We start from the raw sequence: 56,940 nt of genomic DNA on the forward strand, positions 1-56,940 counted from the left end.
GTCTGGTGCGTGCGATCGCAAGGCGGAGGAGGGAGTCCATGCGGAGCATCGGCGACCGACGACAACGCCGCGAGCGTGCGTGCCAGACCCCGCCGGCCAGACGAGGATGTGAAGACACGACCTAGAACGCGCGCCGCGTTCCGGCGGAGGGCCGGGTCCAGGATCATGGACCCGGCCCTCCGCCATGTGCGGGACCGCCGCGAGCCGGGTCCCGGACGCACCGTCCTTGACCGGGTGGATAGGCTCCATCTGCCGAGCACGCAGCCGTACGGCCGGGGCCGACGGACGCGGCGCACGGCGGGGAACGGCCACCACGGGGTGTGGTCCGGGGATCCGGGCCAGGAGGGGGACAGCGCATGAGCGAGCAGTCGACCGGGTACGCGGGGACGGCGGTCGCGGACGGGCCGCCGACCGGGGAGATGGTGGTCGTCGAGGACCTGCGCCGCACCTACGGCAGCGGGGAGACCGCCGTGCACGCGCTGCGCGGGGTCTCCTTCCGGGTGCCGCGCGGCGAGCTGGTCGCCCTCAAGGGCCGCTCCGGCTCCGGGAAGACCACGATCCTCAACCTGGTGGGCGGTCTGGACACGCCCGACGGCGGCCGGATCACCCTGGACGGCACCGACCTGGCCGGTCTCGGGGACAGCGGTCTGCTGGCGCTGCGCCGCGACCGCATCGGCTTCGTCTTCCAGTCCTTCGGACTGATCCCGATCCTCACCGCCGCCGAGAACGTCGGCGTCCCGATGCGGCTGCGCAAGGTGCCGCCGCGCGAGCGCGAGGAGCGCGTGGCGCTGCTGCTGTCGCTCGTGGGCCTGTCCGACCACGCCGCGCAGCGCCCCGGCGAGCTGTCCGGCGGCCAGCAGCAGCGGGTCGCCATCGCCCGCGCCCTGGCCAACCGGCCCGTCCTGATCATCGCGGACGAGCCGACCGGCCAGCTCGACGCCGACACCGGCGTCGCCGTCATGGAGCTGCTGCGCGCCGTGGTCCGCAGCGAGGGCGTCACCGCCCTCGTCGCCACCCACGACGCCCAGCTGCTGGCCCTGGCCGACCGGGTGCTCGAACTCCGCGACGGTCGGATCGTCGAGGAGGAGTAGCACCGGAGCCGGCGCCAGGGGTTCAGGCGCCGACGACCACCTTGTGGTCGGCGGTGAAGGGCCGGCCCGCGACCAGCTCGGACGGGGTGCCGTCCGGGCCGACCGGGACATCGCCGATCAGGGTGACGCGGTGCAGGCGGCGCTCGACGTCGAGGTGCTCGATGTCGCGCGGCGCGAGGTGCGCGGTGGCGCGGTTGTCCCAGAAGGCCACGCTGCCCGGCTCCCAGCGGAACCGCACGGTGTACTCGGGCCGGGTGATCTCCTCGTAGAGCAGGTCGAGCACGGCCCGGCTCTCGCGCGGGGTGACGTCCACGAGGTGGCTGGTGAAGCCGGGGTTGACGAACAGCGCGCGCTCGCCGGTCTCCGGGTGCACCCGCACCACCGGGTGCACGGCGACGAGCAGGTTGTCGTTGATCCGGCGGGCGTACTCGCTGTTGCCCTCCGTCCGCTCCGCACCCCCGTAGCGGTGCTCGGCGCGCAGCGTGTCGACGAAGGCGCGGACGGGCGCGGACAGGCCCTCGTACGCGGCGACCAGGTTGGTCCAGGTGGTGTCCCCGCCGAACTCCGGGACGGACTCGGCGCGCAGGATCGAGCCGGCCGGCGGGTTGACGGCCGCGGTGACGTCGGTGTGCCAGCCCGCGAAGTAGCTGTACTGGCGCTTGCGCACGGCCTCGCGGAAGCCCGCGCCGTACCGCTCCTCGTAGCGGCGCGGGTCGATGGTGAAGATCTCCGGGTGGTCCTCCGGCGGGGCGTCGTCGTGCGGGTGGGCGTAGGTCAGCTCGCCGAACTGCCGGCCGAAGGCGATCTGCGAGCCGTGGTCGAGCTCCTGGCCGCGGAAGAAGACCACCTTCCAGCGGTGCAGCGCCTCCTTGATCAGCAGCAGGTCCTCCTCCGCGAGCGGCAGCGAGAGGTCCACGCCGGAGATGTCGGCGCCGGTGTGGCCGGAGGCGGGACGGACGGTGACAGCCATGGTGATCAGCCCTTCGTCAGCTGGGGGTCGGGGTTCGCAGGAAGGGGCGCCCGGGTGGGCGGGCGCATCAGCGCTCCCCGTCGCCCGGGCGGGCGAGAACGGTGTTGTACGCGGTGTCGTCACCGGTGAGCGCGCGGCTGTGCGAGCCGTCCACGGCGACCGGCGCGTCACCCGCGAGGGTGATCCGCTGGACCCGGCGCGGCAGGGTCCCGTAGTCGGCCACCGCGTAGTGCTGGGTGGCGCGGTTGTCCCAGAACGCCACGTCCCCGGGCGCCCACCGCCACCGCACGGTGTTCTCCAACTCCGTGACGCGGCCCTGCAGCAGCCGCAGCAGGTCGCGGGAGTCGTCGCCGTTCCAGCCCACGAAGCGGCGGACGAAGCCGCCCAGCACCAGGACGCGTTCGCCGGTCTCGGGGTGCACCCGCACCACGGGGTGCTCGGTCTCGTACGGGGTGGAGGTGAAGACCTCGCGCTGCCTGCGGGCCTCGTCGGTGTCGTCGGCCGGCTTGTAGGCCGCGTAGTCGTAGCTGTTGGAGTGCACCGCCCACAGCCGGTCCGCGAGCTCGCGCAGCTCGGCGGGGAGGTCGGTGTAGGCGGTCGTGGTGTTGGCCCACACGGTGTCACCGCCGTAGGGCGGGATGGTGACCGCCCGCAGGATCGAGCCGAGCGGCGGGTGCTGGACGAAGGTGACGTCGGTGTGCCAGTGGTTGGCGCGTCCCGCGGTGCGCCCGTAGTCGAGGTCCAGGACGGCGGGGGAGCCGTCCAGGGCGGGGATCGTCGGGTGGGCGGTGGTCGGCGTGCCGAAGCGGCGGGCGAAGCGCTCGTGCGCGGCCTGGTCGAGGTCCTGGCCGCGGAAGAACACGACCTTGTGCTCCAGCAGCGCGGCGCGGATCTCGGCGATCGTTCCGGCGGACAGGTCGGCGGCGAGGTCCACGCCGCTGATCTCGGCGCCGATGTTCCCGGCGACCTTGGCGACGTCGAGCACGGTCCGGGTGGGTGCGGTCATGGCGAAGCAGCTCCAACTCATGGGTGGGCACGGTGGGCGGGGCGGAACCGGCCGCCACGGGGGCGCGGAGCGCCGGGGATCTGCGAACCGGCCCCTCGTGGGGGCGGGAAGCGGGATCAGGCGCCGGGAAGGCGGCGCGGATCAGGCGCGGGGCGCGGTCGCCCGGTCAGCGCGTGCGGCCGGCGGGACCGGCGAGGGGGGCGCGACCGGCGGTGCCGGTGGAGCCGGTGGAGCCGGTGGGACGACAGCCGAGACCGGCGAAGTGGTGGGCACGGAAGGCGTTGACCGTCTCACGTCCGGCGGCCTCTCGCGCCGCTGCCCTACCTGTCGCGTCCATGGGTCGATTCTCCCCGGACCCCGGCCCGCCCGGCAATGATTTGCGACGCGGTGGAAGAAACCCCGGCGGCGCCGGGGCCCCGGCGCCGCACCGGCTACGCCGACCGCGCGGTGCGCAGTTCCATCGGCCGCCGGTAGACCGCGTCCAGCACCACGGCCCCGGCTGCGACCGCGAGCACCTGCTCCCCGAAGGTGGTGGGGACCACCGCCTTCTCCGGGTCCGCGCACAGGTGGGAGTGCGCGGCCACCTCCTCGTAGAGGTCGGGCAGCAGCTCGGGGAAGTGCACCGCCGCGGCCTCCGCGACCACCATCACCTCGGGGTTGATCACGTCGAGCAGCAGGGCCGCGGCCCTGCCCACCGTGCGCAGCCGCTCACGCAGCATCAGCACCGCGCCCGCGTGGCCGTCGCGGGCCCGCGCCAGCAGCAGCCGGAAGTCCGGGACGGGCACGATGCCGGCCGCGAAGGCCCGCTGGGCCAGCCGCAGTTCCGACACCGCCTCCTGGAGGCAGCCGGTCCGGCCGCACGCGCACCGCTGCCCCGCCGCGCCCAGCGGCAGGTGCGCCACGTCGCCCGCGCCCGACCGGCGGCCGCGCAGCACGCTGCCGCCCGTCGCGATCGCCGCGTCGACCACGTTGCCGACGAAGAGCTGCACCAGTTCCTCGCGCCCCACGCCCGCGCCGAACATCAGCTCCGCCTGCGCCAGCGCCCGCGCGTGCCCGTCGACGTGGACCGGCAGCCGGGTCGCCGCGGTCAGCACGCTGCGCACCGGGACGTCCCGCCAGCCCAGCGGGGCGTGCTCGACGACGGTGCCCTGCTCGCTGTCGACCCAGCCGCCGGTCACCACGCCCAGGCCGAGGACGGAGCGCCCGGCCGCGTGCCGGTGCAGGAAGCCCGGCAGGTGGCCGCGGATCCCGCCCAGCACGTCCGCGACCGACCCGTCGTGCGGCAGCCGCTCCTGGGCGGTGACCCGCCCGCGCAGGTCCACCACGGCGAAGGTGGTGTGCGGCAGGGCGATGTGCACCCCGCAGACGGCGTGGTGGGCCGGGTCGACGTCCACCGGCACCTGGGGCCGGCCGGCGCGCGGCGGGCCGTCCGGCGGCGGCAGCTCGCGCAGCAGCCCGAGCCCGATCAGCTCGGCGGTGTGCCGGGAGACGGCGGCCGGGCTCAGCCCGGTGGCCCGCGCCAGCGCGGTCCTGGCCACCGGTCCGCCCCGCAGCACGGCCCGCAGCACCGCCCCGGTGGCGCCGCCCTCGCCGCCGCGGCCGACGGCCGGCGCGGGCACGGACGGCAGGGCGACGAGCCACGGCGGGCGGGTGGTGGAGGGCATGCGCCGATGCTCGCCGCAGGGGCGCGGGAGGTCAACGAACGGGCGTTACGTCCGTATGGCAGTCCTGCGAACTCGGTCCGGGGCCCTCATCCGGGCCTGGGGGTGGGCTTCGGGGGTTAAGGCGCCGTCAAGGTACGCCCGCCCGGCGACCCCGGTCCCATATGTCCTCTTCGGTCGTTCTAAGGTCGAGTCAAGCGCCGCACGTCCGACCGGGCGGCGGGCGGATCCGAGCGGAACGATGGGGCCATGGCACGCGGCAGACTGCGCATCTACCTCGGGGCGGCCCCCGGCGTGGGCAAGACCTACGCCATGCTCTCCGAGGCGCACCGGCGCACCGAGCGCGGCACCGACGTGGTCGTCGCGTTCGTCGAGCACCACCGGCGCCCGCGCACCGAGGTGATGCTGCACGGCCTGGAGCGGATCCCGCGCCGCACCCTGGAGTACCGCGACGCGGAGTTCACCGAGATGGACGTGGACGCGGTGCTCGCGCGCCACCCGGCGGTCGCCCTCGTCGACGAACTGGCGCACACCAACGTGCCCGGCTCGCGCAACGCCAAGCGCTGGCAGGACGTCGAGGAACTGCTCAGCGCCGGGATCGACGTCGTGTCGACGGTCAACATCCAGCACCTGGAGTCGCTGGGCGACGTGGTGGAGTCGATCACCGGCGTCCGGCAGCGGGAGACGGTGCCCGACGAGGTGGTGCGCCGCGCCGACCAGATAGAGCTGGTCGACATGTCGCCACAGGCGCTGCGCCGCCGGATGGCGCACGGCAACATCTACGCCTCCGACAAGGTCGACGCGGCGCTCTCCAACTACTTCCGGCCCGGCAACCTCACCGCGCTGCGCGAACTGGCGCTGCTCTGGGTCGCCGACCGGGTCGACGAGTACCTCCAGGAGTACCGCGCCGACCACCGGATCTCCGCCGCCTGGCAGGCCCGCGAGCGCATCGTCGTCGGCCTGACCGGCGGCCCCGAGGGCAGCACCCTGATCCGCCGGGCGGTGCGGATGGCCGCCAAGGGCTCGGGCAGCGAGATCCTCGCCGTGCACGTCGTCCGCAGCGACGGGCTGGCCTCGGGCTCCGCCAAGGAGCTGACCGCCCAGCGGACCCTGGTGGAGGACCTCGGCGGCTCGTTCCACCACGTCGTAGGGGAGGACATCCCCGAGGCGATGCTCGACTTCGCCCGCGGGGTCAACGCCACCCAGATCGTGCTCGGCACCAGCCGCCGCAAGGCCTGGCAGTACGTGCTCGGCCCCGGCGTCGGCTCCACCGTCGCCCGCGAGGCCGGCGACATCGACGTCCACATCGTCACCCACGAGCACGCCGCCAAGGGCCGCGGCCTGCCCTCCGCGCGCGGCGCCGGGCTGGGCCGCTCCCGGGTGGTGGCCGGGTGGCTCACCGGGGTGCTCGGGCCCGTCCTGCTGGCCCTGCTGCTCACCGGGTGGCACCCCGGGATGAGCCAGGCCACCGAGATGCTGCTCTTCCTGACCCTCACCGTCGCGGCGGCCCTGGTGGGCGGGTTGTTCCCGGCGCTGGCCGCGGCGTTCGCCGGCTCCCTGCTGCTCAACTACTACTTCACGCCGCCCACCCACTCCTTCACCATCGCCGAGCCCGAGAACATCATCGCGATCGTGATCTTCGTGGTGGTGGGTCTGGCGGTGGCCTCCGTGGTGGACCTCGCGGCCCGCCGCACCCAGCAGGCCGCCCGGCTGCGCTCCGAGGCCGAGATCCTGTCGTACCTGGCCGGCAGCGTGCTGCGGGGCGAGAGCTCGCTCGACGCCCTGCTGGAACGGGTCCGCGAGACGTTCGGCATGGACTCGGTGGTGCTGCTGTCCCGGGACAGCGACCACGCCGCCTGGTCCCAGGAGGCCGGCGTCGGGGAGCGCCCCTGCACGCGCCCGGAGGACGCCGACGTCGAGGTGCCGGTCAGCGACCGGCTCTCGCTGGCGCTCACCGGCCGCGTGCTGCCCGCCTCCGACCGCCGGGTGCTCTCCGCCTTCGCCGCGCAGGCGGCCGTCGTGATGGACCGGCGGCGGCTGGAGGGGGAGGCCGAGCAGGCCCGCGAGCTGGCCGAGGGCAACCGCATCCGCACCGCGCTGCTCGCGGCCGTCTCCCACGACCTGCGGACGCCGCTGGCCGCCATCAAGGCGTCGGTGTCGTCGCTGCGCGCCGACGACGTCGCCTGGTCCGACGAGGACGAGGCCGAGCTGCTGGCCGGGATCGAGGACGGCGCCGACCGGCTCGACCACCTGGTCGGCAACCTGCTCGACATGTCCCGCCTGCAGACCGGGACCGTCACCCCGCTGATCCGGGAGATCGACCTCGACGAGGTGGTGCCGATGGCGCTGGGCGGCGTCCCCGAGGGCAGCGTCGTCCTGGACATCCCGGAGAGCCTGCCCATGGTGGCCGTCGACCCCGGACTGCTGGAGCGCAGCGTCGCGAACGTCGTCGAGAACGCCGTGAAGTACAGCGCGCCCGGCTCCCCGGTGGTGGTGGCCGCCAGCGCGCTGGGCGAGCGGGTGGAGCTGCGGGTCGTCGACCGCGGCCCCGGGGTGCCGGAGACCGCCAGGGACCGGATCTTCGAGCCCTTCCAGCGCTACGGCGACGCCCCGCGCGGCACCGGCGTGGGCCTGGGCCTCGCGGTCGCCCGCGGCTTCGCCGAGTCCATGGGGGGCACGCTGGTCGCCGAGGACACCCCCGGCGGCGGCCTGACGATGGTCCTCACCCTCCGGGCCGCCCTCGGCGGCCGCCCGGCCCGCCCCGACCTGCCGGCCGGGGCCACGTCGTGAACGAGAAGAGGAACTCCATGCACCGGGTGCTCGTGGTGGAAGACGAGCCGCAGATCGTGCGCGCGCTCGTGATCAATCTGCGGGCCCGCAAGTACGAGGTCGACGCCGCCCACGACGGCGCGACCGCGCTGGAGCTGGCCGCCGCCCGCCACCCGGACGTGGTCGTTCTGGACCTCGGCCTGCCGGACATGGACGGTGTCGACGTGATCCGGGGGCTGCGCGGCTGGACCCGGGTCCCGATCATCGTGCTGTCGGCCCGCCAGACGTCCGACGAGAAGGTCGAGGCGCTCGACGCCGGCGCGGACGACTACGTCACCAAGCCGTTCGGCATGGACGAGCTGCTCGCCCGGCTGCGGGCCGCCGTCCGCAGGGCGGCGCCCGGCGGGCCCGAGGACGGTGCCGCGACCGTGCAGACCGCGACCTTCACCGTCGACCTGGCGGCCAAGAAGGTCCACAAGGGCGGCGCGGACGTCCGGCTCACGCCGACCGAGTGGCACCTGCTGGAGGTCCTGGTGCGCAACACCGGGCGGCTGGTCGGCCAGAAGCAGCTCCTGCAGGAGGTGTGGGGGCCCTCGTACGGCACCGAGACCAACTACCTGCGGGTCTACATGGCGCAGCTGCGCCGCAAGCTGGAGGCGGACCCCGCGCACCCGCGGCACTTCATCACCGAGCCGGGCATGGGCTACCGGTTCGAGAACTGACCGGTCCGGGCCGGACCGGTATCCACGGGGACAGCCCTCGCCCAGGGGGCGGCAACCCGCGTCCACGGGGCGGAGATCGCCCGTTCGGCGTACCGGGCGGCTTGCCGGCCGGGCCCGGTACGCTGGGGACATGAGTGGTGCCACCCGTTCGGACCGACCCACCGGCCGTTTCCGGCGCATGATCGACCGGCTGTCGTCCTCCCAGGAGGAACTGCACTCCGAGGAGCTGCAGAAAGACGCCCTGTCGGTCGGCTGCACGCGCATATGCGACTGCGGAGACCGGCAGATCGTCACGGTGACCGGTAGTCTGCGCACGGTCACCCTGCGACCACGGGCCGGAGTGCCCGCGCTGGAGGCGGAGCTGTTCGACGGTTCCGCCGCCCTGGACGTGGTGTGGCTGGGACGCCGCAGCATCAACGGGATAGAGCCGGGCCGCAAGATCATCGCGTCGGGCCGGATCTCGATGAACCACGGCCGTCCCGTCCTGTTCAATCCCAAGTACGAACTGCGTCCGGTCGGACAGGAGTAGTCGGTGGCGTCGATCGACAAGCAGACAGAGGACCTCCGGGCCGAGGAGGAGGTGGACGGCGATTCCCGAGCGATCACCGAGGCCGCCCTCTTCGAGGCGTTCGGCGGCATCCGGGGCATGGTGGAGACCACCGTGCCCGGCCTGGTCTTCGTCCTGATCTACACGATCAACAGGGACATCCACATCGCGGCCATCGCCGCGCTCAGCCTCTCCGTGCTGCTCGGGCTCGCCCGGCTGGCCCGCAAGGACACCCTCAAGCACGCCTTCAGCGGCGTCTTCGGGGTGGCCTTCGGCGCGGTCTTCGCGATGATGTCCGGCGATGCCAAGAACTTCTACCTGCCGGGGATGCTGTACACCCTCGGCCTGGCGGTCGCGTACATCGCCACCGCCATCGCGGGCGTCCCGCTGCTGGGCCTGATCCTCGGCCCGGTCTTCAAGGAGAACCTGTCCTGGCGCAAGCGCAACCCGGGCCGGCTGCGCGCGTACACCAAGGCCAGCTGGGCGTGGGGGCTGATCCTGCTCGCCAAGTCGGCGATCCTGTTCCCGCTGTACTGGTGGGGCGACGCCACGCAGCTCGGCTGGGTCAAGGTCGCGCTCGGCATCCCGCCGATGCTGCTCTCGGTCTACCTGACCTGGATCTTCCTGTCGAAGGCTCCGCCGCCGATCAACGTGATCGCCGAGATGGAGGCCGAGGAAGAGGCCAAGAAGGCCGCCGCGGCGTCCTGACGGCCGCTGCCGTTCCCGTCCTTCCCGCTCACGACGACGGGCGCCCCCGACCATCCCGGTCGGGGGCGCCCGTCGTCGTGTCCGGCCCTGTCAGGCCTCCCGCTGCACGGAGAGCAGGTCCTCCAGCTGCTCCTCGCGGTGCGGTGCGGCGACGAACAGCAGCTCGTCACCGGCCTCCAGCGCGTCGTCCTTGGACGGCGTGAGCACCCGGTTGCCCCGGATGATCGTCACCAGCGAGGTGTCCTGCGGCCACTCCACGTCGCCGACGCGGGTGCCGACGAGCGCGGCCTCCGGCGGCAGCGTGAGCTCCACCAGGTTCGCGTCGCCCTGGCTGAAGCGCATCAGCCGCACGAGGTCGCCGACGCTCACGGCCTCCTCGACCAGCGCGGACATCAGCCGCGGGGTCGAGACGGCGACGTCGACGCCCCAGGACTCGTTGAAGAGCCACTCGTTCTTGGGGTTGTTCACGCGGGCGACGACCCGCGGGACCCCGTACTCGGTCTTGGCCAGCAGCGAGACGACGAGGTTGACCTTGTCGTCACCGGTGGCGGCGATGACCACGTTGCAGCGCTGCAGCGCCGCCTCGTCCAGCGAGGTGATCTCGCAGGCGTCGGCGAGCAGCCACTCGGCCAGCGGGACCCGCTCCACCGAGATGGAGGTGGGATTCTTGTCGACGAGCAGGACCTCGTGCCCGTTCTCCAGCAGCTCGCCCGCGATCGAGCGGCCGACCGCGCCGGCTCCGGCGATGGCGACTCTCATCAGTGCGCCTCCTCAGGGCCCTTGGCGCACGCGGCCTCGACCTCGGCGACTCCGTCGGTGCGCATCATCACGTGCACCAGATCGCCTTCCTGCAGCACCGTCTGGGACGACGGCAGCATGGCCTCGCCCAGCCGGGTGAGGAATGCCACACGGACCCCCGTCTCGTCCTGCAGCTTGCTGATCTTGTGACCCACCCAGGCCGGCGAGGTGTGCACCTCGGCGAGTTGCACACCGCCGCTCGGGTCGCGCCACAGCGGCTCCGCGCCCGAGGGCAGCAGCCGGCGCAGCATCTGGTCCGCGGTCCACCGCACGGTGGCCACGGTCGGGATGCCGAGGCGCTGGTAGACCTCGGCACGCCGGGGGTCGTAGATCCGGGCGGCCACGTTCTCGATGCCGAACATCTCCCGGGCCACCCGGGCCGCGATGATGTTGGAGTTGTCGCCGCTGCTGACCGCCGCGAAGGCGCCCGCCTCCTCGATTCCGGCTTCGCGAAGCGTGTCCTGGTCGAACCCGACACCGGTCACCCGGCGCCCGCCGAACCCGGATCCCAGGCGGCGGAACGCCGTCGGGTCCTGGTCCACCACCGCGACCGTATGACCTTGCTGTTCGAAGGATTGCGCAAGAGTGGAACCCACCCTTCCGCAGCCCATAATCACGACGTGCACGCCCGTCCTTCCGGCTGTCAACATGTGTGGCCGTACCTGGTAAGCGTCTCAGACCGCGCCCAAAGCTACACACGCTCGCACCCCAGTGGGAGGTTGCGGACGGCCGGAGCGGGACTTTGCCTTCTCTTAGGAGGGTGGCGGTCGCATCCGCGTAGTGCTCAGCGCTTACCATCCTCTCCGTGCCCAAACTGACTGACCTGCCGAAACGGATCTTGATCGGCCGCGCCCTGCGCAGCGACAAGTTGGGAGAGACCCTCCTCCCCAAGAGGCTCGCGCTTCCGGTGTTCGCCTCAGACCCCCTCTCGTCGGTCGCCTACGCGCCCGGCGAGGTGCTGCTGGTCCTGTCGATCGCGGGCGCTTCCGCCTACCACTTCAGCCCGTGGATCGCGGTCGCGGTCGTCGTGCTGATGTTCACGGTCGTGGCCTCGTACCGCCAGAACGTGCACGCCTATCCCTCCGGGGGAGGTGACTACGAGGTCGCCACCACCAACCTCGGGCCGAAGGCCGGTCTCACCGTCGCGAGCGCGCTGCTCGTCGACTACGTGCTGACCGTCGCCGTGTCCGTCGCCTCGGGCATCGAGAACCTCGGCTCGGCCGTGCCGTTCTTCGCCACCCACAAGGTGCTGGGCGCGGTCAGCATGATCTTCCTGCTGATGGTGATGAACCTGCGCGGCGTGCGCGAGTCCGGGTCGATCTTCGCGATCCCGACATACGCCTTCGTCGCCGGCGTCTTCTGCATGATCCTCTGGGGCTGCTTCAAGATCGCCACCGGCGCCTCCATGGAGGCGCCCACCGCGCACTACACGATCCACGCCGAGGTCAGCGGTATCGGCGGCTTCGCCCTGGTCTTCCTGCTGCTGCGGGCCTTCTCCTCCGGCTGTGCCGCGCTCACCGGCGTCGAGGCCATCAGCAACGGCGTCCCCGCCTTCCAGAAGCCCAAGTCCAAGAACGCCGCCACCACGCTCGCCGCCATGGGCGTGCTCGCCGTCACCATGTTCTGCGGCATCATCGCGCTGGCGATGTACACCAACGTCCGGATGGCCGAGAACCCGGCGACCGACCTGCTGGTCGACGGCAAGCCGGTGGGCGCCGGCTACACCCAGGACCCGGTCATCGCGCAGGTCGCGGAGGCCGTCTTCGGGCACAACTCGATCCCGTTCATCTTCCTGGCCGCCGTCACCGCGCTCGTGCTGTTCCTGGCCGCCAACACCGCGTACAACGGCTTCCCGGTCCTCGGCTCGATCCTCGCCCAGGACCGCTACCTGCCGCGCCAGCTGCACACCCGCGGCGACCGGCTCGCGTTCTCCAACGGCATCGTGGTGCTGGCCGGCTTCGCCGCCGTCCTGGTCTACATCTACGGCGCCGACTCGACCCGGCTGATCCAGCTCTACATCGTCGGCGTCTTCGTGTCGTTCACGCTCAGCCAGATCGGCATGGTCCGGCACTGGAACCGCCACCTGCGCAGCGAGACCGACACCGCCAAGCGCCGCCACATGTTCCGTTCCCGCGCGATCAACACCTTCGGCGCCTTCTTCACCGGCATGGTGCTGATCATCGTGCTGCTGACGAAGTTCACCCACGGCGCCTGGGTCGCCGTCCTCGGCATGGTGCTCTTCTACGCGATGATGACCGCGATCCGGCGCCACTACGACCGGGTCTCCGAGGAGATCGCGGCGGGCGAGGAGCGCACCGACGAGGAGGTGCGCCCGTCCCGGGTGCACTCGATCATCCTGGTCTCCAAGGTCCACAAGCCGACGCTGCGCGCGCTGGCCTACGCCAAGCTGATGCGCTCCGACACCCTCGAAGCGCTCAGCATCAACGTCGACCCGGCCGACACCAAGGCGCTGCAGGCCGACTGGACCCGGCGCGGCATCGACGTGCCGCTCAAGGTCCTGGACTCGCCCTACCGCGAGATCACCCGGCCGATCATCGAGTACGTCAAGGGCCTGCGGCGGGCCAGCCCGCGCGACGTGGTCAGCGTCTACATCCCCGAGTACGTCGTCGGCCGCTGGTACGAGCACCTGCTCCACAACCAGAGCGCCCTGCGGCTCAAGGGCCGGCTGCTCTTCACCCCCGGCGTCATGGTGACCTCGGTGCCGTGGCAGCTGGACTCCTCCGAGCGCGCCAAGGTCCGGGCGCGCAAGCGCGCCGACTGGAACGCGCCCGGCGCGATCCGCCGCGGCCCGGTCAGCGCCCCGAAGCGGGACAAGGAGCACACCGGCCAGAAGTAGGCCGTCAGGCGGGAGGTGCGGCGGGACGTAGACTGGTGAGCTGCCGTTCTACGGTCCCGCCCGCACCACCCCGCCGCACCACCACCCGCAGGAGCCTGTTCATCATGCAGAACCGTACGAAGGAACAGGCCGACGAGCTGGTCGGGGAGCGCTACGAGGTCGAGGTCGGCCCCGTCGCGCACGGCGGCCACTGCATCGCCCGTCACGAAGGACGGGTCCTGTTCGTGCGGCACGCCCTGCCCGGTGAGCGCGTCGTCGCCAAGGTCACCGAGGGCGGCCCGGACTCCAAGTTCCTGCGCGCCGACGCCGTGGAGATCCTCCAGGCGTCCCCAGACCGCGTCCCGGCGCCCTGCCCGTACTCCGGCCCCGGCGCCTGCGGCGGCTGCGACTGGCAGCACGTCGCCCCCGGCGCCCAGCGCCGGCTCAAGGTCGAGGTCATCACCGAGCAGCTCAGCCGCCTCGCGGGCCTCAGCCCCCAGGAGGCCGGCTGGGACGGCACCGTCGAGCCCGCGCCCGGCGACAAGGGCGCCGAGGGCAAGGTGCCCGCCTGGCGCACCCGTGTGCAGTTCGCCGTCGACGGCGAGGGCTACGCGGGGCTGCGCCGCCACCGCTCGCACGAGATCGAGCGGATCGACCAGTGCCTGATCGCGGCGCCCGGCGTCACCGAGCTGGGCATCGAGACCCGCGAGTGGCCGGACACCGCCTCCGTCGAGGCGATCGCCGCGACCGGCTCCAACGACCGCCAGGTCATCGTCACCCCGACCCCCGAGGGCCGGCTGCCGATCGTCGAGCTGGACCGCCCGGTCTCGGTCGCCCGCGTCGACGAGCAGGGCGGCGTGCACAAGGTGCACGGCCGCGGCTTCGTCCGCGAGCGCGCCGTGGGCCGCACCTGGCGGGTCGGCTCCGGCGGCTTCTGGCAGGTCCACCCGCAGGCGCCCGACCTGCTGGCCGCGGCGGTCCTGGACGGCCTCCAGCCGCGCGACGGCGACACGGCCCTCGACCTGTACTGCGGCGTCGGCCTCTTCGCCGGCGCGATCGCCGAGAAGGTCGGGGAGACCGGCGCGGTGCTCGGCATCGAGTCCGGCAAGCGCGCGGTCGAGGACGCCCGGCACAACCTGGCCGACCTGGACCGCGTCCGGATCGAGCACGGCAAGGTCGAGACGGTCCTGCCGCGCACCAAGATCACCGAGGCGGACCTGATCGTCCTCGACCCCCCGCGGGTCGGCGCCGGCAAGTCCACCGTCAAGCACCTCGCCTCCCTCGGCGCCCGCCGCATCGCCTACGTCGCCTGCGACCCGGCGGCCCTCGCGCGCGACCTCGCCTACTTCGCGGAGTTCGGCTACCAGCCGGTCTCGCTGCGCGCCTTCGACCTCTTCCCGGTCACCCACCACGTCGAGTGCGTGGCGATCCTCGAACCCGTGGCCAAGGCTCGCTGACCCTTCCCCGCGGCGGTGACGCCTCGGGCCGGTCGTGGCGGGGCGGTCGCGGCGTGTCGGTTGCGGCGGAGCAACTCGTTCCGGTGCAGTGCGCTGCGGGGCGGTGTGCCGGAATGCGCCGGGCCGGGCGGGGCGGCACAGTGGGGACCGTCGTCCCCGCCCCGGGGGACCCTGGCCGAGGAGCTGCGGATCGTGGCGAAGGACAAGAAGCTCGAAAAGGGTGACCAGGTCTCCTGGAGCAGCCACGGCCAGACGGTGCCGGGCAAGGTGAAGAAGAAGATCACGGGACGCGCAGAGGTGGCGGGCCGTACCGTCGACGCCTCGAAGGACGAGCCGCAGTACGAGGTCGAGAGCGACACGTCCGGCCGCAACGCCGTCCACAAGCCGGAGTCGCTGCGCAAGAGGAGCGGCGGCTCGTGAGCGGCAAGGACGACGACGGCCGCCGGGAGACGCCACCGGCACGCCGAGCAGCGGCTCTCGGGCGACATCGAGGACACCCGCCGGCGGTACTCCCTCATGGACCGGGGCCACGACCCGGTGGCGTGGCGGACCCGGCGTGACGGACCCGAGGACGGAGCGCTCGGGATGAGCGAGGAAGAGCCGAGCGCGGAGCCCGGCACCACCCACTGGCTCTTCGGCGACCAGCTCGGTCCGCACTTCGCGGACCCGGCGCGGGGCGGGCCGCGTCCCGACGCCCCGCTGCTGATGATCGAGGCCCGCAGCGTCCTGCGGCGGCGCAGGTTCCACCGCGCCAAGGCCCACCTGATCCTCTCGGCGATGCGCCATCGGGCCGCCGAGCTGGGCGACCGCGTGCACTACGTCAAGGCGGACACCTACCGGCAGGGGCTGCGCGAGGCGGTGGGGGACGGGCCGGTGACCGTGCACCATCCCACCTCCCACGCGGCTCTCGCCCTCGTCCGCGCGCTGCCGTCCGTCCGTATCCTGCCGGCGCGCGGGTTCCTCGTGTCGCACGACGAGTTCACGCACTGGGCGGACGGCCGGGGCACCAGGCGCCTCCGCCAGGAGGACTTCTACCGGTGGGTCCGCCAGACGCACGAGCTGCTGATGGACGGCGAGCAGCCCGCCGGCGGGCGCTGGAACCTGGACCACGACAACCGGCAGCCGCCGCCGCGCGGCGCCACCGAGTTGGGCGTTCCGGCGCCCTACCGGCCCCGGGAGAGCGACATCGACGCCGAGGTGCGCGCCGACCTCGACCGCTGGTCGCGCGACGGGGACGTGACGTTCGTCGGCGAGGACGCGCCCCGCGCGTTCCCCGCCACGCGCCGGGAGGCGCTCGCCGCACTGCGCCGCTTCCTCGAACACCGGCTGGCCACGTTCGGCGCGAACGAGGACGCGGTGCTCGCCGGGGACCCCGTGATGAGCCACAGCCTGCTCTCCTCGTCGCTCAACCTCGGCCTGCTGGACCCCGCCGAGGTGGTGGAGAAGGCGGAGGCGCGCTGGCGGTCGGGCGACACGCCGCTCAACAGCGCCGAGGGGTTCGTGCGGCAGATCGCCGGATGGCGCGAGTTCGTCTGGCACACCTACTGGTACTTCGGCGAGCGGTACCGCGCGAGCAACGCCCTCGGCCACCACGCTCCGCTGCCCGACTGGTTCACCGAGCTGTCCCCGGACGGAACGGACGCGAACTGCCTGTCCCACGCTCTGGACCAGGTCAGGGCCATGGGCTGGACCCACCACATCCCCCGTCTGATGATCCTGGGCAGCCACGCGCTGCAACGGGGGTGGGAGCCGCAGGCCGTCACCGACTGGTTCCACCGCAGCTTCGTGGACGGCTACGACTGGGTGATGCTCCCGAACGTGGTCGGCATGTCGCAGTACGCGGACGGCGGCCGCATGACGACCAAGCCCTACACGTCCGGTGGCGCGTACATCGACCGCATGACCGATTTCTGCGGCCCCTGCCGGTACAAGCCGTCGGTCCGGGTCGGCGAGGACGCCTGCCCGTTCACCGCCGGGTACTGGAACCTGCTGCACCGGCACCGCGACCGGTTCGAGCACAACGCGCGCATGACGCAGGCGGTGCGGGGTCTGGACCGGCTCCGCGATCTCGAAGAGCTGCTGGAGCAGGAGCGAGGCCGCGAGGACTGAGATCCTTGGGCAGGCGGCAGGCGGCAGGCGGCAGGCGGCAGGCGGCAGGTGGCAGGCGCCGGGCGGAGAGGGAGTACACGTGGAGCAGTCAGCGTCGGGGCACGCCCCGGGCGGGCCCGAGCAGCAGGCGCTGTTCGGGTGGGCGGAGACCGAGCCGGCGCGGGCGGCCGTGCCGCAGCCGTTCCGGGACAGTCCGCAGGCTCACCGGCTGCTCGACGTGCGGGAGGTCTACGCGGAGCGGGCGGCGCTCGACTCGCCGCGCGGCCAGGAGATCATGGCGCGGCTGCCCGGAGCGCGGGTGACGGAGGTCGCGAGCCACTGGCGGATCCCCTCCCTGCACGGCAACGACGGCAACGTCGGCCGGTGGGTCCGCATCAAGACCGAGACGCTCGTCCTCGGGGTGAAGCACTCGCTCACGACGCGCCCCAACGGCAGGTCGGCGGACTGGATCGCCCCCGGCACGTCCAACGGCTGCGCGATGGCGTGCGTCTACTGCTACGTCCCCCGCCGCAAGGGGTTCGCGAACCCCATCACCCTGTTCACCAACATCGAGGCGATCGTGGCGCACATCGGGCGCCACGTCCGGGCCCAGGGCCCCAAGCCGGAGCCGAACCAGTGCGATCCCCAGGCCTGGGTCTACGACATCGGCGAGAACGGCGACTGCTCCGTCGACGCCCTGATCTGCGACAACACGGCTGACCTGGTGGCCGCGTTCCGCGTCCTGCCGACGGCGAAGGCCTCCTTCGCGACCAAGTTCGTCAACCCCGACCTGCTCGCCCTCGACCCGCAGGGGCGCACCCGGGTGCGCTTCTCCCTGATGCCGGCCGACGACGCGAAGCTGCTGGACATCCGCACCAGCCCGATCCCCGAGCGGATCGCCGCGGCGGCCGACTTCGTCGATGCCGGGTACGAGGTGCACTTCAACCTCTCACCCGTCGTCCTGCGTCCGGGATGGGAGCGGGACTGGGCGGACCTGTTCACCCACCTCGACGACGTCCTGCCCGCCCGCGTGAAGCAGCAGGCGGCGGCCGAGATCATCATGCTCACCCACAACCAGGCCCTCCACGAGGTCAACCTGGGCTGGCACCCCCGCGCCGAGGAGCTGCTCTGGCAGCCGTCCGGCCAGGAGACCAAGCGTTCCCAGAACGGAGCCCTCAACGTCCGCTACGCCCACGACGTCAAACAGCACTCCCTGCGCCGCATCCGCCAACTCCTGGAAGCCCACGCGCCGTGGCTGCGCGTCAGGTACGCCTTCTGACGCTGCTGACGCTTCTGACGGGCAGACCGGTCGACGCGATCTTGTGATGGCGTGAATCGGTCAAATACATTTGTCCCCGTCTGCGAGGCCGTCCCCTGCGAGAGGATGGCCGGTGATGACCGTGAACAGCGCTGCTCCGGAGCCCCGGCCGGATGGGTACAGCCCCTTCGCCCACCTCACTGTGCAGAACACCGGTCTCTATCGCCAGGTGATGCGGGCGTTCGTCGTGGCCAAAGAGCGGTTCGCGGTCCATCTGCGGCCGGAGGACGTGCACGCCGCCCTGCCGGCCGAGTCGCGGCCCGCCGAGCTGGACGTCGTGGTCAAAGCGCTGGACAGCCTCGTGGGCTGGGGCAATCTCCGCGCCGATCCCGACACGGCCCGCGTCACCGCCGTCGAGGACTTCTATCGGAAGCGGTTCATCTACCAGCTCACCCGGGCCGGGGAGGCGGCCGAGGAGGCCTTGGGCGTCTATGACGACGCGCTGGGTCGTCGCGGCGCGCTGCAGGCCGTCGCGCTGCACGACATCGTCACCCAGTTGCGGGCGCTCCTGGTACTGGCGGCCGAGGACCAGCCCGATCAAGCCAAAGCACACCTGGCACTTGACGCGCTGGCCAGTCGCTTCACCGCTCTCGCCGACAACGCCCGCGCCTTCATGGGATCCCTCCAGCGGACCATCGACCTCCACGACGTCGAGGAGGACGTCTTCCTCGCGTACAAGGACCGGCTCATCCAGTACCTGGAGCGGTTCATCCAGGACCTGATCACCCTCGGAGGGCGCATAGCCCGGCTGATCCTGGAACTGGAGGACTCGGGGAGCATCGAGCCGCTGCTGCGGGCCGCCGCGGCCCGCGAGGCGGTGGACGCCTCGCCCGAGGAGGTCGGACACGCCGAGCGGGAGGCGTACGAGCGGTGGGCCGGCCGGTGGAGCGGCCTCGCCGCATGGTTCATCAGCCGGGAAGGGCGTGAGTCCCAGACCAGACTGCTGCGTGGCCGGGCTCTCGGGGCGATTCCCCAGCTCCTGGCCGTCGTACGGTCGTTGAACGAACGCCGTGCCGGGCGTTCCGACCGGTCCGCGGACTTCCGTACCCTGGCCCGCTGGTTCGCGGAGGCTCCCGACGACGAGGCCCGGCATCGGCTGTGGCGCACCGCCTTCGGGCTGTACCCCGCGCGGCACCTCACCGTCGACGCCGACACCCTCGCCGCCCGAGCGGCGCGGCCGGTTCCCGCCGCCACCCCGTGGGCCGACGCCGAGCCGCTGCGGATCAGCCCGCAACTGCGTCGCACCGGAAGCTACGAGCGGCGCGGCAAGCCCCGCAAGGTCGAGGACCGGGCGGCGCCTCGTCGCCGGCTCGCCGAGGTGGCCGCCAAGCAGGCTGCAGAGATCGCGGCGGCCCGCAGCCGACTCGTCACCGACGGGGTCACCCGGCTCTCCGGGCTCGGCGAACTCGACCCCGTGTCCTTCGGGCTCTTCCTCCAACTGCTGGGTGACGCGCTGGCCACCTGGCGACCCGGCATGCGCCACACCCAGGCCACGAGCAACGACGGATCCATGGAGATCCGGCTCAGCGCACTCGTCGACGGCACCACCGCGGAGGTCCGGACGCCCGGGGGCACGTTCCGCGGTCCTGACCACCTCATCGAGATCATCGACCTGGCGGACGGAGCCGACGCACGATGACGGGCACGCACGGTACGACCGCCTCCCCGCTTGCCGAAGTCCTCGACGGCCAGCACGCCGCTGATCTCCGCAAGGCCGCTCGCGCCCTGCTCAAGCAGCCGCTCCTGCTGGCCCGTGGCCGCTACGCCGACGAGTTCCGCCTCGTCCGACGGCACGCCCCGGAACTGCGTGAGTGGTTCGACCGCAACACCGGCTGGTCCCTCCAGGCCGATGCCGAGGCGGCCCGCCTGCGGAAGATACCCGGCGTCCTCACCGACCCCACCCACCCCGCCCGTGAGCCGAACCGCGCGGCCGCCCCGTTCACCCGCCGCCGCTACGTCCTGCTCTGCCTCGCGCTCGCGGCCCTGGAGCGCGGAGAGGCGCAGATCGCCCTCGGCCGCCTCGCCGACCAGGTCGTCCTCGACGCCGCTGACCCCCATCTCGCGCGGACGGGGATCCAGTTCACCCTGGATCGCCGTGACGAGCGACTGGACCTCGCCGCCGTCGTACGGCTCCTGCTCGGCCTCGGCGTACTGCGCCGCGTCGCAGGGGACGAGGAGGCGTACGTCAGCGGAGCCGGCGACGTGCTGTACGACGTGGAACGCAGGGTGCTGGCGGGGCTCCTCGCCGCTCGGCGCGGCCCTTCCACCGTGCACGCCGAGACCCTCGAGGACCGCCTGACCGAACTCGTCGCCGAGACCGCCCTGGACAGCGATGAGCTGCGCTTCCGGGCGATGCGCCGCTCATTGACCCGTCGCCTCCTGGACGACCCGGTCCTCTACTACGACGAGTTGACCGACGCCGAACTCGGCTACCTCACCCGGCAACGCGGTTTCATCACCGCTCGGATCACCGAACTGACCGGGCTGGTCGCCGAGGTGCGGGCCGAGGGCATCGCGATGGTCGATCCCGACGACGACCTCACCGACGTCCGTATGCCGGAACAGGGCACCCACGGCCACATCACCCTGCTGCTTGCCGAACACCTGGCCGCGGCGGGCGCTCCGGTGACCTGGGAACGGCTGGCGCTCAGAGTCCGCGAACTCGCAGCTGAACACGGCGGGTTCTGGGCGAAGTCCGCCCGGGAGCCCGGTATGGAGGCCGAACTCGTGGATCAGGCCGTCGCCCGGCTCGCCGCCCTCGGCCTCGTCGTCCGTACGGCCCACCACGTGGCGCCGCGCCCGGCCCTGGCCCGGTACGCGGTCGGTGAGACCGTCGTGCTGGATTCCGGTACCGCACGTCTGCCCGCGCAGCGAAAGGCCCGTACGCCGTGACCCGACTCCCCGAACCCCTGCGCTCTCGCTGGCAGCCGCTGCGCCTCGGCCTCGTCGACCTCTTCCACTACGACGTGGAGGAGTTCCACTTCCGGGACGGTCGCCTGCTGCTGCGCGGGAACAACGGCACCGGCAAGTCCAAGGTCCTCGCGCTGACCCTGCCCTTCCTGCTCGACGGGGACCTCGGCTCACGCCGTGTCGAGCCGGACGGCGATCCGGGCAAGCGGATGGAGTGGAACCTGCTTCTCGGCGGCGAGTACCCGCACCCCGAGCGGCTCGGCTACACGTGGATCGAGTTCGGCAGGCTCGATGAGGCCGGCGGTGAACGGCACTTCCGCACACTGCTCTGCGGTCTCAAGGCCGTGAGCGGGCGGGGCATCGCCCGCCACTGGTACGCCCTCACCGATCAACGCGTCGACCACGGCCCGCAGGCGGACGCCGCAACCTCGTTCAGCCTGCTCGACGCCACCGGCACCGCTCTCTCCCGGGACCGGCTCACCGAGGCCGTCACCGGCCACGGAATGGTGTACGACCAGGCCAAGACGTACCGCAGAGCCGTCGACGAGGCGCTCTTCGGGCTCGGCGAGCAGCGCTACGGCGCGCTGGTGGACCTGCTCATCCAGCTGCGCCAGCCGCAGCTGTCCAAGCGGCCCAACGAGGCGGCCCTGTCCCGTGCCCTCACCGAGGCGCTGCCGCCCATGGACCAGGCCGTCATCGCCGATGTGGCCGAGGCCTTCCGGTCGCTGGACGAGGAGAAGGAGGAACTGGTGGCGGCCTCGGCCGCGGAGCGGGCCGCCACCGCGTTCCTGGAGCACTACCGGCGCTATGCCCGCATCGCCACCCGGCGGCGAGCCCGCCTCCCGCGCGCCGAACACTCCCGCTACGAGCACCTCCAGCGGGACCTGGCGGAGGCGCAGGGCCGACAGGCCCGTGCCCAGCAGGAACGCGAGGACGCCGAGGAGCGGATAGCCGCACTGGAGGAGACGCAGGCACGACTGCGCGCCCAGGACGCGGTGCTGCGCGAGGGCCCCGAGATGCGCAGTGCCCGGGAACTGGAGCAGGCAGCGACGGCGGTGGAACGGACCGCTCGGGCGCTGGACCTGGCCCGCGACGACCGGGACCAGGCGGCAGCCCTGCACACCCGGGCACTCGGGCGGCTCGGCGCCGCGGAGAACAGGCTGCGCGCGGCTCGGCAGCAGGCTGAGGAGATCCTTCGGCAAGCGGGGGAGGCGGCCGCCGCCGCGCGGATCGACCTGACCGTGGACGACCGATCGGCCGAGCCCGAACTGCGGCGTGCGGCGCAGGAGTCAGTGGATCGCGGGAAGCGTGCGCTCGCCCACGCGGACGGGCTCGCGGAGGCTGCGGAACTGGCGGCGGCCAAGCGCCGCCAGGCGTCGGTCCGCCTCGACGAGGCGGATGGCGACCTCGACGAGGCCTCCGAGGCGCAGGGCGCGGCGGAGGAAGCCGCCGCGGCGTGCGGGCGGGCGCTGGTGGAGGACGTACGGGAACGGGCGGGAAGCTGGACCGAGTTGGCCTACCCGGACTTGCCCGGTCTGCTCGACGCGTTGCAGGAGTGGACGCAGCGCGTCGACGGGCCCTATCCGGCCCGGGAGCAGGCGGCTCGGGCCCACAGCGCCGCCTCTCGGCAGCTGGCGGACCAGGCGGCCGCGGCGGCCCGCCGGTCGGCGGAGCTGGCAGCGCTCACCGGGCAGGCACGTCAGGAGCTGACCGCCCTGGAGACAGGCGGCCGACGGGCCCCGCAGACTCCGCCCACCCGCACGCCGGGCCTGCGCGAGCGGCTGCCGGGTGCGCCGCTGTGGCGGCTGGTCGACTTCCACGACAGCGTCCCCGACCAGGAGCGCGCCGGTCTGGAAGCGGCGCTACAGGCTTCCGGACTGCTGGACGCCTGGGTGCTGCCCGACGGCTCGACCCTCGCCGCGGACGGCCACGAGGTGCTCCTCTCCCCGGCGACCGGTCCGGTGCCCGGGCCCTCGCTCAGCGGACTGCTGCGCCCGGCCGTGGATCACGGCGACGCGCAGGCCGCGGCGGTGGCCGAGGCCACGGTGATGCGGTTGTTGTCCGCCATCGGCGCGGTGGCGGACAGCGGAGCCGGCACGTGGGCTGTACCCGATGGACGGTTCCGGGTCGGCACGCTCACGGGCCGCTGGGGCAAGGACACCGCCGAGTACATCGGCGAGGGCGCGCGGGAGGCGGCGAGGCGGGCCCGAATCGCCGAACTGAACGCCGAGCTCGAACGGCTCCACGAGGAGGCGCGCACCGTGACGACACGATCCGAGACGATCTCCGCCCGCCGCCGGAGACTCGACGCGGAGCTGGCCGAGGTGCCCGACGAAGGCCCGCTCACCCGGGCGCACGCCCAGGTGAGCGCCGCCGCGGAGACGGTGCGCAAGGGGCGTCTGCGGCGCGAGGAGCGGGCCGAAGACGTCAGGAAAGCAGTCGAGCAAGCCGAGCGTACCGCCGCCGAACTCGCTGAAACCACCGCTGACCTGGGCCTGCCCGCCGATCGTGAAGGGCTTGCCACGGTCCGTCGGGCCCACGCCGACCTCGCCGCGGTCCTGGCCGCCCTGTGGCCGACCCTGCGCGAGCGGGGCGAAGCCGTCCGCCAGACGGGCGAGGAACATGCTGAGGCCTCGCGTGCGAGGGAGCGGACGGCCGAACTCGCGCTGCGCGCCGAGGAGGCCGGGCGTGACGCCGCGGCAGCGGACGAACGCCACACCACGCTGCGCTCGACGGTCGGCGCTGCCGTGGCCGAACTGCAGCGCCGGCTCACCGAGACCGCCGAAGCCCTGCGCACCTGCGAGGCGGACCAGCGAGTCACCCACAAGCGCCAGGCCGAAGCTGACCGGCAGGCCAGCAGGGCCGAAGGCAGGATCGAGCAGCTGGAGAAGGGTCTGTCCGACGCAGCCGCGGCACGGGCGGAGGCCATCGCGGGTCTGCAACGCTTCACCACCACCGGCTTGATCGCGGTCGCGCTGCCCGAGGTCTCCGTACCCGCGGTGGACGAGGGGCCGTGGGTGGCGACACCCGCCATCGCCCTCGCGCGTGCCATCGAGTCCGGCTTGACGACGACCGACGACTCGGACGGATCCTGGGAACGCGTACAGCGTCGGCTGAGCGAGGAACTCAAAACCCTGCAGGACACCCTGTCGCGGCACGGGCACACAGCCACTGCCCGCATGGTGGAGGACGGCATCGTGGTCGACATCGTCTACCAGGGGCGTGAGCGTGCCGTACCCGAACTCGCCGCAGCCCTCGCCGCCGAGGTGGCCGAGCTCACCCGCATCCTCTCCGCCCACGAACGCGAAATCCTGGAAACCCACCTGATCACCGAGGTCGCGGGCACTCTCCAGGAGCTGATCGGGGCAGCCGAACGGCAGGTGCGGGACATGAACTCCGAACTGGAGGACCGTCCCACCTCCACGGGCATGAAACTGCGGCTGGTCTGGCGGGCTTCCCGCAAAGCGCCGCCTGGCCTGGGGCAGGCCCGTGAGCGCCTGCGTCAGTCCGCTGACGCCTGGACCCCGGAGGATCGGAGGGCGGTGGGCGAGTTCCTGCAGACGCAGATCGCCCGGCAGCAGACCGACGACACCTCCGGCAGCTGGCTCGAATACCTCACCGCCGCGCTCGACTACCGCTCCTGGCACGAATTCGGGGTCGAACGCCACCAACAGGGCCGCTGGGTTCCGGCCACCGGCCCGGCCTCGGGCGGCGAGCGGGTCCTCGCCGTCTCCGTGCCGCTCTTCGCCGCTGCCTCCTCGCACTACGCGAGCGCGAGCAGCCCGTACGCTCCGCGGCTGGTCACCCTCGACGAGGCCTTCGCCGGTGTGGACGACGACTCGCGCGCCAAGTGCCTGGGCCTGCTGCACGCCTTCGACCTCGACGTGGTGATGACCAGCGAGCGCGAATGGGCCTGCTACCCGCAGGTGCCGGGCATCGCCATCGCGCAGCTCTCGCGGATCGACGAGGTGGCCGCGGTCCTTGTCACGCGCTGGGAGTGGGACGGGGCCAGGCGGAAGCGCCGCGAGGACCCGGTGCGGTCGCAGCAGACGGATACCGACCGGCAAGAGGCCTACGCGGAGGCCGAGCCGCTGTGGACGTGAGGTCTCAGGGCGCCGCGGTCGACGGGGACCGATTGCGCCGCCTGCTGGGCGGCCCCGATCTCGGCTGGCTGGTCGACCGCGCGCGCAGCCGTATGGAACGGGGACGGCCGCTCACCGGCCCGGTCTCCCTCAGCGAGCCCACACCGGCCCAGCGGGCGGCGGTCGAGCGCTTGCTCGGCCGCCCTCCCGGCGCCGGACGCTCCCTGAGCGTTCGGCTCGAGGAGGTGGACGCCGTCCTGCGCCGCTCCGGCATCAGCCCCGACGGTCTGGCCGCGGCGGTGGCCGCGCTCACCGGGCCGGTCGTCCCGCTCGGGCCCGCCCGCCAGGCCGAGGAACGCGCCTGGCACGAGGCCTACGCCTCCGTCGAGGCCCTCGCGGACGAGGTCCCGGCCCTCGCCGCGTGGACCCTCCGGCTGCGCGGTGACGGCCTGGTACGACGTCTGGCCGGTACGCCCGCCGCGGCACGTACCCTGCTCGACCAGGTCGCGGTCGCCCTTCGGGCGCTCCCCGCCGACCCACCGGTGTCGCTCTCCGCCTTCGCGGCCCGACTCCTGGGCAGCGCCCACGCGCTGGACGACGGGGCGCCGCTCGCCACCCTCACCTTGTCGGGCCTGCGCGCGATGACAGGTTTCCCTGACGGCTCGGGCGCCGAGTGGCGCCGGGAGGCATGGGCATCGGCGGGTGTGCTGCGCGACGAACTGTCCTCGACCGTCCTCACCTTGAATCTGAGGGGGACCCCGGCCCTGGACTGGATGGCCGACGCGGGCGAACCGTCCGTCCTGACCTTGCGACAGCTCGTCCGCCACCCGCCGACGCTCGCACCCCCGACCGTCCGCATCTGCGAGAACCCCGCCGTGCTCGCCGCGGCTGCCGACACGTACGGGGCTCGCTCAGCTCCGCTCGTGTGCCTCCAAGGACAGCCGTCCGCCGCGGCCCTCATCCTGCTGCGCCACCTGCGCGGGTGCGGCGCCGCGTTCCTGTACCACGGGGACTTCGACTGGGGCGGCCTGCGCATCGCCTCCGGACTCCTGCGCCACATCCCCTGGCAACCGTGGCACTACACGACCTCCGCCTACCGCACCGCAGCCGCCGCATCCCCCGAAGCCCCACCTCTCACCGGCCCACCGACCGAAGCGCCCTGGGACCCGGAACTCGCGCAGGCACTCTCTGAACTGGGCGTCCGCGTCGAGGAGGAGACTGTGCTGGACGCGCTGCTGGCCGATCTCGGGACGGGGTGACGCAGCCGTGGCTACTCCGTCGCCATGGCGGTGAGCTTCAGGACGGTGTTCCAGTTGCGGGCCGTCGCCGTGACGCCGAGCTTCTTGTCGGTGAACAGCAGGGCGAGGCGGGCCTTCTGGATGCCGTCCGGGAGGTGGGTGTAGATCTCGGTCGGAGCCTTGGGGTCGGCCAGGCGGAACTCCTCCGGGGCGTAGGCCGACGGGTCGACGGCGGGCAGGCGGTCCTGGGCGGGCGGGGCGGACAGGAAGGTCACCAGGAAGCGGGACGGGTCGATGCCCTCCATGTCGAAGGGGTTGCGGTCGACCACGCGCCGGAGGTCGGCGCCGTCGCGCACGAGGCAGCGGATGGTGAGCCCCAGCTCCTCGGTGATGGCCGCCTCCAGGGAGGCGGCCAGCTCGGCCGGGTCGGCGCGGGGGTGGGCGAAGACGGCGTTGCCGCTCTGGAGGTGGGTGCGGACGTCCGTGCAGCCCAGCCCGGTCAGCAGCTCGCGCAGGGTCTGCATCGGCACCTTGTTCTTGCCGCCCACGTTGATCCCGCGCAGCAGCGCCACATAGCTCGTCACCCGGCCCACCGTAGACGAGGCGTCGGACAACGGCTCGGACATCAGGCGCCGCTGCCCTGGGCGCGGCCCAGCAGGCTCGCGGGGTGCGGCTGCGCCGCTTCGACCACCACGGCCGTCAGGCCGGTCTCCGTCCATGTCCCGTGGTTCTCACCGGCCTCCCAGCAGGCGGTCTGGCCTGCGGTGATCGCGACCGCCGTGCCGTCCGCGCCGCTCACCCAGCCGTCGCCGGCGACCACGGTGAGCGCCTGCGGAATCGTGGCCTCGTGGCGGCCGATGCGCCCGCCGGGGGCCAGGTGCATGAGGGCCACCGCGACCACGGCGGAGCCGGGGCCGTCGCCGGGGCCTCGGTGGATGCTGACGTGGCGCACACCGTGACTGCCGAACCGGGTCAACTCGACGCCCGCCGCGGGGCCGGAATCCTTGATCTCCATGCCGTCATCCTGCCGGGTCGCCCGTTCGGAGGACGTGGGGGCAGACGTAACGGTTCGGCAGAGGTGGTGCTGGCTACGTTCGCGGGCATGAACCTCACGAGTGAGCGACCCGCCGTCACCGAACTGCGGCTGTCCTCCTTCAAGTCGCACCGGGGCGCGAGCTTCGCGCTAGGTCCGCTCACCCTGCTCGCCGGCGCGAGCGGGTCGGGGAAGTCGAGCGTTCTGGAGGCGCTGGCGGCGCTGGGGCGGCTGGCCGGCGGGGAGACGCTGGGCGAGGTGTTCGACGGGGCCGGTGGCCGGGCGGGGAGCGTGCGGGGCGGGGCCGCGGCCTGCGTGCCGCAGGGCGCGCAGCCGGACGCCCAGGGGCGGCGCGGGTTCCGGCTCGGGTGCACGGTCACCGGGCCCGTCGGGCCGGTCCGGCTGGACGTGGCCGTCCAGACGGAGCCGGAACTGCGCATCGTCGGCGAGCGGTTGACCGGCGGCGGGGAGACGCTGCTGACCACCGCGCTGCGCGACCCGGGGCGGCGCACCGTCCAGGCGGCGTGGCACACGGCGGGGCTGGTGCCCGTCACCCGGGCGCCGCTCCCCGACGACCTGCTGGCGACGGCGCTGCTTCCGCTGCGCGTCGCGGGCCGCACCGAGGGCCAGCGGCTGGTGCTCGCGGCGGTGGAGCAACTGGTGCCGGCGCTGCGCGGGGTCTTCCCGGTGGAACCCCGGCCGGAGGCCATGCGGGCACCGGTGGACGCCGCGGACGGGATGCTCCGCGGCAACTGCGAGAACCTGTCGGCGGTCCTGGCCAGGACCGAGGGGGAGTGCCGTACCCGGCACGCGGCGCTGGTGCGGGCGATGCGGGAGGTCTGCAGTCCGCCGGTGGATGGGCTCACCGTCCTGCGGCCGCGGCCGTCCGGCACCGATCGCGGTGCCGACCCACGATCGGTGATCGCGGCGGTGGACCGCGGGCCGCTGGGCCTGGTGCCGGTGGACCGGCTCGGTGACGGGGAACTGCGCTTCCTGGCCCACGCGTTGGTGCTGCTCACCGGGCCGGGTGTGCTGGAGGTCGACACGAGCGCCGAACTCCTGCCGGCCGCCCAGGTGCTGACCGTGCTCAGCGACGGCTTCGACCTGGGGATGGACCGCCGGCAGACGCGTGAGCTGCTCTCCCTGGCGGGCATGGCGGCCGAACGCGGTCACATCCGGCTGCTGGGGGTGGTGCACGACGCCTCCGTCGCCGCGGGGTTGGGCGGCGTGTCGGTCATCGACTTCGCGCGGCCGCGGCGGTCCGGGCAGACGGCGGAAGCGGAGGCGGACGGAGAAGGGGAAGTGGAAGTGGAAGTGGCGGAGGAGGAGTCGGAGACGGGGGAGTTGGAGGCGGGGGAGGGCGCCGGTGCTCGGGTGGCCGCGCGGTCGGCGCCCACGATGCGGTAGACCTGTGCGGATGAGCGAGGATCTGCAGGCGCTGCAGCGCCGTCTGGCCGCCTTCGCGGCGGCCCGGCGCTGGCAGCAGTACCACGTGCCCAAGAATCTGGCCGCCGCGTTGAGCGTCGAGGCCTCCGAGCTGCTGGAGATCTTCCAGTGGATGACCCCGGAGGAGGCGGGCCGGGTGATGGAGGACGCCGGGACCGCGCACCGGGTGGAGGACGAGGTCGCGGATGTCCTGGCGTATCTGCTGCAGTTCTGCGAGGTGCTGGGGATCGACGTGCTGAAGGCGCTCGCGGCGAAGATCGACCGCAATGAGCTGCGCTTTCCGGTGCCGACGGAGGACGGAGGGCCGGGCACCCTGCACCCGACCGTGTGACGGGAACGTCCGCGAACGGCGCGTTCTGCGGGTTGTCCGAGTTATCCACAGGCGCGGGGACCCCCTTTCGCTCGCGCGCTTCGGCCGTCACTCTGGGTAGCGGAAGGACAGCTCGCAGCGGTGGGGAGTGCACATCATGGACGCGGTTCGACTCATCCTGGCCACCCGGCACGCGCTCGGACAGGCGGGGCAGGTGGAGGATCTGATCACGGAGGCGTGGCAGGCGCAGGCGCTCGCGGAGGCGCTGGGCGGACACCTCGCCGTGCACGGGCCGCCGGAGCTGCGGGCCGTCGACCGCTCAGCGGGCGAGGCGGGCGGCGGGGCCTGCGGGCAGTCCTGGCTCTCGGCGCTGCCGGGCCCCCGGTCGGAGACCGTCCGGGCGTCGATACTCACCGGCGTGCGGGAGCCGGCCCGCGCACTGGAGGAGATACGCGACCTGCTGACGGAGCTCGGCGCGGTCCTCGCGGGGGTGGCCCGCTCCGCGGACGAGGCGGGGGCGTACTGGCAGTGCATCGACGCGCTGGACGCCGCCGAGGACTCCAAGGACCGCGTCTGCGCGCTGCTCGGCGCGCTCGACCCATGAGGGCGGGGGTCCGGCGGTGGTCCGGCGGGCGTTCGTGGCCGCCTGCCGCGGCTGCCACGGCTACCCCTCGGGAGGGGGCGTTCACCCGCCGGGGCACAAGATCGGCGACGTCATCACGCGTGGTTGACGTGCGGGGCGGTCCGGCGTGGAGGATGGGCGCCATGGATCTTCGTATTTTCACCGAGCCCCAGCAGGGCGCCACCTACGACACCCTCCTCACGGTCGCCAAGGCCACCGAGGAGCTCGGTTTCGACGCCTTCTACCGGTCCGACCACTACGTGAGCATGGGCGGCGGGGACGGGCTGCCGGGTCCGACGGACGCCTGGATCACGCTGGCCGGGCTGGCCCGGGAGACCCGCCGCATCCGGCTCGGCACCCTGATGACGGCCGGTACCTTCCGGCTGCCGGGCGTCCTCGCCATCCAGGTCGCCCAGGTGGACCAGATGTCCGGCGGACGCGTCGAGCTGGGACTGGGCGCCGGCTGGTACGAGCGGGAGCACACGGCGTACGGCATCCCGTTCCCGAAGGAGAAGTTCGGGCGGCTGGAGGAGCAGCTGGCGATCGTGACCGGTCTGTGGGCCACGCCGGTCGGTGAGACCTTCGACTACGACGGGAAGTACTACCAGCTCAAGGAGTCGCCCGCGCTGCCCAAGCCGGTGCAGGCGAAGATTCCGGTGCTGATCGGCGGGCACGGCGCCAAGCGGACCCCCGCGCTCGCGGCCCGCTACGCGGACGAGTTCAACATCCCGTTCGCGTCCATCGAGGACAGCAGGCGGCAGTTCGGCCGGGTGCGCGAGGCGGCCGAGGCGGAGGGGAGGAAGAAGGACGAGCTGGTGTACTCCAACGCCCTGGTCGTCTGCGTGGGCCGGAACGACGCGGAGGTCGCGCGGCGGGCCGCGGCGATCGGCCGGGAGGTCGACGAGCTGAAGGCCAACGGGCTGGCCGGGTCGCCGGCCGAGGTGATCGACAGGATCGGCCAGTACGCCGCCACCGGCTCCACCCGCTTCTACCTCCAGATCCTCGACCTGGGCGATCTGGACCACCTGGAACTGATCTCCGCCGAGGTCCAGTCCCAACTGACCTGACCTGACGACCTGTCCCTCACACCGAGCACCGAACGCCCCGGTACGAAGCAAGGAGCCACCGCCATGCCGCCCGATCTGACCCTGGACACCCCGCTCGTCCTGGACGGCGGGCTGTCCAACCAGCTCGCCGCCCAGGGCTGTGACCTGTCGGACGCGCTCTGGTCGGCCCGGCTGCTGGCCGACGCGCCCGAGCAGATCGAGGCGGCGCACGCGGCCTACGTCCGGGCCGGTGCGCAGGTGCTCATCACGTCCAGTTACCAAGCGACGTACGAGGGCTTCGCCCGCCGGGGGACCGGGCGGGAGGAGGCGTCCGTCCTGCTCCGGCGCAGCGTCGAGCTGGCGCGGAGCGCCGCCGCCGGCCGGGCCGGCGTGCTGGTGGCGGCCTCCGTCGGTCCGTACGGGGCGATGCTGGCGGACGGCAGCGAGTACCGGGGGCGGTACGGGCTGAGCGTGCGGGAGCTGGAGCGTTTCCACCGGCCGCGGATCGAGACGCTGGCCGAGGCCGCGCCCGATCTGCTCGCCCTGGAGACGGTGCCGGACGTGGACGAGGCGGAGGCGCTGCTGGGCGCGGTCGAGGGAGTCGGCGTGCCGGTCTGGCTCTCGTTCAGCATCGACGGCGACCGGACCCGTGCCGGGCAGCCGCTGGAGGAGGCCTTCGCTCTGGCCGCCGGGCGGGACGACGTGGTGGCGGTCGGCGTCAACTGCTGCGCCCCGCGGGACGCCGACTATGCCGTGGCGCTCGCCGCCGAAGTGTCCGGCAAGCCCGTGGCGGTCTACCCGAACAGCGGCGAGGAGTGGGACGCCGAGGCCCGGAAGTGGGCGGGCGAGGTGACGTTCGAGGCGTCCCGGGTCCGGGACTGGCGGGCCGCGGGGGCCCGGCTGATCGGCGGCTGCTGCCGGGTCGGGCCCGGGCAGATCGCGGCGCTGGCGGAGGTGATGAGGGGGTGACGCGGCGCGAGGTGTGAACTGGGGTGCGATGCGCCGGTGAGCGGGGAAGGACTGTGGTCATGGGCTTTCACGTGGATTCCGAGGCCGGGCGGCTGCGCCGCGTCATCCTTCATCGACCGGACCTTGAACTGAAGCGGCTCACGCCGTCCAACAAGGACGCGCTGCTCTTCGACGACCTGTTGTGGGTGCGCAGGGCGCGTGCGGAGCACGACGGCTTCGCGGACGTGCTGCGCGACCGGGGGGTCGAGGTGCATCTCTTCGGCGACCTGCTCAGGGAGGCGCTGGCGGTGCCGGAGGCGCGGGCCCTGGTGCTGGACCGGGTCTTCGACGAGAAGGAGTACGGGCCGCTGGCGACCGATCACCTGCGGGCGTCGTTCGACGAGCTGCCCGTGGCGGACCTGGTGGAGGCGCTGGTCGGCGGGATGACCAAGCGGGAGTTCCTGGAGCGGTTCGCCGAGCCGGTCTCGGTGCTCTTCCACGCCATGAGCCTGGACGACTTCCTGCTCGCCCCGCTGCCCAACCACATCTTCACCCGGGACACCTCCGCCTGGGTCTACGACGGGGTCAGCATCAACGCGATGCGCTGGCCGGCCCGGCAGCGCGAGACCGTGCACTTCGAGGCGATCTACCGGCACCATCCGCTCTTCGCGGGCGGCGGCTTCCACGTCTGGTCGGAGGGGCAGGCGGCGTATCCGTCGACCATAGAGGGCGGTGACGTCCTGGTGATCGGCAACGGGGCGGTGCTCATCGGGATGAGCGAGCGGACCACGCCGCAGGCGGTGGAGATGCTCGCGCAGGGGCTGTTCGCGGCCGGCTCCGCGCGCACGATCGTGGCGCTGGACATGCCGAAGAAGCGGGCCTTCATGCACCTGGACACCGTGATGACCATGGTGGACGGCGACACCTTCACCACGTACGCCGGGCTGGGGATGCTGCGCTCGTACTCGATCGAGCCGGGCGCGGGGGACCGGGACCTGAAGGTGACCGACCATCCGGCGGAGCACATGAACCGGGCGATCGCGGCGGCGCTCGGCCTGGACGACATCCAGGTGCTGACCGCGACCCAGGACGTGCACTCGGCGGAGCGCGAGCAGTGGGACGACGGGTGCAACGTGCTCGCCGTCGAGCCGGGGGTGGTGGTGGCCTACGAGCGCAACGTCACGACCAACACGTTCCTGCGCAAGCGCGGTATCGAGGTGATCGAGATCCCGGGGAGCGAGCTGGGCCGGGGGCGCGGCGGCCCGCGCTGCATGAGCTGTCCCATCGAACGCGACGCGGTGTAGGGGAGGGTGCGGGAGGAGTTCGAGAAGGCGGTGGAGGGGCGGAAAGATCGATCTGTATAAACATGTCATTGATCGTATAGACTTCCAAGGTCTTTCCGCCGCCGTCACCTAGGAGTCCCCCATGGCCATCGACCTCAAGGGCCGTCATTTCCTCAAGGAGCTGGACTGCAGCCCCGAGGAGTTCCGCCACCTGGTGGAGCTGGCGGCCCAGCTGAAGGCGGCCAAGCGGGAAGGTGCCGAGGTCCGGCGGCTGACCGGAAAGAACATCGCGCTGGTCTTCGAGAAGACCTCGACCAGGACCCGCTGCGCGTTCGAGGTCGCCGCCGCCGACCAGGGCGCGAGCACCACCTACCTGGACCCCTCCGGCTCGCAGATCGGGCACAAGGAGTCGGTCAAGGACACCGCGCGGGTGCTCGGGCGGATGTTCGACGGCATCGAGTACCGGGGCGCCGGCCAGGAGATCGTCGAGGAGCTCGCCCAGCACGCGGGCGTCCCCGTCTGGAACGGCCTCACCGACGAGTGGCACCCGACCCAGATGCTCGCCGACGTGCTCACCATGACCGAGCACACCGACAAGCCGATGGGCGAGATCGCCTACGCCTACCTCGGCGACGCCCGCTACAACATGGGCAACTCGCTGCTCGTCACCGGCGCGCTGCTCGGTATGGACGTGCGGATCGTCGCGCCCCGGCGGCTGTGGCCGGAGGAGTCGGTGATCGCCGAGGCCCGCCGGCTCGCGGAGGGCACCGGCGCGCGCGTCACGCTCACCGAGGACGTCGCCGAGGGCGTGCGCGGAGCGGACTACGTCCACACCGACGTCTGGGTGTCGATGGGCGAGCCCAAGGAGGTGTGGGACGAGCGGATCCAGCTGCTCGGCCCGTACGCGGTGACCATGGACGTGCTGCGCGCCACCGGCAACCCCGGCGTGAAGTTCCTGCACTGCCTGCCGGCCTTCCACGACCTCGGGACGAAGATCGGCCGGGAGATCTTCGCGCGGCACGGCCTGACGTCGCTCGAAGTCACCGACGAGGTCTTCGAGTCGGCGCACTCCGTCGTCTTCGACCAGGCGGAGAACCGGATGCACACCATCAAGGCGGTCCTGGTCGCCACCCTGGCCTGACGGCACGGCACGGCACGGCACGCCACGGCACAAGTGCACGGACGCTCGGCCGGATATCGCGCACTCGTGACGGCGGTCACGGATGAGTGATAACTTCGCTCTGCGGGCGTCCGCACCCCCTCCCCCCGCCAAGGAGGACGTGCCATGAGTCCCTATCCGAGCTCAGCGAGCCCCACCGGCCAGTGGAAACACCTGCGGGTGGACCGCGCCGGTGGCGTCGTCACCGTCACCCTCGACCGTCCCGACAAGCTCAACGCCCTCACCTTCGGGTCCTACGCCGACCTGCGCGACCTGCTCGCCGAGTTGGCGCGCGACGGGGAGACGCGGGTGCTGGTGCTGGCCGGCGCCGGCCGCGGCTTCTGCTCCGGCGGTGACGTCGACGAGATCATCGGCGCCACCCTCGCCATGGGCGCGGGCGAGCTGCTCGGCTTCAACCGGATGACGGGCCAGGTCGTCCGCGCGATCCGCGAGGCGCCGTTCCCCGTCATCGCCGCCGTGCACGGGATCGCGGCGGGCGCGGGCGCGGTGCTCGCGCTGGCCGCCGACTTCCGGATCGTCGAGCCGTCGGCCCGCTTCGCGTTCCTCTTCACCAAGGTCGGGCTCTCGGGAGCCGACATGGGGGCCGCGTACCTCCTGCCCCGCATCGTCGGGCTCGGCCACGCCACCCGGCTGCTGATGCTGGGCGAGACGGTCGGCGCCGCCGAGGCGGAGCGGATCGGGCTGGTGAGCCAGTTCGCGCCCGACGGCGAGGTCGACGCCGTGGCCGCCGCGCTGGCCGCACGGCTCGCCGCCGGTCCCGCGCTGGCCTACCAGCAGACCAAGGCGCTGCTCACCGCCGAGCTCGACATGCCGCTCGCCGCCGCCGTGGAGATGGACGCCGCCGCGCAGGCCCAGCTGATGACCAGCGCCGACTACGCCGAGTTCCACGCCGCCTTCACCGCGAAACGCCCGCCCCGCTGGGAAGGGCGCTAGCCATGCGGATCGCGGTCATCGGCGGCGGCCCCGGCGGCCTGTACGCGGCCGCCCTGCTCAAGCGCCTCGATCCGGCACGCGAGATCACCGTCTGGGAGCGCGGCGCCCCCGACGACACCTTCGGGTTCGGCGTCGTCCTGTCCGACGAGACGCTCGGCGGCATCGAGCACGCCGACCCGGTCGTCTTCCGCGCCCTGCAGGCCGAGTTCACCCGCTGGGACGACATCGACGTGCACGTGCGCGGCGAGGTGGTCACCTCCGGCGGGCACGGCTTCGCCGCCCTCGACCGCCGCCGGCTGCTGGCGATCCTGCACCGGCGGTGCCGCGACCTCGGCGTCGACCTGCGGCTGCGCCAGGCCGGCCCGGCCGCCGCGGAACTGGCCGCGAGCCACGACCTCGTCATCGCCGCGGACGGCGCCAACAGCGCGACCCGCACCGCGCACGCCGACGTCTTCCGCCCCCGGCTGACCGGCCACCGCTGCCGCTACATCTGGCTCGGCACCGACCTGCCGCTGAACGCCTTCCGCTTCGAGATCGCCGAGACCGAGTACGGCGTCATGCAGGGGCACGCCTACCCGTACCGCGACGGCGCCGCCACGTTCATCGTCGAGATGCGGGAGGACGTCTGGCTGCGCGCGGGCTTCGACCGGCTCGACGAGGCGGAGTCGATCGCCCGCTGCGAGAAGCTCTTCGCGGGCTGCCTGGAGGGCCACGCCCTGCACGGCAACCGCTCGCGCTGGGGCGCGTTCACCACCGTCGTCAACGAGCGGTGGTCGCACGGGCGGACCGTGCTGCTCGGCGACGCCGCCCACACCGCGCACTTCTCCATCGGCTCCGGCACCAAGCTCGCCATGGAGGACGCGCTCGCGCTCGCCGCCTGCCTCCAGGAGCAGCCGGACGTGCCGTCCGCGCTGACGGCGTACGAGACCGAGCGCAGGCCCGTCGTCGAGAGCACCCAGCGGGCGGCCCGCGCCAGCCTCGAATGGTTCGAGCAGGTCGCCCAGTACACCGGGCAGCCGCCGCTGCAGTTCGCCTTCAACCTGCTCACCCGCAGCCGCCGCGTCACCCACGACAACCTGCGGCTGCGCGACCGCGCCTTCACCGACGCCGTGGAGCGGGAGTTCGGCACCGAGCCCGCCACCCCGCCGATGTTCACCCCCTTCCGGCTCGGCGGACTGACGCTGCGCAACCGCGTCGTCGTCTCGCCGATGGACATGTACTCGGCGGTGGAGGGCACGCCCGGCGACTTCCACCTCGTCCACCTGGGCGCGCGGGCGCTCGGCGGCGCGGGCCTCGTCATGACGGAGATGGTGTGCGTCAGCGCGCAGGGCCGCATCACCCCCGGCTGCGCGGGCCTCTACACGGACGAGCACGAGACGGCGTGGCGGCGCGTGACGGACTTCGCCCACGCGCAGTCGTCCGCCGCGATCGGCCTGCAGCTCGGCCACAGCGGGCGCAAGGGCTCCACCCGCCTCATGTGGGAGGGCATCGACGAGCCGCTGCCGGACGGGAACTGGCCGCTCGTCGCCCCCTCCCCGCTGTCCTACCGGCCCGGCGTCAACCAAGTGCCGGCCGAGCTGGACGCGGCCGGGCTCGCCGCCGTCCGCGAGCAGTTCACGCGGGCCGCGGCGCGGGGTGCCCGGGCGGGCTTCGACCTGCTCGAACTGCACTGCGCGCACGGTTACCTGCTCTCGTCCTTCCTCTCCCCGCTCACCAACCGCCGCACCGACGCCTACGGCGGCGACCTCGCCGGGCGGCTGCGCTACCCGCTGGAGGTCTTCGACGCCGTCCGCGCCGTCTGGCCGCGGGACCGCCCGATGACCGTCCGCATCTCCGCCACGGACTGGGCGCCGGGCGGCACCACCGAGGACGACGCCGTCGCCATCGCGCGCGCCTTCGCCGCGCACGGGGCCGACGCCATCGACGTCTCGACGGGCCAGGTCGTCGCCGACGAACGCCCCGCGTACGGGCGCTCGTACCAGACGCCGTACGCCGACCGCATCCGCAACGAACTCGGCGTCCCCGTCATCGCCGTCGGCGCGATCTCCTCGTGGGACGACGTCAACTCCCTGCTCCTGGCGGGCCGCACGGACCTGTGCGCGCTGGCCCGCCCGCACCTCTACGACCCGAACTGGACCCTGCACGCCGCCGCGGAACAGGAGTACAGCGGCGCCGCCGCGCGCTGGCCCCGCCCGTACGCGGCGGGCAGCCGCCGCCCTCCGACCGGCCGCACGGATGCTCCGAAACCCCGCCTCACCCTCCGGACGGGTCCTGCCGAATGACCGGTGGTCCCAGGCGATCAGCGGGCGTGTGACGGCTGGGCCGTGCCGGCGCTGTCCCGCGGGTGGTAGAGCTCCCGGGCGCGGGCCAGGTCGATGGGCCCGGCCTCGTGCAGAGGCAGGAAGAAGCCCAGCTGCCACGCCTGCGTGGTACTGGCCTGGCGGCCGGCAGGGGCCACCCAGGGCGGGTAGATGCGAAAGGCCCGCTTCCCACCGGACCCGTTCACCGACACGACGCCGTGCCAGCGGAGCGCGTCCTTGGGAAAGACGAACTGGCCGAAGCGGTCGTCGTCGCGGGTGCTGATGACAAAGAGATCGACGGGGTCGGCGGCGTCGAAGGGCTGGATGGGCCCGGCCGGGGACCTCTTCCAGACCGTGACGAACTGGCCGGCCTTGGTGGGGGTCGTCCTGGCGGCGCGAAACCGGACGGTGAGGCCGTCGAGGGTGAACCGGTGAGCGGCGTACTCGGCACTCTCGGCTTCCGGGACCGGCTGCGAGCAGGCGAATCCGCACCGGTCGTAGACGAGCGCCTTCGCCGCGCTGAGATCTCCGTGGACGGGGGTGGCGCTCAGCCAGGGTTCCGGGCGGAGATCGGCTGCTTGCTCGCGGTCCGTGGCCATTGATCCGCTCTGTCACAGGCTGTTCGACGCAGCCGGCCTGGCCGGGGACGTCGCTCTCGTGGAAGTGATCAGAATACCGACGCGGAACACCGACTCTGAATACCGGCGAGGTGTCCGCGAAGCCGGACCGCCGCTAGGCGGAGACGGCGTCCTCGCGCACGAAGGCCGCGCCCGCCTCGTGGAGGCGCTGGTGGAGGTCGGTGAAGACCTGGGAGGCGCGGGCGCCGGGCCAGGCGGGGGGCAGGAGCGGGGTGGGGAGGCCGGGGTCGGCGTAGGGGAGGTGGCGCCAGGAGTCGAGGGCGCGGAGGTAGTCGGGGAAGGCGTCGCGCGGCGGGACGTCTTGGCGGCGGGACCAGCGGGCGAGCACCGGTTCGTGGGCGTCGAGGAAGGTGCGGTGCAGTTGCGCGATCGCGTCCAGATCCCACCAGCGGCGGACGGCGGAGGCGGTCGGTTCGAAGCCGCCGTGTGTGCCGTGGAAGAGGTCGACGTAGGGGTCGAGCTCCAGGCGGCGCAGGGTGTGGCGGGCCTCCTCCTGGACGTGCCCCGGGGCTATCCAGACGCCCGGCGCGGCGCTGCCGAAGCCGAGCCGGGCCAGCCGGGAGCGCAGTAGGTGCCGCTTGTGGCGCTCGGTCTCGGGGACGGAGAAGACGGCGAGCACCCACGAGCCGTCCCCGTCCTCGGCGGCGGGCCCCGGGCCGCCGTAGATGCGGCGGTCGCCGTCGGCGAGTAGCTGGCGGGCGTCGTCGGAGAGCGCGTACGCGGCGGCGCCGCCGACGCGGTCGGGGACCAGCAGCTCGCGCCGCTTGAGCCGGGAGACGGCCGAGCGGACCGACTGCGGGTCGACGCCGACCGCGCCCATCAGCCGGATGAGGGCGGCGACCGGGACCCGGCCGTCCATCTCCGCGCGCCCGTAGGCGCCGAAGAAGGTCACGATCAGCGAACTGGGGGTGTGCTCGGTCACCTGATCATTTTAGGTCGGGGCCCGGGTCGCGCAGCCGGAAGCGCTGCAGTTTCCCGGTGGGGGTGCGGGGGAGGGCGTCCAGGAAGACGATGTCGCGCGGGCACTTGTAGGGGACGATCACGCCCTTCGCGAAGTCGCGCAGGGCCCCCACCGTCGCCGCGTCGCGCGGCACGCCCTCGCGCAGGACGACGTAGGCGCGGACGATCTGGCCGCGCTCCTCGTCGTCGACGCCGATGACGGCCGCCTCGCTGACGTCCGGATGGCGCAGCAGCGCCTCCTCGACCTCCGGGCCCGCGATGTTGTACCCCGCCGAGATGATCATGTCGTCGGCGCGGGCCACGTAGCGGAAGTACCCGTCGGGTTCGCGGACGTAGGTGTCGCCGGTGAGGTTCCAGCCGTCCCGTACGTACACGGTCTGGCGCTCGTCGGCGAGGTAGCGGCAGCCGGTCGGCCCGCGCACCGCGAGCAGTCCGGGCTCGCCGTCGGGCAGCGGCTCCCCGGCGTCGTCGACGATCCGCGCCCGGTAGCCGGGCACCGGCAGGCCCGTGGTGCCGGGACGGATGGCGTCGTCGGCGGCCGAGATGAAGATGTGCAGCATCTCGGTGGCGCCGATGCCGTTGATGATGCGCAGGCCCGTGCGGTCGCACCAGGACTGCCAGGTCGCGGCGGGCAGGTTCTCGCCCGCCGACACGCACCGCCGCAGCGACGACACGTCGTACGCGGCCCCGCCGTCCGCCAGCAGGCCGAGCATCGCGCGGTACGCCGTCGGCGCCGTGAACAGCACGCTCACCCGGTGCCGGGCGACGGCCGCGAGCAACTGCTCGGGCCCCGCCTGCTCCAGCAGCACGCTGGACGCCCCCGCGCGCATCGGGAAGACGACCAGCCCGCCGAGGCCGAACGTGAAGCCGAGCGGCGGGCTGCCCGCGAAGACGTCGTCCGCGCGCGGGCGCAGCACCTCGGCGGAGAACGTGTCGGCGATGGCCAGCACGTCGCGGTGGAAGTGCATGCAGCCCTTGGGGCGGCCGGTGGTCCCCGAGGTGAAGGCGATGAGCGCGACGTCGTCCGAGGACGTGGCGACGTCGGGGAAGCGGTCCGGCTTGGCGGCGGCCCGCCGCAGCAGGTCCTCGGGGGCCTCGCCGCCGTACGTGGTGATCCGCAGGCCGGGGATGTCGGCCTTGGCCAGGTCGTCCACCGACCGCAGGTCGCACAGCGCGTGCCGGACGTCCGCGATGCCGCAGATCGTCGCCAGCTCGCCGGACCGCTGCGCGGCCAGCACGGTCACCGCCACGGCGCCCGCCCTGAGCACCGCGAACCAGCAGGCCACCAGCCAGGGGGTGGACGGTCCGCGCAGCAGGACCCGGTTGCCGGGCCGTACCCCGAGGTCGTCCGCCAGGACGTGCGCGATGCGGCCGGCGGCGGCGTCCAGATCCCCGTAGGACCAGACCTCGCCGCCGGGGGTGCGCAGGCAGGGGGCGTCACGGTGGCCGCCGGCCAGCAGTTCGGCCGCGCAGTTGAGCCGGTCGGGGTAGTGCAGCGCGGGCAGCTCGAAGGCGAGTTCCGGCCACTGGTCACGCGGCGGGAGGTGGTCGCGCGCGAAGGTGTCCACGTGGGCGGAGGGCAGCAGGTCCATGGCGGTACCGCCTTCGTTGGCACCTGAGAGCGGACGAATTCAGCGTAACGTGTTGCTGACGACAGTCAACGGTACGCGATACCGCTTGGAGGCGCCGATGCCCTCGTTCGCTCTCGATCCGGAACAACTGAAGTGGTGCGCCGAGGTCCGCGCCCTGGCCGCGAGCCGGCTGCGGCCGCTGGCCGAGGCAGGCGAACCCGGCCGGGTGAACCGCCCGTTGCTCGCGGAGCTGGGCGAACTGGGCCTGCTGGAGCGGGTCTTCCCGCCCGGCGGCCGGGTGTCGGCGATGGACCTGTGCCTGCTGCGGGAGTCGCTGGCCCGCGAGTGCACCGAGGCCGAGACGGCTCTCGCGCTGCAGGGCCTGGGCGCGCACCCGGTGCTGCACAGCGCGGAGCTGGCCGCCCGCTGGATCCCGGAGGTCACGGCGGGCCGGGCGGTCGCCGCCTTCGCGCTGACCGAGCCGGCCGCCGGCTCGGACGCGGCGGCGCTGGGGCTGGCCGCGGAACCGGACGGGCCGGGGTGGCGGCTGACCGGCGAGAAGTGCTGGATCTCCAACGCCCCGCAGGCCGACTTCTACACGGTCTTCGCCCGCACCACGCCGGGCGCCGGGTCGCGCGGGGTGACGGCGTTCCTCGTCCCCGCCGACCGGCCGGGGCTCTCCGGCGAGCACCTGGACATGCTCTCCCCGCATCCCCTCGGATCGCTCGCTTTCGACGGGGTGCAGGTCGGCCCCGCCGACCTGCTGGGCGAGCCCGGCCGGGGATTCCGGGTCGCGATGGACACCCTGAACCTGTTCCGGCCCAGCGTCGGGGCGTTCGCCGTCGGCATGGCGCAGGCCGCCCTCGACGCCGCCACCGAACACGCGGGCGCGCGCACCGCCTTCGGCGGCCCGCTCAAGGACCTGCAGGCCGTGTCCCACGCGCTCGCCGAGACGGCGACCCGCACCGAGGCCGCGCGGCTGCTCGTCTACGCCGCCGCGGAGGCGTACGACAGCGGGGCGCCCGACATCGCGAAGCGGTCGGCGATGGCGAAGCTGTACGCGACCGAGACGGCCCAGTTCGCGGTGGACCGGGCGGTGCAGATCCACGGTGCCCGCGCGCTGGAGCGCGGGCACCTGCTGGAGCACCTCTACCGCGAGGTGCGGGCGCCGCGTATCTATGAAGGGGCCACCGAGGTCCAGCGCACCATCATCGCGAAGGAGCTCTACCGATGAGCCTGCGGCGCATCAACCCCGGCGAGCTGTCGCCGCCCACCGGCTTCAGCCACGCCGTCACCGCGACCGGCCGCACGCTGGTCTTCCTGGCGGGGCAGACCGCCCTCGACCCGGCGGGCAAGATCGTCGGTGACACGCTGCCGGCCCAGTTCGAGCTTGCGCTCGGCAACCTGCTCGCGGCGCTGGCCGCCGCGGGCGGCGGCCCCGCCGACCTGGCCCGGCTCACCGTGCACACCACCGACGTCGCCGCCTACCGGGAGCACGCCCCCGAACTCGGGCGGCTGTGGCGGACGCTGGCGGGCCGCGACTACCCGGCGATGGCGGTGGTCGGAGTGGTCCGGCTCTGGGACGAGGAGGCGATGGTCGAACTCGACGGGATCGCCGTCCTGTCGTAGGACCGCGGCCGTACGCTGCGTGATCCCTTGGCAGCGCCTACGCCATGTGACATATTACTGCGGTGCCCACGAGACACTCGCTGGACGTCGTCATCGTCGGGGCCGGGGTTGTCGGCGCGGCCTGCGCCTACTACGCCGCCCGGTCCGGACTGTCCGTCGCCGTGGTCGACCGCGGCTCCGTCGCGGGCGGCACCACGGGCGCCGGTGAAGGCAACCTGCTGGTCTCCGACAAGGAGCCCGGCGCTGAACTCGACCTCGCGCTGCTGTCCACCAGGCTCTGGCGCGAGCTCGCCGACGACTTCCCACCGGAGATCGAGTTCGAGTCCAAGGGCGGCCTCGTCGTCGCGTCCGACGAGGCCCGCCTGGACGCCCTCGGCACCTTCGCCGCCGGCCAGGCGGCGGCCGGCGTCACCGTCGCCCGGGTCCCGGCGGACCGGCTGCACGACGCCGAACCCCACCTGGCGCCCGGCCTCGCCGGCGCCTTCCACTACCCGCAGGACGCCCAGGTCCAGCCCGCCCTCGCCGCCGCCCACCTGCTGCGCGCCGCCCGGCGCGCCGGGGCGCTGCTGCGCCTCGGCGAGGAGGTCACCGCGGTCCTGACCGGCCCCGGCCCCGGCGGCGTGGTGTCCGGGGTGCGCACCGACCGGGGCGAGCTGCGGGCACCCGCCGTGGTCAACGCGGCCGGGAGCTGGGGCGGCGAACTCGCCGCGCTGGCCGGGGTGGAGCTGCCGGTCATGCCCCGGCGCGGCTTCGTCCTCGTCACCGAACCGCTGCCCCGGCTCGTCCGGCACAAGGTCTACGCCGCCGACTACGTCGCCGACGTGGCCAGCGGCTCGGCGGCCCTGCAGACCTCGCCGGTGGTCGAGGGCACCCCCTCGGGTCCGGTGCTCATCGGCGCCAGCCGGGAGCGGGTGGGCTTCGACCGCACGCTGCGGGTCGAGGTGCTGCGCCGGCTCGCGGCCGGGGCGGCCGGGCTCTTCCCGGTGCTGACCGGGGTCCGCGTGCTGCGCGCCTACCACGGCTTCCGGCCCTATCTGCCGGACCACCTGCCCGCGATCGGGCCGGACCCGCGCGCGCCCGGCCTCTTCCACGCCTGCGGGCACGAGGGCGCCGGCATCGGACTCGCCCCGGCGACCGGGCTGTTGCTCGCCGCCGCGATCCGGGGCGAGCGGCCCGCCCTGGACCTGACACCGTTCCGCCCCGACCGGTTCCCCGGCGCGGCGGACCCGAAAGGACCCCACGATGGCGCGTGACCCCCTCGACCTGGCCGGGGCCGTCCCCGAGCCGTCGTTCGAGATCCGGATGGACGGCCGGGCCGTGCCCGTGCTGCCCGGCCGGAGCATCGCCGCGGCCCTGTGGGCGGCGGGCATCCTCGCCTGGCGCACCACCCGGGTGGGCGGGCGCCCGCGCGGCGCCTTCTGCGGGATCGGCGCCTGCTACGACTGCCTCGTCACCGTCAACGGCGTCCCCAACCAGCGGGCCTGCCTGGTCCCGGCCCGCCCCGGCGACCTCGTCACCACCCAGGAGGGCCACGGCCGTGCCGACCTCGCCGTCTGAACCGTCCGAGCCGTCCGAACCCGCGGTGCCCGCCGTGCCCGCGCAGCATGCCCCCGCGGCGTACGACCTCGCGGTCATCGGTGCCGGCCCCGCCGGGCTCGCCGCCGCCGTGACCGCGGCCGACCTCGGGCTGAGCGTCGCGCTGCTCGACGCGGCGGCGGCCGCCGGCGGCCAGTACTACCGCCACCCCGCGCCGGGCCTCGGCGCCGCGCGCCCCGAGGCGCTGCACCACGGCTGGGCCGCCTTCGCCGCGCTGCTGCGCCGGCTCGACCGGCACACCGCGGCGGGACGGGTCCGGCACCTCGCCCGCCACCACGTCTGGACCGTGGAACGCGCCGGCCCGGCGGCGTGGACGGCGCACGCCGTCACCGGCCCCGACGGCCCGGAGCAGGGCAGCGCGGCCGTGACGTCCCGCGCGCTGCTGCTGGCCACCGGCTCCTACGAGCGGCAACTACCCTTCCCCGGCTGGACGCTGCCCGGGGTGGTCGGTGCGGGCGGCGCCCAGGCGATGCTCAAGTCGGGCCTGGTGCTGCCGGGACGGCGCGTCGTCGTGGCGGGCAGCGGCCCGCTGCTGCTGGCGGTCGCCGGCTCGCTGGCCGCCGCGGGCGCGAGGATCCCCGCCGTCGTCGAGGCGGCCGGCTACGCCGCGTACGCCAGGAGCCCCCGGTCACTGGCCGCCAACCCGGGCAAGCTCCTCGAAGGCGCGGTCCACGGCGCCACCCTGCTGCGCCACGGCCTGCGCCCGCTCACCCGCCGCGCGGTGACGCGGGCGCACGGCACCGACCGGGTCGAGGCCGTCACCGTCTCCCGGCTGGACCGGGACTGGCGTCCCGTGCCGGGCACCGGCCGGCGGATCGCCTGCGACGCGCTGGCGGTGGGCCACGGCCTGGTGCCGCAGCTGGAGCTGGCCACCGGCCTCGGCTGCGCCACCCGCCGCACCCCCGACGGCACGCACGCCCTCGTCCTGGACGCGCGCCAGCGGACCTCGGTGCCCGGAGTCTGGGCGGCCGGTGAGGCCGGGGGAGTGGGCGGTGCGCAACTCGCGCTCGCCGAGGGGGAGCTGGCGGCCCTCGCCATCGCCGCCGCGGCACCCTCCGCCGCACGCCCCGACGCCCGGCGGGCGGCCACGCCGCTCCGTGCCCGGACGCGGCTGCGCGCCTTCGCGGCGGTGATGGCGGCCGTCCACCGGCCGGGCGACGGCTGGCCGGACTGGCTGGACGACGACACCGACGTGTGCCGCTGCGAGGAGGTCACCGCGGGCGGGATCCGTGCGGCGGTCGCCGACCTGGGCGCCCGCGACGCCCGCACCGTCAAGCTGTTCACCCGCGCGGGGATGGGCTGGTGCCAGGGCCGGATGTGCGGCCCGGCGGTCGACTGCCTGGCGGGCTCCGGAGCGGGCCCCGACCGCCGTCCGCTCTCCTGCCCGGTGCCGCTGGCCGTGCTGCTGGAGCCGGCCGAGCCGCCGCGAGAACCGTAGGACTGCCGCCTCCGCACCTCTTGTGATGCCCCTCCGACACCCAGTAAAATGTCACACCTCACTAAAGGGAGAACCACCGTGACCACGAACACCCCACCCCGCGACCAGCCCTGGCACGGCATCATGGTCGCCACCGCCCTCCCCTTCCACACCGACCTCCGCGTGGACCACGACGGTTACGCCGAGCACGTCGCCTGGCTCATCGCGTCCGGCTGCGACGGTGTCGTGCCCAACGGCTCCCTGGGCGAGTACCAGACCCTCACCGACGACGAGCGGTCCCGCGTGGTGCGCACCGCCGTCGAGGCGGCGGGCGACGGCGACCGCGTCATGCCCGGCGTCTCCGCCTACGGCAGCGCCGAGGCCCGGCGCTGGGCGGAGCAGGCCGGTGAGGCCGGCGCCGGCTCCGTGCTGCTGCTGCCGCCCACCGCGTACCGCGCCGACGAGCGGGCGGTGCGCGCGCACTACGCCGAGGTGGCCAGGGCCGGACTGCCGGTGGTCGCCTACAACAACCCGTTCGACACCAAGGTCGACCTGACCCCGCGACTGCTCGCCGAGCTCTACAACGAGGGCAGCATCGTCGCGGTCAAGGAGTTCACCGGCGACGTCCGCCGGGCCTACGAGATCGCCGAACTCGCCCCCGGCCTGGACGTGCTGGTCGGCGCCGACGACGTCCTGCTCGAACTCGGCATCGCGGGCGCCGTCGGCTGGATCGCGGGCTATCCCAACGCGTTCCCCGAGGCCTGCGCCACGCTGTACCGGGCGGCGCTCTCCGGCGACCTCGACACCGCCGTGCCGCTCTACCGCGCGCTGCACCCGCTGCTGCGCTGGGACTCCAAGCCCGAGTTCGTCCAGGCCATCAAGGTGTCGATGGACCTGGTGGGCCGGACCGGCGGCCCCGTCCGCCCGCCGCGCTTCGCGCTCTGCGCCGACATCGAGGCCGCCGTGCGCGCCGCGACCGAGAAGGCGATGGCCGAAGGACTCGGCTGACCCGCCGGAGCACCGACGAGAACGATCCTGGAAACCGACGAGCAGGAGGACCCCGTGCGCAGCCGGAACATCTACCACGCCGTGGACTCGCACACCGAGGGCATGCCGACCCGCGTCATCACCGGCGGCGTGGGCGTCATCCCCGGGGCCACGATGGCCGAGCGCCGGCTGTACTTCATGGAGCACCACGACCGGGTGCGCACGCTGCTGATGTACGAGCCGCGCGGGCACGCGTCGATGAGCGGCGCGATCCTGCAGCCGCCGACCCGCCCCGACGCGGACTACGGCGTGCTGTACATCGAGGTCTCCGGCTACCTGCCGATGTGCGGCCACGGCACCATCGGCGTCGCCACCGTCCTCGTCGAGACCGGCATGGTGCCGGTCACCGAACCGGTCACCACCGTCCGGCTGGACACGCCCGCCGGACTCGTCACCGTCGACGTCCAGGTGCGGGACGGGGAGGCCACCGCCGTCACGCTGCGGAACGTCCCGGCGTTCTCGGCCGGGCTGGACCTCAAGGTGGACGTGCCGGGGCACGGCAGGCTCAGCTATGACCTCGCCTACGGGGGCAACTTCTACGCGATGCTGCCGCTGGCCGACCTCGGGCTGCCCTTCGCGCGCGAGCGCCGGCACGACATCCTCGCCGCCGGGCTGGCGGTGATGGAGGCGATCAACGCGGCGGACCGGCCGGTGCACCCGGAGGACCCGGACATCAGCGGCGTCAAGCACGTCCAGCTGATCGCCCCCGGCTCCGACGCGCGGCGGTCCCGGCACGCGATGGCCATCCACCCCGGCTGGTTCGACCGCTCGCCGTGCGGCACCGGCACCTCGGCGCGCATGGCGCAGCTGCACGCGCGCGGTGAACTCCCGCTGCACACCGACTTCGTCAACGAGTCGTTCATCGGCACGTCCTTCACCGGCCGGCTCGTCGAGCGGACGACGGTCGGCGGGCTGCCCGCCGTGGTGCCCACCGTCACCGGCCGCGCCTGGATCACCGGCACCGCCCAGTACTTCCTGGACCCGTCGGACCCCTTCCCCGGCGGGTTCCTGCTGTGACCGCCGCTGCCACCACTGTCACCGCTGCCACCTCTGCCGACGGCGCCTTCCGGGGCTCGAAAGCAACGTGACATTGTACGCTGGACCCCCGCGGGACGACGGAGGAACAGCGATGGGTGACCTGAAACAGCGCAACCTGATCACGGCGCAGGAGCGGCTGCGCGATCAGGTCGGCCACGCGCTGCGTGCCGCGCTCATCGCCGGCGAACTGCGACCCGGTGTCGTCTACTCGGCGCCCGCGCTCGCCGCGGACTTCGGCATCTCGGCGACCCCCGTGCGCGAGGCGATGCTCGATCTGGCCCGCGAGGGCCTGGTCGAGCCGGTGCGCAACAAGGGTTTCCGCGTCACCGAGATGAACGAGCGCGACCTCGACCAGTACACCGAGATCCGCGCCCTCATCGAGGTCCCGACGGTCGGCCGGGTCACCCGCACCGCCACCGCGGAACAGCTGGAGGAACTGCGGCCGGTCGCCGAGGAGATCGTCGCCGCCGCGCGGGCCCACGACCTCATCGGGTACCTGGAGGCGGACCGCCGCTTCCACCTCACCCTTCTCGGCCTGGCCGGGAACGAGCGGCTGGTGGAGGCGGTGGGCGATCTGCGCAAGCGCTCGCGCCTGTACGGGCTGACGCGGCTGGACGAGCGCGGCGAGCTGGTGTCGTCCGCCGAGGAGCACGTCGAGCTGCTCGACCTGATGATCTCGGGAGACGCCGAGGCGGCCGAGGAGTGCATGGCCCGCCACCTCGGGCACGTCAGGTCCCTGTGGGCGGTGGGCAAGGAGGAGCCGGCCCCGGCGAAGCCGGAACCGGTCCTCAAGCGGCGGCTCGGCGGGGCGTAGCCCCCCGGCGGTCAGCCGAGCAGCGCGCCCATCCACGCCTCGACGCCCGCGGCGTCGCGGGGCAGCGCGCCCGACATCAGGCGGGCGCCGTCCGGGGTGATCACCAGGTCGTCCTCGATGCGGATGCCGATGCCGCGCAGTTCCAACGGCAGCGTCTCGTCGTCGGGTTGCAGGTACAGGCCGGGTTCGACGGTGAGGACGTGGCCCTCCTCCAGCGTCCCGTCGAGGTAGGTCCCGGCCCGGGCCTGGGCGCAGTCGTGGACGTCCAGGCCGAGCATGTGGCCGCTGCCGCACAGGGTGTAGCGGCGGTAGAGGTCGCTCTCCCGCGCGTCGGCGCGCAGCACGCCCCAGTCCGTGAGCCCCTCGGCGATGACGCCCATCGCGGCCAGGTGGAAGTCCCGGAAGCACGCACCGGGTTTGAGCGCCGCGATGCCGGCGTCCTGCGCGGCCAAAACCAGGTCGTACAGCTGCCGCTGTACGGGGGAGAAGGTGCCGGACAGCGGCAGGGTGCGGGTGACGTCGGCGGTGTAGAGGGTGTCGGTCTCCACGCCCGCGTCGAGCAGCAGCAGTTCGGCGGGATCGAGCGGGCCGTCGTTGCGGGTCCAGTGCAGGACGCAGGCGTGCGCGCCGGAGGCGGCGATGGTGTCGTACCCGGTGCCGTTGCCCTCGGCGCGGGCGCGCCGGTCGAACGTCCCGGCGATCCAGCGCTCGCCGCGCGCGTGCCGCAGGGCGCGCGGCAGGGAGCGGACGGCGTCCTCGAACCCGGCGACCGTGTGGTCCACGGCGAGCTGCAGCTGGCCGACCTCCCAGGCGTCCTTCACCAGCCGCAACTCCGACAGCGCGCTCGCGAGTTCGGCGTCCGTGGCGGCGTCGCGGCCCGGCGGCAGGGCGCCGAACGCGTCCAGGTGCGCGCACCGGATGCCCGTCATCCGCTCGGCCTCCGCGAGGTCGGGACGGCGCCCGACCCAGAACTCCCCGTAGCGGCGGTCGCGGTAGAACCCGGGCTCGCTGCGCGGTGAGCGCGGCCGCAGGTAGAGCACCGCCTCGTGCCCGGACGGTCCGTCCGGCTCCAGGACCAGCACGTTGCCCGGCTGGTCCTCGCCGGTCAGGCCGGTGAGCCAGGCGTAGGCGCTGTGCGGGCGGAAGCGGAAGTCGTCGTCGTTGGAGCGGACCTTGAGCTGCCCGGCGGGGACGACGAGCCGTTCGCCGGGGAAGCGCGCGGACAGCCGGTCGCGGCGGGCCGGGGTGAGGTGCGCGGCGGGGACGCGGGTGCTGTCCGGCAGCGGGGAGGCGGCCCACCGGGTGCCCATGAAGGCGTCCAACTCCGGTGAGGTGGGCAGGTCGTGGCTTCCCGTATGCGGGCGGGCGGGTGTTCCGTTCATCGCGAGGGGCTCCTTCGGACACGGGTCGGTAACGGCGACGCGCACACCTTGTCAGTGCAATTTCACATTACTATGTTACGGGTCACATCACAGAGTGCGGTTCCTCGCAACGGAGTGGCCCATATGACCCAGCGCACCCAACTCGCCCTGTCCACCGCCCTTCTGGCGTCCCTCGCCCTCGGTATCACGGGCTGTTCCGGCGACGCGAAGGCCGGTCCCACCGGGGGGAAGAACCCGGTGGCGGCCAACGACGGACAGGTCGTCGGCGGCATCCCGGCCAAGGGCGGCACCCTGACCGTCCTGTCCAACCAGGACTTCTCGCACCTGGATCCGGCCCGCAACTGGACGATGCCCAACATGGACCTGGGGATCCGGCTGCTCTACCGGACCCTGACCACCTTCAGGAGCGAGCCGGGCAAGGCCGGCAGCGAGGTCGTCCCCGACCTGGCCACCGACCTCGGCACCTCCACCGAGGGCGGCAAGGTGTGGACCTTCACCCTCAAGAAGGGCCTGAAGTACGAGGACGGCACCCCGATCACCGCTCAGGACGTCAAGTACAACGTCGAGCGGTCGTTCTCCCCCGACCTCACCGGCGGCCCGGACTACGCCGCCCAGTACCTGGCCGACACCAAGGGCTACCAGGGGCCCCTGACGGGCAAGCACCTCGGCTCCATCGTCACCCCCGACGACCTCACCATCGTCTTCCGGCTCAAGCGCCCGGTCGCCGAGTTCGCCTCCACCGTCACGCTGCCCACCTTCTCGCCCGTCCCGCAGGCCCGCGAGAAGGGCGCGCAGTACGACGCCCGGCCGTTCTCCTCCGGCCCCTACAAGGTCGAGCGCTACGACCGGGGCAAGAAGCTGGTCCTGGTCCGCAACCCGCACTGGGACGCCGCCACCGACACCGTCCGCAAGGCGTACCCGGACCGCTTCGTCTTCGTCCAGGGGCTCAAGGGCGGCCAGGTCGACGACCGCGTCATCGCCTCGGCGGGCGGCGACGCCTCCACGGTCGAGTGGGCCAACATGCGGCCCGAGAGCGCGCCCAAGGTGCTGCCCAAGGCCGATGTCAGGAGCCGGCTGATCGCCGAGTCCAACGGCTGCACCGTGATGCTGCAACTGAACACCAGCAGGGCCCCGTTCAACGACCCGAAGGTCCGCGAGGCCATGCAGTACGCGGTCGACAAGGCGTCGCTGCTCACCGCGTCCGGCGGCCCCGCGCTCAACGACATCGCCACCGCCTACCTGCCGCCCGCCCTCACCGGCTCCCGGCAGGCCGACACCCTGAAGATCGCGCCGGCCGGTGACGTCGGCAAGGCCAGGGAACTGCTGAAGGCGGCCGGCAAGGACGGCGGCTTCCGCGCCACCTTCACCGTCTCCACCGGCGACAAGACCAGGGCCGAGGCGATCCAGCAGGGACTGTCGCGGGTCGGGGTCGCGGTCACCATCAACACCGTCGACCCGTCCGCCTACTACGAGTCGATCGGCGACACCAGGAGCGCGCCCGACATGGTGATGGCGGGCTGGTGCCCCGACTACCCGTCGGGCTCCACCTTCCTGCCCTTCGTCTTCGACGGCCGCACCATCCGGGAGAAGGGCAACCAGGGCAACTACTCCCAGTTCCGCGACGACGCCGTCATGCGGCGGATGGACGAGATCACCGCGATGTCCGACGCGGCCCGGGCCGACCAGGCCTGGATCGCGCTCGACGCGCAGATCATGGCCGAGTCCCCGGCCGTCCCGCTGATGCTGGAGCGCAAGCCGCTGCTGGTCGGCACCAACATCGCGGGCGCCTACGGGCACCCGGTGTGGTCGGGCCAGCTCGACTACGCGGCCATCGGCCTCAAGGACCCGTCCAAGAGCCAGGGCTGAGGGGCGCACCGCGATGGCCACCCGCACCGTGCCCGAACGGGTACCTCCCCCCGGACCCGCGCCGCGGACCGCCGCCGCACCCGCGCCGCGGACCGTCCCCGCGGCCGGGCCGTGGCGGCTCGCCTGGCGGCAACTGCGCCGCCGGCCGGCCGCCCGCTTCGGCCTGGTGGTCGTGGCGCTGCTCGTCGTGATGGCCGCCGGGGCGCCGCTGCTCGGCGCGCTCGGCGGCTGGTCGCCCACCGAGTTCGACCAGACCGCCGTCGACCCCTACCTCGGCGGGCTGCCGCTGGGACCGCTCGGCGGCATCGGCGCCGACCACTGGCTGGGCGTCGAACCCGTCACCGGACGCGACCTGTTCGCCCGGGTCGTCACCGGCGCCCAGGTCTCGCTGCTGATCTCGCTGAGCGCCACCGCGGTGGTCGTCGTCGCGGGCACCGCCACCGGGATCGCGGCCGGCTACTTCGGCGGCCGCACCGACGCCGTGCTCAGCCGGCTGATGGACCTGACGATGTCCTTCCCGTCCCTCATCTTCATGATCGCGATGATGTCGGTGGCCCGGGACGTCAACCGGATCCTGCTGATGACCGCCGTCATCGGGGTCTTCGGCTGGCCCGGCATCGCCCGCGTCGTCCGCGGCGAGACGCTCTCCGTCAAGCACCGCGAGTACGTCGAGGCCGCCCGGGTCGGCGGCTCGGGCGCCTGGCGGATCCTGGGCCGGGAGATCCTGCCCAACGTCGCCGGGCCGATCATCGCGTACACCACGCTGCTGGTGCCGGGGATGATCAGCACCGAGGCCGCCCTCAGCTATCTCGGCGTCGGCGTCCGGCCGCCCACGCCCTCCTGGGGCCAGATGATCGCCGACAGCGTCGCGTTCTACGAGACCGACCCGATGTACTTCCTCATCCCCAGCTGCTTCCTCTTCCTGGCCGTCCTCGCCTTCACCCTCCTCGGCGACGCGCTGCGCGACATCCTCGACCCCCGGGGAGGCCGCCGGTGATCCTCTACCTCGCCCGCCGGCTCGCCGGGGTCGCCGGCGTGCTCCTCGCGATCTCCGCCATCACCTTCACCATCTTCTACGTCCTGCCCTCCGACCCGGCGGCCGCCGCCTGCGGCAAGAGCTGCAGCCCCGAGCGCCTCGAACTGGTCCGCCACTCCATGGGCCTGGACCAGCCGATCTGGCGGCAGTTCGGCGAGTTCCTCGCCGGCATCTTCTCCGGCCGCACCCTGGGGGAGGGCCCGCACGCGCTGCGCTGCGGCTTCCCCTGCTTCGGCTACAGCTACGAGAACGCGATCCCGGTGTGGGACCTGCTGATGGACCGGCTGCCGGTCTCCGTCTCGCTCGCCGCCGGCGCGGCGGTGCTGTGGCTGCTGCTCGGGCTGGGCGCGGGCGTCACCGCGGCGCTGCGCAAGGACACCCTCGTCGACCGCACCCTGATGGTCGGCGCGGTCGCGGCGGCCTCCATGCCCGTCTACTTCACCTCGGTGATGCTGATCTACGGCGTGATCAGGATCGCCGGAGTGCTGCCGTACCCCACCTACACCGACCTCACCGCCGGGCCGCTCGACTGGGCGGCCAACCTCGTCCTGCCCTGGCTGGCGCTGGCCCTGCTCTACGCCGCCATGTACGCCCGGCAGAGCCGCAGTTCGATGATCGAGGCGATGGCGGAGCCGTACATCCGCACCGCCCGCGCCAAGGGCATGCCGGAGCGCACCGTCGTCGTCAAGCACGGGCTGCGCTCCGGGATGACGCCGATCCTCACCCTGTTCGGAATGGACCTCGGCGGACTGCTGGCCGGCGCCGTCATCACCGAGTCCATCTTCGGGCTGCCGGGCGTCGGACGGCTCTTCTACGACGCCCTGGTCCGCTCCGACCAGCCCGTGATCCTCGGCGTGACCCTGCTGGCGGCCTTCTTCATCGTCATCGCCAACCTGGCCGTGGACCTCCTCTACGCCTTCGTCGACCCGCGAGTGAGGTACTGATGGCCGCGTCCGGCCCGCTGCTCGAAGTCCGCGACCTCCAGGTCGCCTTCCCCACCCCCGCGGGTCCGGTCCGCGCCGTCGACGGCATCGGCTTCACCGTCGAGGCGGGCCGCACCCTGGGCATCGTCGGCGAGTCCGGCTCGGGCAAGTCCGTCACGTCGCTGGCCGTCATGGGCCTGCACCGCGGTGCGGCCGTGAGCGGGTCGATCGCGTTCGACGGCCGGGAGCTGACCGGGCTGCCCGACCGCGAGCTCAACCGGCTGCGCGGCCGCCGGATGGCGATGATCTTCCAGGACCCGCTGTCCAGCCTGCACCCCTACTACACGGTCGGTGAACAGGTCGCCGAGCACTACCGGGTGCACTTCGGGGCGGGCCGGGCGGCCGGGCGGCGGCGGGCCGTCGAGATGCTCGGCGAGGTCGGCATCCCGGAGCCGGCCCGGCGGGCGGCGGACCATCCGCACCAGTTCTCCGGCGGCATGCGCCAGCGCGTCATGATCGCCATGGCGCTGGCCTGCGAACCGGACCTGCTGATCGCGGACGAGCCCACCACGGCGCTCGACGTCACCGTGCAGGCGCAGATCCTCGAACTCATCGCGCGCATCCAGGCCGACCGCGGCCTCGGAGTCGTGATGATCACCCACGATCTGGGGGTCGTCGCCCGTGTCGCCCACGAGGTGCTGGTGATGTACGGCGGCCGGGCCGCGGAACAGGCCCCGGTCGACCGGCTGTTCGCCGCGCCCGCGCACCCGTACACCCGCGGCCTGCTCGACTCGCTGCCCCGGCTCGACGACCCCGACGACGCGCCGCTGCGCGCCATCCCGGGCAGCCCGCCCTCGCTGCTCGCGCCGCCTCCCGGCTGCTCCTACCTGCCGCGCTGTCCACGGGCGGCGGCCGGCAGCGCCGCCGAGCGGGACCGGTGCGCCGCCGAGCGGCCGGCCTTCGGCGCGGCCGCCCAGGGCCACCAGGTGGCCTGCCACCACCCCCTGGACGCGGGCGGGCCGTCCGCCCCGGCCGTCCCCGTCGCGGAAGGATCACGATGAGCGCCCTGGAGACGGCCGCCGCCCCCGGCGCCCCGGCGGACGGCGGAGCGCCGCCGCTGCTGTCCGTCCGCGACCTGGTCAAGACGTTCCCGGGCCGCCGCACCCGCGCCGGGCGCGCGGGCGCCCCCGTCCGGGCCGTGGACGGCGTCGGGTTCGACATCGCCGCGGGCGAGACGCTGGGCCTGGTGGGGGAGTCGGGGTGCGGGAAGTCCACCACCGGACGGATGGTCGTCCGGCTGCTGGAGCCCACCTCGGGGACCGTCGCCTTCGACGGCCGCGACATCAGCCACCTGTCGGCCCGCGCGCTGCGCCCGGTGCGGCGCCATGTGCAGATGGTGTTCCAGGACCCGTTCTCGTCCCTCAACCCCCGGCAGACGGTCGCCCGCATCATCGCCGACCCGATCCTGGCGCAGGGCGGCGGAGCGGCCGACGCGCGCAGGCGCGCCGCCGAACTGCTGGACCTGGTCGGCCTCGCCCCCGAGCACCTCGACCGCTATCCGCACGAGTTCTCCGGCGGCCAGGCCCAGCGCATCGGCATCGCCCGGTCGCTGGCCACCGGCCCGCGGCTGATCGTCGCCGACGAGCCGGTGTCCGCCCTCGACGTCTCGATCCAGGCGCAGATCGTGAACCTGATGGAGACCCTGCAGCGCGAACTCGGCCTCGCCTACCTCTTCATCGCGCACGACCTGTCGGTCGTCAAGCGGGTCTGCGACCGCGTCGCGGTGATGTACCTCGGCCGGATCGTCGAGATCGGCCCCAAGGCCGAGGTGTACGGCGCCCCCGCCCACCCGTACACGCGGGCGCTGCTGTCCGCCGTCCCGCTGCCGGACCCGGCGGCGGAGCGGGCCAGGGAGCGGATCGTGCTGCTCGGCGACCCGCCCAGCCCCGCGCGTCCGCCGGCGGGCTGCACCTTCCACCCGCGCTGCCACAAGGCGCGGGAGATCTGCCGCACCGAGGCGCCGCCGCTGCGGATCGCGGGCCCCGGGCAGCGGGAGGCCGCCTGCCACTTCCCGGAGCCGGCCCCGAACGCGTAGGCCCCTGAGCGCACCGGCCCCTGCACGCACCGGCCCCTGCACGCACCGGCCCCGAACTTTACGAGCGCCGTCGCGTGCGTGATGCTGACCCGTCGTCGTAACAGTGATCGACCCGGCGGGTCCGGTCGGTGCAGAGGGGGAGGCCGCGGTGGTCCGCGTAGTGCTGCTGGGACCGGTTCAGGTGTTCGCCGACGAGGGGACGCCGGTCGAGGTGGGGGGCGTCCGGCTGCGGATGCTCCTCGCCCGGCTCGCCCTGGAGGAGGGCCGCACGGTCTCCGTCGACTCCCTCATCGACGGCCTGTGGGGGGAGGAGTCGCCCGCCGAGGCGGCCAACGCGCTCCAGGCCCTGGTGTCCCGGCTGCGCAGGGCGCTGCGCGGCGCCGCGCGGTTGGAGTCCGCGTCCGGCGGCTACCGCCTGTCGGTGCGGCCCGAGGACGTGGACGCGCACCACTTCGAGGAGCAGGCGGCCCGGGGCCGGCGGGCGCTGGCGGCCGGGCGCCCCGACGAGGCGGCCCCGCTGCTGGCGACGGCACTCGGGCTGTGGCAGGGCGCGGCGCTCGCCGACGTCCTCGACGCCCCGTTCGCCGGGCCCGTCGCGACCCGGCTGGAGGATCTGCGGACCGCGGCGGCCGAGGACCGCTGCGACGCGGAGCTGCGGCTCGGGCGGTACGGCGAGGTGCTGGCCGACCTCGAGGCCGCGGGGGCCGAACGGCCGCTGAGCGAGCGGGTCGCCGGGCTGCGGATGCGGGCGCTGGCCGCGGCCGGACGGCAGTCCGACGCCCTCGCGGTGTACGAGGCGATCCGCGGGCGGCTCGGCGAGGAGCTCGGCGTCGATCCGGCCGCCGACCTGCGGGAGATCCATCTGGAGCTGCTGCGCGGCGAGCTGCGGACGCCCGCGGAGAAGGCCGAGCCGGCGCCGAGCCGCCTGCCGGCCCGGCTCACGAGCTTCGTCGGACGGGACGGCGAACTGCTGCGCCTCGCGGACCAGCTGGAACGCGGCCGGCTCGTCACCATCGTCGGCCCCGGCGGTGCGGGCAAGACCCGGCTCTCCCTCGAAGCCGCCTCCCTGGACCGCGCCCACGCGCGCGGCCGGGTCTGGTTCGTGCCGCTCGCCGGGGTGAGCGCCCCGGACCAGCTGGCCGACGCGGTGCTCGGCGCCCTCAGCTCCACCGACGGCCGCCTCTACGACGCTGGCCAGGGCCGGCGGGCCACCCCGGTCGAGCGGATGGCCGGCCTCCTCGGCAGCGGGGACGCCCTGCTGCTGCTCGACAACTGCGAGCACCTCGTCGAGGCGGCCGCCGAACTCACCGCCGACCTGCTGGACCAGCTCCCCGAGCTGCGGATCCTCGCCACCAGCCGGGAGGCCCTGGCCATCACCGGGGAGTCGCTGTGCCACCTCGGCCCCCTCGACATCCCGATGGGAGCGCCGGAGCCCGCCGAGGCCGCGCAGTCGCCCGCCGTCCGGCTCTTCGTCGACCGGGCCCGCGGTGTCCGGCCGGAGTTCACGCTGGACGACGCGACCCTCGACGCCGTGGTGGAGGTCTGCCGGCGGCTCGACGGGATGCCGCTCGCCCTCGAACTGGCCGCGGCGAAGCTCCGCTCGATGAGCGTCGAGCAGATCGCGCG

Annotated in this window: 49 protein-coding genes (1 of these 49 only partly in view); 37 read left to right on the forward strand and 12 right to left on the reverse strand. The window is 73.4% G+C overall.

The annotated features are described in order from the left end of the window. Positions 1-356: 356 nt before the first annotated feature. On the forward strand, positions 357-1,091 hold the full coding sequence (locus ABZ721_RS25185; protein ID WP_358790957.1) for an ABC transporter ATP-binding protein: 735 nt from the start codon (positions 357-359) through the stop codon (positions 1,089-1,091). A gap of 22 nt (positions 1,092-1,113) precedes the next feature. Here ABZ721_RS25185 and ABZ721_RS25190 read toward each other — a convergent pair whose 3' ends face one another. From ABZ721_RS25190 to ABZ721_RS25205, 4 genes are all read right to left on the reverse strand, one after another. Further along, positions 1,114-2,061 carry a TauD/TfdA family dioxygenase gene (locus ABZ721_RS25190; protein WP_358790958.1) on the reverse strand — a complete coding sequence of 316 codons (948 nt, stop codon included), beginning with the start codon at positions 2,059-2,061 and terminating at the stop codon, positions 1,114-1,116. Between the two features lie 67 nt (positions 2,062-2,128). Continuing rightward, positions 2,129-3,067 (reverse strand): TauD/TfdA family dioxygenase, encoded by a 939-nt coding sequence (locus ABZ721_RS25195; protein ID WP_358790959.1) that lies wholly within the window; start codon positions 3,065-3,067, stop codon positions 2,129-2,131. A gap of 166 nt (positions 3,068-3,233) precedes the next feature. Further along, positions 3,234-3,404 carry a hypothetical protein gene (locus ABZ721_RS25200; RefSeq protein ID WP_358790960.1) on the reverse strand — a complete coding sequence of 57 codons (171 nt, stop codon included), beginning with the start codon at positions 3,402-3,404 and terminating at the stop codon, positions 3,234-3,236. Positions 3,405-3,498: 94 nt separating this feature from the next. Continuing rightward, entirely contained in the window at positions 3,499-4,731 is a 1,233-nt protein-coding gene (locus ABZ721_RS25205) for an ROK family transcriptional regulator (protein WP_358790961.1), read from the reverse strand. Positions 4,732-4,977: 246 nt separating this feature from the next. On the opposite strand from ABZ721_RS25205, the gene ABZ721_RS25210 reads away from it, so the two are divergent. The 4 genes from ABZ721_RS25210 to ABZ721_RS25225 all read left to right on the forward strand — a co-directional run bounded on the left by ABZ721_RS25210 (position 4,978) and on the right by ABZ721_RS25225 (position 9,474). Further along, complete coding sequence (locus tag ABZ721_RS25210) at positions 4,978-7,518, forward strand: sensor histidine kinase KdpD (RefSeq protein WP_358790962.1); 2,541 nt, start codon at positions 4,978-4,980, stop codon at positions 7,516-7,518. A 17-nt stretch (positions 7,519-7,535) separates the two neighbouring features. Then, the gene (locus ABZ721_RS25215) at positions 7,536-8,219 is read left to right on the forward strand and encodes a response regulator (RefSeq protein WP_358791050.1); all 684 of its coding nucleotides are present in this window, start codon (positions 7,536-7,538) and stop codon (positions 8,217-8,219) included. A 130-nt stretch (positions 8,220-8,349) separates the two neighbouring features. Further along, positions 8,350-8,748: an OB-fold nucleic acid binding domain-containing protein gene (locus tag ABZ721_RS25220; protein ID WP_358790963.1), complete on the forward strand. Its 399-nt coding sequence runs from the start codon at positions 8,350-8,352 to the stop codon at positions 8,746-8,748. A 3-nt stretch (positions 8,749-8,751) separates the two neighbouring features. After that, positions 8,752-9,474 carry a DUF3159 domain-containing protein gene (locus tag ABZ721_RS25225; protein WP_358790964.1) on the forward strand — a complete coding sequence of 241 codons (723 nt, stop codon included), beginning with the start codon at positions 8,752-8,754 and terminating at the stop codon, positions 9,472-9,474. A 90-nt stretch (positions 9,475-9,564) separates the two neighbouring features. On the opposite strand, the gene ABZ721_RS25230 is transcribed toward ABZ721_RS25225, so the two are convergent. Beyond that, positions 9,565-10,233 (reverse strand): TrkA family potassium uptake protein, encoded by a 669-nt coding sequence (locus tag ABZ721_RS25230; protein WP_358790965.1) that lies wholly within the window; start codon positions 10,231-10,233, stop codon positions 9,565-9,567. Then, the gene (locus ABZ721_RS25235; protein WP_358790966.1) at positions 10,233-10,898 is read right to left on the reverse strand and encodes a TrkA family potassium uptake protein; all 666 of its coding nucleotides are present in this window, start codon (positions 10,896-10,898) and stop codon (positions 10,233-10,235) included. Before ABZ721_RS25235 ends, ABZ721_RS25230 begins: the two co-directional genes overlap by 1 nt. A 179-nt stretch (positions 10,899-11,077) precedes the next feature. Between ABZ721_RS25235 and ABZ721_RS25240 the strand changes: the two genes are divergently transcribed. From ABZ721_RS25240 to ABZ721_RS25280, 9 genes are all read left to right on the forward strand, one after another. After that, positions 11,078-13,129: an APC family permease gene (locus ABZ721_RS25240; protein ID WP_358790967.1), complete on the forward strand. Its 2,052-nt coding sequence runs from the start codon at positions 11,078-11,080 to the stop codon at positions 13,127-13,129. A gap of 104 nt (positions 13,130-13,233) precedes the next feature. Continuing rightward, positions 13,234-14,565 carry a class I SAM-dependent RNA methyltransferase gene (locus tag ABZ721_RS25245; protein WP_358790968.1) on the forward strand — a complete coding sequence of 444 codons (1,332 nt, stop codon included), beginning with the start codon at positions 13,234-13,236 and terminating at the stop codon, positions 14,563-14,565. 192 nt (positions 14,566-14,757) lie between these two features. After that, positions 14,758-14,985 (forward strand): DUF2945 domain-containing protein, encoded by a 228-nt coding sequence (locus ABZ721_RS25250; protein ID WP_358790969.1) that lies wholly within the window; start codon positions 14,758-14,760, stop codon positions 14,983-14,985. Positions 14,986-15,150: 165 nt separating this feature from the next. Next, entirely contained in the window at positions 15,151-16,674 is a 1,524-nt protein-coding gene (locus tag ABZ721_RS25255; RefSeq protein WP_358790970.1) for a cryptochrome/photolyase family protein, read from the forward strand. A 130-nt stretch (positions 16,675-16,804) separates the two neighbouring features. Further along, entirely contained in the window at positions 16,805-17,932 is a 1,128-nt protein-coding gene (locus ABZ721_RS25260; RefSeq protein ID WP_358791051.1) for a spore photoproduct lyase family protein, read from the forward strand. Positions 17,933-18,047: 115 nt separating this feature from the next. Then, positions 18,048-19,610: a TIGR02677 family protein gene (locus ABZ721_RS25265; protein ID WP_358790971.1), complete on the forward strand. Its 1,563-nt coding sequence runs from the start codon at positions 18,048-18,050 to the stop codon at positions 19,608-19,610. After that, on the forward strand, positions 19,607-20,863 hold the full coding sequence (locus ABZ721_RS25270; RefSeq protein ID WP_358790972.1) for a TIGR02678 family protein: 1,257 nt from the start codon (positions 19,607-19,609) through the stop codon (positions 20,861-20,863). Before ABZ721_RS25265 ends, ABZ721_RS25270 begins: the two co-directional genes overlap by 4 nt. Next, the gene (locus ABZ721_RS25275; RefSeq protein WP_358790973.1) at positions 20,860-24,984 is read left to right on the forward strand and encodes a TIGR02680 family protein; all 4,125 of its coding nucleotides are present in this window, start codon (positions 20,860-20,862) and stop codon (positions 24,982-24,984) included. Before ABZ721_RS25270 ends, ABZ721_RS25275 begins: the two co-directional genes overlap by 4 nt. Beyond that, positions 24,975-26,222 carry a TIGR02679 family protein gene (locus ABZ721_RS25280; protein ID WP_358790974.1) on the forward strand — a complete coding sequence of 416 codons (1,248 nt, stop codon included), beginning with the start codon at positions 24,975-24,977 and terminating at the stop codon, positions 26,220-26,222. Before ABZ721_RS25275 ends, ABZ721_RS25280 begins: the two co-directional genes overlap by 10 nt. Before the next feature lie 11 nt (positions 26,223-26,233). Here ABZ721_RS25280 and ABZ721_RS25285 read toward each other — a convergent pair whose 3' ends face one another. Next, positions 26,234-26,785 carry a DUF1697 domain-containing protein gene (locus tag ABZ721_RS25285; protein ID WP_358790975.1) on the reverse strand — a complete coding sequence of 184 codons (552 nt, stop codon included), beginning with the start codon at positions 26,783-26,785 and terminating at the stop codon, positions 26,234-26,236. Positions 26,786-26,826: 41 nt separating this feature from the next. Beyond that, the gene (locus ABZ721_RS25290; RefSeq protein WP_358790976.1) at positions 26,827-27,216 is read right to left on the reverse strand and encodes a hypothetical protein; all 390 of its coding nucleotides are present in this window, start codon (positions 27,214-27,216) and stop codon (positions 26,827-26,829) included. A gap of 87 nt (positions 27,217-27,303) precedes the next feature. Here ABZ721_RS25290 and ABZ721_RS25295 point away from each other — a divergent pair, with 87 nt between their 5' ends. The 9 genes from ABZ721_RS25295 to ABZ721_RS25335 all read left to right on the forward strand — a co-directional run bounded on the left by ABZ721_RS25295 (position 27,304) and on the right by ABZ721_RS25335 (position 37,284). After that, on the forward strand, positions 27,304-28,641 hold the full coding sequence (locus tag ABZ721_RS25295; RefSeq protein WP_358790977.1) for an ATP-binding protein: 1,338 nt from the start codon (positions 27,304-27,306) through the stop codon (positions 28,639-28,641). 10 nt (positions 28,642-28,651) lie between these two features. Further along, positions 28,652-29,011 carry a nucleotide pyrophosphohydrolase gene (locus tag ABZ721_RS25300; protein WP_358790978.1) on the forward strand — a complete coding sequence of 120 codons (360 nt, stop codon included), beginning with the start codon at positions 28,652-28,654 and terminating at the stop codon, positions 29,009-29,011. A 136-nt stretch (positions 29,012-29,147) separates the two neighbouring features. Then, on the forward strand, positions 29,148-29,594 hold the full coding sequence (locus ABZ721_RS25305) for a DUF6099 family protein (protein WP_358790979.1): 447 nt from the start codon (positions 29,148-29,150) through the stop codon (positions 29,592-29,594). Between the two features lie 161 nt (positions 29,595-29,755). Further along, positions 29,756-30,679, forward strand: coding sequence for an LLM class F420-dependent oxidoreductase (locus tag ABZ721_RS25310; protein WP_358790980.1), 924 nt, complete (start codon positions 29,756-29,758; stop codon positions 30,677-30,679). Between the two features lie 63 nt (positions 30,680-30,742). Continuing rightward, entirely contained in the window at positions 30,743-31,627 is an 885-nt protein-coding gene (mmuM, locus tag ABZ721_RS25315) for a homocysteine S-methyltransferase (protein WP_358790981.1), read from the forward strand. 59 nt (positions 31,628-31,686) lie between these two features. Continuing rightward, positions 31,687-32,910, forward strand: a complete 1,224-nt coding sequence (locus ABZ721_RS25320; protein WP_358790982.1) for an arginine deiminase — start codon at positions 31,687-31,689, stop codon at positions 32,908-32,910. Between the two features lie 121 nt (positions 32,911-33,031). Next, complete coding sequence (argF, locus tag ABZ721_RS25325; protein ID WP_358790983.1) at positions 33,032-34,030, forward strand: ornithine carbamoyltransferase; 999 nt, start codon at positions 33,032-33,034, stop codon at positions 34,028-34,030. A gap of 144 nt (positions 34,031-34,174) precedes the next feature. Then, complete coding sequence (locus ABZ721_RS25330; protein ID WP_358790984.1) at positions 34,175-35,002, forward strand: enoyl-CoA hydratase family protein; 828 nt, start codon at positions 34,175-34,177, stop codon at positions 35,000-35,002. A gap of 2 nt (positions 35,003-35,004) precedes the next feature. After that, on the forward strand, positions 35,005-37,284 hold the full coding sequence (locus tag ABZ721_RS25335) for a bifunctional salicylyl-CoA 5-hydroxylase/oxidoreductase (protein WP_358790985.1): 2,280 nt from the start codon (positions 35,005-35,007) through the stop codon (positions 37,282-37,284). A gap of 17 nt (positions 37,285-37,301) precedes the next feature. Here the strand turns inward: ABZ721_RS25335 and ABZ721_RS25340 are convergent, their stop codons facing one another. From ABZ721_RS25340 to ABZ721_RS25350, 3 genes are all read right to left on the reverse strand, one after another. Next, complete coding sequence (locus ABZ721_RS25340) at positions 37,302-37,901, reverse strand: MepB family protein (RefSeq protein ID WP_358790986.1); 600 nt, start codon at positions 37,899-37,901, stop codon at positions 37,302-37,304. Positions 37,902-38,034: 133 nt separating this feature from the next. Beyond that, positions 38,035-38,862 carry a PaaX family transcriptional regulator C-terminal domain-containing protein gene (locus tag ABZ721_RS25345; protein ID WP_358790987.1) on the reverse strand — a complete coding sequence of 276 codons (828 nt, stop codon included), beginning with the start codon at positions 38,860-38,862 and terminating at the stop codon, positions 38,035-38,037. Positions 38,863-38,866: 4 nt separating this feature from the next. Further along, positions 38,867-40,492, reverse strand: coding sequence for an AMP-binding protein (locus ABZ721_RS25350; protein WP_358790988.1), 1,626 nt, complete (start codon positions 40,490-40,492; stop codon positions 38,867-38,869). 97 nt (positions 40,493-40,589) lie between these two features. On the opposite strand from ABZ721_RS25350, the gene ABZ721_RS25355 reads away from it, so the two are divergent. From ABZ721_RS25355 to ABZ721_RS25390, 8 genes are all read left to right on the forward strand, one after another. After that, positions 40,590-41,705, forward strand: a complete 1,116-nt coding sequence (locus ABZ721_RS25355) for an acyl-CoA dehydrogenase family protein (protein ID WP_358790989.1) — start codon at positions 40,590-40,592, stop codon at positions 41,703-41,705. Then, entirely contained in the window at positions 41,702-42,100 is a 399-nt protein-coding gene (locus ABZ721_RS25360) for a RidA family protein (RefSeq protein ID WP_358790990.1), read from the forward strand. Before ABZ721_RS25355 ends, ABZ721_RS25360 begins: the two co-directional genes overlap by 4 nt. A gap of 62 nt (positions 42,101-42,162) precedes the next feature. Further along, positions 42,163-43,353 carry an FAD-binding oxidoreductase gene (locus ABZ721_RS25365; protein ID WP_358790991.1) on the forward strand — a complete coding sequence of 397 codons (1,191 nt, stop codon included), beginning with the start codon at positions 42,163-42,165 and terminating at the stop codon, positions 43,351-43,353. Next, positions 43,343-43,657 (forward strand): (2Fe-2S)-binding protein, encoded by a 315-nt coding sequence (locus tag ABZ721_RS25370; RefSeq protein WP_358790992.1) that lies wholly within the window; start codon positions 43,343-43,345, stop codon positions 43,655-43,657. The genes ABZ721_RS25365 and ABZ721_RS25370 overlap by 11 nt, the downstream gene beginning before the upstream one ends. 34 nt (positions 43,658-43,691) lie before the next feature. Next, positions 43,692-45,134, forward strand: a complete 1,443-nt coding sequence (locus tag ABZ721_RS25375) for an NAD(P)/FAD-dependent oxidoreductase (protein WP_358790993.1) — start codon at positions 43,692-43,694, stop codon at positions 45,132-45,134. A gap of 48 nt (positions 45,135-45,182) precedes the next feature. Beyond that, positions 45,183-46,121, forward strand: coding sequence for a dihydrodipicolinate synthase family protein (locus ABZ721_RS25380; protein ID WP_358790994.1), 939 nt, complete (start codon positions 45,183-45,185; stop codon positions 46,119-46,121). Positions 46,122-46,175: 54 nt separating this feature from the next. Further along, positions 46,176-47,177 (forward strand): proline racemase family protein, encoded by a 1,002-nt coding sequence (locus ABZ721_RS25385; RefSeq protein WP_358790995.1) that lies wholly within the window; start codon positions 46,176-46,178, stop codon positions 47,175-47,177. Positions 47,178-47,289: 112 nt separating this feature from the next. After that, positions 47,290-48,012, forward strand: a complete 723-nt coding sequence (locus ABZ721_RS25390) for a GntR family transcriptional regulator (RefSeq protein ID WP_358790996.1) — start codon at positions 47,290-47,292, stop codon at positions 48,010-48,012. 11 nt (positions 48,013-48,023) lie between these two features. On the opposite strand, the gene ABZ721_RS25395 is transcribed toward ABZ721_RS25390, so the two are convergent. After that, the gene (locus ABZ721_RS25395; RefSeq protein WP_358790997.1) at positions 48,024-49,394 is read right to left on the reverse strand and encodes an aminopeptidase P family protein; all 1,371 of its coding nucleotides are present in this window, start codon (positions 49,392-49,394) and stop codon (positions 48,024-48,026) included. A gap of 123 nt (positions 49,395-49,517) precedes the next feature. Between ABZ721_RS25395 and ABZ721_RS25400 the strand changes: the two genes are divergently transcribed. From ABZ721_RS25400 to ABZ721_RS25425, 6 genes are all read left to right on the forward strand, one after another. Then, positions 49,518-51,260, forward strand: a complete 1,743-nt coding sequence (locus ABZ721_RS25400; protein ID WP_358790998.1) for an ABC transporter substrate-binding protein — start codon at positions 49,518-49,520, stop codon at positions 51,258-51,260. A 13-nt stretch (positions 51,261-51,273) separates the two neighbouring features. Then, on the forward strand, positions 51,274-52,257 hold the full coding sequence (locus ABZ721_RS25405) for an ABC transporter permease (RefSeq protein ID WP_358790999.1): 984 nt from the start codon (positions 51,274-51,276) through the stop codon (positions 52,255-52,257). Next, a complete protein-coding gene (locus ABZ721_RS25410) occupies positions 52,254-53,240 on the forward strand; it encodes an ABC transporter permease (RefSeq protein WP_358791000.1) in 987 nt (328 codons plus the stop codon). Before ABZ721_RS25405 ends, ABZ721_RS25410 begins: the two co-directional genes overlap by 4 nt. Next, positions 53,240-54,280, forward strand: coding sequence for an ABC transporter ATP-binding protein (locus ABZ721_RS25415; RefSeq protein ID WP_358791001.1), 1,041 nt, complete (start codon positions 53,240-53,242; stop codon positions 54,278-54,280). Before ABZ721_RS25410 ends, ABZ721_RS25415 begins: the two co-directional genes overlap by 1 nt. Then, positions 54,277-55,314, forward strand: coding sequence for an ABC transporter ATP-binding protein (locus ABZ721_RS25420; protein WP_358791002.1), 1,038 nt, complete (start codon positions 54,277-54,279; stop codon positions 55,312-55,314). Before ABZ721_RS25415 ends, ABZ721_RS25420 begins: the two co-directional genes overlap by 4 nt. Before the next feature lie 148 nt (positions 55,315-55,462). After that, positions 55,463-56,940, forward strand: partial view of a BTAD domain-containing putative transcriptional regulator gene (locus tag ABZ721_RS25425; protein WP_358791003.1) — the beginning only. The gene runs 1,660 nt beyond the window's last position; only the first 1,478 of its 3,138 coding nucleotides appear in the window; the start codon lies at positions 55,463-55,465; its stop codon lies off the right edge, out of view.

The organism is Streptomyces sp. NPDC006733 (assembly GCF_040636125.1).
Lineage (GTDB): Bacteria > Actinomycetota > Actinomycetes > Streptomycetales > Streptomycetaceae > Actinacidiphila.

What these genes read in the sequence shown, in the direction of transcription:
- ABZ721_RS25350 (WP_358790988.1), bottom strand. Translation starts at nt 40,492, where the DNA reads ATGGACCTGCTGCCCTCCGCCCACGTGGACACCTTCGCGCGCGACCAC.
- ABZ721_RS25295 (WP_358790977.1), top strand. Translation starts at nt 27,304, where the DNA reads ATGAACCTCACGAGTGAGCGACCCGCCGTCACCGAACTGCGGCTGTCC.
- ABZ721_RS25405 (WP_358790999.1), top strand. Translation starts at nt 51,274, where the DNA reads ATGGCCACCCGCACCGTGCCCGAACGGGTACCTCCCCCCGGACCCGCG.
- ABZ721_RS25205 (WP_358790961.1), bottom strand. Translation starts at nt 4,731, where the DNA reads ATGCCCTCCACCACCCGCCCGCCGTGGCTCGTCGCCCTGCCGTCCGTG.
- ABZ721_RS25290 (WP_358790976.1), bottom strand. Translation starts at nt 27,216, where the DNA reads ATGGAGATCAAGGATTCCGGCCCCGCGGCGGGCGTCGAGTTGACCCGG.
- ABZ721_RS25420 (WP_358791002.1), top strand. Translation starts at nt 54,277, where the DNA reads ATGAGCGCCCTGGAGACGGCCGCCGCCCCCGGCGCCCCGGCGGACGGC.
- ABZ721_RS25245 (WP_358790968.1), top strand. Translation starts at nt 13,234, where the DNA reads ATGCAGAACCGTACGAAGGAACAGGCCGACGAGCTGGTCGGGGAGCGC.
- ABZ721_RS25320 (WP_358790982.1), top strand. Translation starts at nt 31,687, where the DNA reads ATGGGCTTTCACGTGGATTCCGAGGCCGGGCGGCTGCGCCGCGTCATC.
- ABZ721_RS25310 (WP_358790980.1), top strand. Translation starts at nt 29,756, where the DNA reads ATGGATCTTCGTATTTTCACCGAGCCCCAGCAGGGCGCCACCTACGAC.
- ABZ721_RS25255 (WP_358790970.1), top strand. Translation starts at nt 15,151, where the DNA reads ATGAGCGAGGAAGAGCCGAGCGCGGAGCCCGGCACCACCCACTGGCTC.
- ABZ721_RS25355 (WP_358790989.1), top strand. Translation starts at nt 40,590, where the DNA reads ATGCCCTCGTTCGCTCTCGATCCGGAACAACTGAAGTGGTGCGCCGAG.
- ABZ721_RS25195 (WP_358790959.1), bottom strand. Translation starts at nt 3,067, where the DNA reads ATGACCGCACCCACCCGGACCGTGCTCGACGTCGCCAAGGTCGCCGGG.
- ABZ721_RS25185 (WP_358790957.1), top strand. Translation starts at nt 357, where the DNA reads ATGAGCGAGCAGTCGACCGGGTACGCGGGGACGGCGGTCGCGGACGGG.
- ABZ721_RS25390 (WP_358790996.1), top strand. Translation starts at nt 47,290, where the DNA reads ATGGGTGACCTGAAACAGCGCAACCTGATCACGGCGCAGGAGCGGCTG.
- ABZ721_RS25230 (WP_358790965.1), bottom strand. Translation starts at nt 10,233, where the DNA reads ATGAGAGTCGCCATCGCCGGAGCCGGCGCGGTCGGCCGCTCGATCGCG.
- ABZ721_RS25400 (WP_358790998.1), top strand. Translation starts at nt 49,518, where the DNA reads ATGACCCAGCGCACCCAACTCGCCCTGTCCACCGCCCTTCTGGCGTCC.
- ABZ721_RS25415 (WP_358791001.1), top strand. Translation starts at nt 53,240, where the DNA reads ATGGCCGCGTCCGGCCCGCTGCTCGAAGTCCGCGACCTCCAGGTCGCC.
- ABZ721_RS25210 (WP_358790962.1), top strand. Translation starts at nt 4,978, where the DNA reads ATGGCACGCGGCAGACTGCGCATCTACCTCGGGGCGGCCCCCGGCGTG.
- ABZ721_RS25330 (WP_358790984.1), top strand. Translation starts at nt 34,175, where the DNA reads ATGAGTCCCTATCCGAGCTCAGCGAGCCCCACCGGCCAGTGGAAACAC.
- ABZ721_RS25300 (WP_358790978.1), top strand. Translation starts at nt 28,652, where the DNA reads ATGAGCGAGGATCTGCAGGCGCTGCAGCGCCGTCTGGCCGCCTTCGCG.
- ABZ721_RS25395 (WP_358790997.1), bottom strand. Translation starts at nt 49,394, where the DNA reads ATGAACGGAACACCCGCCCGCCCGCATACGGGAAGCCACGACCTGCCC.
- ABZ721_RS25200 (WP_358790960.1), bottom strand. Translation starts at nt 3,404, where the DNA reads ATGGACGCGACAGGTAGGGCAGCGGCGCGAGAGGCCGCCGGACGTGAG.
- argF (WP_358790983.1), top strand. Translation starts at nt 33,032, where the DNA reads ATGGCCATCGACCTCAAGGGCCGTCATTTCCTCAAGGAGCTGGACTGC.
- ABZ721_RS25380 (WP_358790994.1), top strand. Translation starts at nt 45,183, where the DNA reads ATGTCACACCTCACTAAAGGGAGAACCACCGTGACCACGAACACCCCA.
- ABZ721_RS25340 (WP_358790986.1), bottom strand. Translation starts at nt 37,901, where the DNA reads ATGGCCACGGACCGCGAGCAAGCAGCCGATCTCCGCCCGGAACCCTGG.
- ABZ721_RS25360 (WP_358790990.1), top strand. Translation starts at nt 41,702, where the DNA reads ATGAGCCTGCGGCGCATCAACCCCGGCGAGCTGTCGCCGCCCACCGGC.
- ABZ721_RS25270 (WP_358790972.1), top strand. Translation starts at nt 19,607, where the DNA reads ATGACGGGCACGCACGGTACGACCGCCTCCCCGCTTGCCGAAGTCCTC.
- ABZ721_RS25220 (WP_358790963.1), top strand. Translation starts at nt 8,350, where the DNA reads ATGAGTGGTGCCACCCGTTCGGACCGACCCACCGGCCGTTTCCGGCGC.
- ABZ721_RS25265 (WP_358790971.1), top strand. Translation starts at nt 18,048, where the DNA reads ATGACCGTGAACAGCGCTGCTCCGGAGCCCCGGCCGGATGGGTACAGC.
- ABZ721_RS25335 (WP_358790985.1), top strand. Translation starts at nt 35,005, where the DNA reads ATGCGGATCGCGGTCATCGGCGGCGGCCCCGGCGGCCTGTACGCGGCC.
- ABZ721_RS25370 (WP_358790992.1), top strand. Translation starts at nt 43,343, where the DNA reads ATGGCGCGTGACCCCCTCGACCTGGCCGGGGCCGTCCCCGAGCCGTCG.
- mmuM (WP_358790981.1), top strand. Translation starts at nt 30,743, where the DNA reads ATGCCGCCCGATCTGACCCTGGACACCCCGCTCGTCCTGGACGGCGGG.
- ABZ721_RS25305 (WP_358790979.1), top strand. Translation starts at nt 29,148, where the DNA reads ATGGACGCGGTTCGACTCATCCTGGCCACCCGGCACGCGCTCGGACAG.
- ABZ721_RS25215 (WP_358791050.1), top strand. Translation starts at nt 7,536, where the DNA reads ATGCACCGGGTGCTCGTGGTGGAAGACGAGCCGCAGATCGTGCGCGCG.
- ABZ721_RS25190 (WP_358790958.1), bottom strand. Translation starts at nt 2,061, where the DNA reads ATGGCTGTCACCGTCCGTCCCGCCTCCGGCCACACCGGCGCCGACATC.